Source organism: Staphylococcus sp. KUGN1 (assembly GCF_045984185.1).
In the GTDB taxonomy this organism is placed as follows: Bacteria; Bacillota; Bacilli; order Staphylococcales; family Staphylococcaceae; genus Staphylococcus; species Staphylococcus warneri_A.
The window spans coordinates 57,672-115,342 of sequence record NZ_JBJQIL010000004.1; the positions used below are offsets into that span (position 1 = coordinate 57,672).

49 protein-coding genes, 1 tRNA gene and 3 pseudogenes (2 of these 53 cut by a window edge) are annotated in these 57,671 nt (G+C 33.4%); 22 read left to right on the plus strand and 31 right to left on the minus strand.

The genetic code is table 11. The features are described from left to right. From ACJQQZ_RS09920 to ACJQQZ_RS09945, 6 genes are all read right to left on the minus strand, one after another. A protein-coding gene (locus ACJQQZ_RS09920; protein WP_145506393.1) for a DUF4064 domain-containing protein crosses the window boundary here: on the minus strand, positions 1–483 show its 5' portion. Its footprint begins 363 nt before the window's first position; 483 of the gene's 846 nt are visible here — the first part of the coding sequence; the start codon lies at positions 481–483; the stop codon falls past the left edge of the window. 100 nt (positions 484–583) lie between these two features. After that, entirely contained in the window at positions 584–2,599 is a 2,016-nt protein-coding gene (locus ACJQQZ_RS09925; RefSeq protein WP_261369368.1) for an FtsX-like permease family protein, read from the minus strand. A gap of 17 nt (positions 2,600–2,616) precedes the next feature. Then, positions 2,617–3,363, minus strand: coding sequence for an ABC transporter ATP-binding protein (locus tag ACJQQZ_RS09930; RefSeq protein WP_408023128.1), 747 nt, complete (start codon positions 3,361–3,363; stop codon positions 2,617–2,619). Between the two features lie 103 nt (positions 3,364–3,466). Continuing rightward, positions 3,467–4,363, minus strand: coding sequence for a sensor histidine kinase (locus ACJQQZ_RS09935; protein WP_145506399.1), 897 nt, complete (start codon positions 4,361–4,363; stop codon positions 3,467–3,469). A gap of 5 nt (positions 4,364–4,368) precedes the next feature. Then, positions 4,369–5,034 (minus strand): response regulator transcription factor, encoded by a 666-nt coding sequence (locus ACJQQZ_RS09940; protein WP_075778257.1) that lies wholly within the window; start codon positions 5,032–5,034, stop codon positions 4,369–4,371. Between the two features lie 21 nt (positions 5,035–5,055). Continuing rightward, positions 5,056–5,214, minus strand: a complete 159-nt coding sequence (locus ACJQQZ_RS09945; RefSeq protein ID WP_002452059.1) for a hypothetical protein — start codon at positions 5,212–5,214, stop codon at positions 5,056–5,058. 254 nt (positions 5,215–5,468) lie between these two features. On the opposite strand from ACJQQZ_RS09945, the gene ACJQQZ_RS09950 reads away from it, so the two are divergent. Next, positions 5,469–6,923, plus strand: a complete 1,455-nt coding sequence (locus ACJQQZ_RS09950; RefSeq protein WP_145506402.1) for an alkaline phosphatase — start codon at positions 5,469–5,471, stop codon at positions 6,921–6,923. Between the two features lie 82 nt (positions 6,924–7,005). Here the strand turns inward: ACJQQZ_RS09950 and ACJQQZ_RS09955 are convergent, their stop codons facing one another. The 3 genes from ACJQQZ_RS09955 to ACJQQZ_RS09965 form a co-directional block, all read right to left on the minus strand. Beyond that, positions 7,006–7,107: an SE2200 family small protein gene (locus ACJQQZ_RS09955; RefSeq protein WP_015364644.1), complete on the minus strand. Its 102-nt coding sequence runs from the start codon at positions 7,105–7,107 to the stop codon at positions 7,006–7,008. A gap of 178 nt (positions 7,108–7,285) precedes the next feature. Further along, positions 7,286–8,749, minus strand: coding sequence for a poly-gamma-glutamate hydrolase family protein (locus tag ACJQQZ_RS09960; RefSeq protein ID WP_408023129.1), 1,464 nt, complete (start codon positions 8,747–8,749; stop codon positions 7,286–7,288). Positions 8,750–8,985: 236 nt separating this feature from the next. Then, positions 8,986–9,435: a MarR family winged helix-turn-helix transcriptional regulator gene (locus ACJQQZ_RS09965; RefSeq protein WP_002452056.1), complete on the minus strand. Its 450-nt coding sequence runs from the start codon at positions 9,433–9,435 to the stop codon at positions 8,986–8,988. 162 nt (positions 9,436–9,597) lie between these two features. Between ACJQQZ_RS09965 and ACJQQZ_RS09970 the strand changes: the two genes are divergently transcribed. Continuing rightward, entirely contained in the window at positions 9,598–11,238 is a 1,641-nt protein-coding gene (locus ACJQQZ_RS09970) for an alpha-keto acid decarboxylase family protein (protein WP_145506408.1), read from the plus strand. A gap of 135 nt (positions 11,239–11,373) precedes the next feature. Here ACJQQZ_RS09970 and ACJQQZ_RS09975 read toward each other — a convergent pair whose 3' ends face one another. The 7 genes from ACJQQZ_RS09975 to ACJQQZ_RS10005 all read right to left on the minus strand — a co-directional run bounded on the left by ACJQQZ_RS09975 (position 11,374) and on the right by ACJQQZ_RS10005 (position 18,185). Continuing rightward, positions 11,374–11,586 (minus strand): hypothetical protein, encoded by a 213-nt coding sequence (locus tag ACJQQZ_RS09975; protein ID WP_002452054.1) that lies wholly within the window; start codon positions 11,584–11,586, stop codon positions 11,374–11,376. Between the two features lie 24 nt (positions 11,587–11,610). After that, entirely contained in the window at positions 11,611–12,618 is a 1,008-nt protein-coding gene (gene argF / locus ACJQQZ_RS09980) for an ornithine carbamoyltransferase (protein WP_145506411.1), read from the minus strand. Positions 12,619–12,885: 267 nt separating this feature from the next. Next, on the minus strand, positions 12,886–14,028 hold the full coding sequence (locus tag ACJQQZ_RS09985) for a CapA family protein (protein WP_186364171.1): 1,143 nt from the start codon (positions 14,026–14,028) through the stop codon (positions 12,886–12,888). 247 nt (positions 14,029–14,275) lie between these two features. Beyond that, positions 14,276–15,796: a M4 family metallopeptidase gene (locus ACJQQZ_RS09990; RefSeq protein WP_145506417.1), complete on the minus strand. Its 1,521-nt coding sequence runs from the start codon at positions 15,794–15,796 to the stop codon at positions 14,276–14,278. Positions 15,797–15,936: 140 nt separating this feature from the next. Beyond that, complete coding sequence (locus tag ACJQQZ_RS09995) at positions 15,937–16,215, minus strand: M23 family metallopeptidase (protein ID WP_145506420.1); 279 nt, start codon at positions 16,213–16,215, stop codon at positions 15,937–15,939. Positions 16,216–16,226: 11 nt separating this feature from the next. Further along, positions 16,227–16,793 carry an immunodominant staphylococcal antigen IsaB family protein gene (isaB, locus tag ACJQQZ_RS10000; RefSeq protein WP_002452049.1) on the minus strand — a complete coding sequence of 189 codons (567 nt, stop codon included), beginning with the start codon at positions 16,791–16,793 and terminating at the stop codon, positions 16,227–16,229. A 156-nt stretch (positions 16,794–16,949) separates the two neighbouring features. After that, positions 16,950–18,185 carry an ArgE/DapE family deacylase gene (locus tag ACJQQZ_RS10005; protein ID WP_002452048.1) on the minus strand — a complete coding sequence of 412 codons (1,236 nt, stop codon included), beginning with the start codon at positions 18,183–18,185 and terminating at the stop codon, positions 16,950–16,952. Positions 18,186–18,297: 112 nt separating this feature from the next. Between ACJQQZ_RS10005 and ACJQQZ_RS10010 the strand changes: the two genes are divergently transcribed. Beyond that, complete coding sequence (locus tag ACJQQZ_RS10010) at positions 18,298–18,816, plus strand: hypothetical protein (RefSeq protein ID WP_145506423.1); 519 nt, start codon at positions 18,298–18,300, stop codon at positions 18,814–18,816. 136 nt (positions 18,817–18,952) lie between these two features. Here the strand turns inward: ACJQQZ_RS10010 and ACJQQZ_RS10015 are convergent, their stop codons facing one another. Both ACJQQZ_RS10015 and ACJQQZ_RS10020 read right to left on the minus strand, forming a co-directional pair. Beyond that, positions 18,953–19,732 (minus strand): (S)-acetoin forming diacetyl reductase, encoded by a 780-nt coding sequence (locus tag ACJQQZ_RS10015; protein ID WP_145506426.1) that lies wholly within the window; start codon positions 19,730–19,732, stop codon positions 18,953–18,955. 152 nt (positions 19,733–19,884) lie between these two features. Beyond that, positions 19,885–22,743: a YhgE/Pip domain-containing protein gene (locus ACJQQZ_RS10020; protein WP_145506429.1), complete on the minus strand. Its 2,859-nt coding sequence runs from the start codon at positions 22,741–22,743 to the stop codon at positions 19,885–19,887. A gap of 260 nt (positions 22,744–23,003) precedes the next feature. Between ACJQQZ_RS10020 and ACJQQZ_RS10025 the strand changes: the two genes are divergently transcribed. Next, positions 23,004–25,058: an amidase domain-containing protein gene (locus tag ACJQQZ_RS10025; RefSeq protein WP_408023130.1), complete on the plus strand. Its 2,055-nt coding sequence runs from the start codon at positions 23,004–23,006 to the stop codon at positions 25,056–25,058. A gap of 63 nt (positions 25,059–25,121) precedes the next feature. On the opposite strand, the gene ACJQQZ_RS10030 is transcribed toward ACJQQZ_RS10025, so the two are convergent. Continuing rightward, a complete protein-coding gene (locus tag ACJQQZ_RS10030) occupies positions 25,122–27,125 on the minus strand; it encodes a cell wall anchor protein (protein WP_145506435.1) in 2,004 nt (667 codons plus the stop codon). 231 nt (positions 27,126–27,356) lie between these two features. Between ACJQQZ_RS10030 and ACJQQZ_RS10035 the strand changes: the two genes are divergently transcribed. From ACJQQZ_RS10035 to ACJQQZ_RS10060, 6 genes and pseudogenes are all read left to right on the plus strand, one after another. Next, complete coding sequence (locus ACJQQZ_RS10035; protein ID WP_145506438.1) at positions 27,357–27,785, plus strand: organic hydroperoxide resistance protein; 429 nt, start codon at positions 27,357–27,359, stop codon at positions 27,783–27,785. 299 nt (positions 27,786–28,084) lie between these two features. Further along, entirely contained in the window at positions 28,085–28,258 is a 174-nt protein-coding gene (locus ACJQQZ_RS10040) for a hypothetical protein (protein ID WP_186364172.1), read from the plus strand. Between the two features lie 246 nt (positions 28,259–28,504). Beyond that, positions 28,505–30,655 (plus strand): annotated as a pseudogene (locus tag ACJQQZ_RS10045) (MMPL family transporter); the annotation flags it as partial. A gap of 563 nt (positions 30,656–31,218) precedes the next feature. Continuing rightward, positions 31,219–32,145, plus strand: coding sequence for a glycine betaine ABC transporter substrate-binding protein (locus tag ACJQQZ_RS10050; protein WP_049423205.1), 927 nt, complete (start codon positions 31,219–31,221; stop codon positions 32,143–32,145). A gap of 212 nt (positions 32,146–32,357) precedes the next feature. Continuing rightward, positions 32,358–32,930: a TetR/AcrR family transcriptional regulator gene (locus ACJQQZ_RS10055; protein WP_107536018.1), complete on the plus strand. Its 573-nt coding sequence runs from the start codon at positions 32,358–32,360 to the stop codon at positions 32,928–32,930. 72 nt (positions 32,931–33,002) lie between these two features. Continuing rightward, complete coding sequence (locus ACJQQZ_RS10060; RefSeq protein WP_241004993.1) at positions 33,003–33,377, plus strand: MFS transporter; 375 nt, start codon at positions 33,003–33,005, stop codon at positions 33,375–33,377. A 105-nt stretch (positions 33,378–33,482) separates the two neighbouring features. Here the strand turns inward: ACJQQZ_RS10060 and ACJQQZ_RS10065 are convergent. Together ACJQQZ_RS10065 and ACJQQZ_RS10070 are read right to left on the minus strand one after the other, a co-directional pair. Then, positions 33,483–34,169, minus strand: a pseudogene (locus ACJQQZ_RS10065) (flavin reductase family protein). 161 nt (positions 34,170–34,330) lie between these two features. Then, complete coding sequence (locus ACJQQZ_RS10070; RefSeq protein WP_145506444.1) at positions 34,331–35,506, minus strand: MFS transporter; 1,176 nt, start codon at positions 35,504–35,506, stop codon at positions 34,331–34,333. A 244-nt stretch (positions 35,507–35,750) separates the two neighbouring features. On the opposite strand from ACJQQZ_RS10070, the gene ACJQQZ_RS10075 reads away from it, so the two are divergent. Together ACJQQZ_RS10075 and ACJQQZ_RS10080 are read left to right on the plus strand one after the other, a co-directional pair. Continuing rightward, positions 35,751–36,803 (plus strand): LLM class flavin-dependent oxidoreductase, encoded by a 1,053-nt coding sequence (locus ACJQQZ_RS10075; protein WP_031464095.1) that lies wholly within the window; start codon positions 35,751–35,753, stop codon positions 36,801–36,803. 14 nt (positions 36,804–36,817) lie between these two features. After that, a complete protein-coding gene (locus ACJQQZ_RS10080) occupies positions 36,818–37,177 on the plus strand; it encodes a hypothetical protein (RefSeq protein WP_002452034.1) in 360 nt (119 codons plus the stop codon). 31 nt (positions 37,178–37,208) lie between these two features. On the opposite strand, the gene ACJQQZ_RS10085 is transcribed toward ACJQQZ_RS10080, so the two are convergent. Then, positions 37,209–37,685, minus strand: a complete 477-nt coding sequence (locus ACJQQZ_RS10085; RefSeq protein ID WP_145506447.1) for a peptide-methionine (S)-S-oxide reductase — start codon at positions 37,683–37,685, stop codon at positions 37,209–37,211. A gap of 282 nt (positions 37,686–37,967) precedes the next feature. Between ACJQQZ_RS10085 and ACJQQZ_RS10090 the strand changes: the two genes are divergently transcribed. From ACJQQZ_RS10090 to ACJQQZ_RS10105, 4 genes are all read left to right on the plus strand, one after another. Next, complete coding sequence (locus tag ACJQQZ_RS10090; RefSeq protein WP_145506450.1) at positions 37,968–39,125, plus strand: hypothetical protein; 1,158 nt, start codon at positions 37,968–37,970, stop codon at positions 39,123–39,125. 285 nt (positions 39,126–39,410) lie between these two features. Further along, positions 39,411–40,361: a trypsin-like serine peptidase gene (locus tag ACJQQZ_RS10095; protein WP_075778277.1), complete on the plus strand. Its 951-nt coding sequence runs from the start codon at positions 39,411–39,413 to the stop codon at positions 40,359–40,361. Positions 40,362–40,449: 88 nt separating this feature from the next. Beyond that, positions 40,450–41,640 carry a C47 family peptidase gene (locus ACJQQZ_RS10100; RefSeq protein ID WP_145506453.1) on the plus strand — a complete coding sequence of 397 codons (1,191 nt, stop codon included), beginning with the start codon at positions 40,450–40,452 and terminating at the stop codon, positions 41,638–41,640. Between the two features lie 39 nt (positions 41,641–41,679). Then, on the plus strand, positions 41,680–42,006 hold the full coding sequence (locus tag ACJQQZ_RS10105; RefSeq protein WP_145506456.1) for a cysteine protease inhibitor staphostatin B: 327 nt from the start codon (positions 41,680–41,682) through the stop codon (positions 42,004–42,006). A gap of 55 nt (positions 42,007–42,061) precedes the next feature. On the opposite strand, the gene ACJQQZ_RS10110 is transcribed toward ACJQQZ_RS10105, so the two are convergent. The 6 genes from ACJQQZ_RS10110 to ACJQQZ_RS10135 form a co-directional block, all read right to left on the minus strand. Beyond that, positions 42,062–42,403, minus strand: a complete 342-nt coding sequence (locus ACJQQZ_RS10110) for a hypothetical protein (protein ID WP_145506459.1) — start codon at positions 42,401–42,403, stop codon at positions 42,062–42,064. Between the two features lie 133 nt (positions 42,404–42,536). Next, positions 42,537–43,304 (minus strand): tyrosine-protein phosphatase, encoded by a 768-nt coding sequence (locus tag ACJQQZ_RS10115; protein WP_145506461.1) that lies wholly within the window; start codon positions 43,302–43,304, stop codon positions 42,537–42,539. A 236-nt stretch (positions 43,305–43,540) separates the two neighbouring features. Continuing rightward, entirely contained in the window at positions 43,541–44,356 is an 816-nt protein-coding gene (gene phnE, locus ACJQQZ_RS10120) for a phosphonate ABC transporter, permease protein PhnE (protein ID WP_145506464.1), read from the minus strand. Next, positions 44,353–45,153 carry a phosphonate ABC transporter, permease protein PhnE gene (gene phnE, locus ACJQQZ_RS10125; protein WP_145506467.1) on the minus strand — a complete coding sequence of 267 codons (801 nt, stop codon included), beginning with the start codon at positions 45,151–45,153 and terminating at the stop codon, positions 44,353–44,355. Before phnE (ACJQQZ_RS10125) ends, phnE (ACJQQZ_RS10120) begins: the two co-directional genes overlap by 4 nt. 1 nt (position 45,154) lies before the next feature. Next, a complete protein-coding gene (gene phnC / locus ACJQQZ_RS10130) occupies positions 45,155–45,928 on the minus strand; it encodes a phosphonate ABC transporter ATP-binding protein (RefSeq protein ID WP_002452377.1) in 774 nt (257 codons plus the stop codon). Positions 45,929–46,103: 175 nt separating this feature from the next. Continuing rightward, the gene (locus ACJQQZ_RS10135; RefSeq protein WP_145506470.1) at positions 46,104–47,060 is read right to left on the minus strand and encodes a phosphate/phosphite/phosphonate ABC transporter substrate-binding protein; all 957 of its coding nucleotides are present in this window, start codon (positions 47,058–47,060) and stop codon (positions 46,104–46,106) included. A gap of 227 nt (positions 47,061–47,287) precedes the next feature. Here ACJQQZ_RS10135 and ACJQQZ_RS10140 point away from each other — a divergent pair. Together ACJQQZ_RS10140 and ACJQQZ_RS10145 are read left to right on the plus strand one after the other, a co-directional pair. Continuing rightward, positions 47,288–48,466: pseudogene (locus ACJQQZ_RS10140) on the plus strand (DNA-binding protein); the annotation flags it as partial. A 39-nt stretch (positions 48,467–48,505) separates the two neighbouring features. Next, positions 48,506–50,041: a bifunctional metallophosphatase/5'-nucleotidase gene (locus ACJQQZ_RS10145; protein ID WP_145506476.1), complete on the plus strand. Its 1,536-nt coding sequence runs from the start codon at positions 48,506–48,508 to the stop codon at positions 50,039–50,041. Positions 50,042–50,093: 52 nt separating this feature from the next. On the opposite strand, the gene ACJQQZ_RS10150 is transcribed toward ACJQQZ_RS10145, so the two are convergent. Continuing rightward, the gene (locus ACJQQZ_RS10150) at positions 50,094–51,263 is read right to left on the minus strand and encodes an MFS transporter (RefSeq protein ID WP_107546413.1); all 1,170 of its coding nucleotides are present in this window, start codon (positions 51,261–51,263) and stop codon (positions 50,094–50,096) included. Positions 51,264–51,642: 379 nt separating this feature from the next. On the opposite strand from ACJQQZ_RS10150, the gene ACJQQZ_RS10155 reads away from it, so the two are divergent. From ACJQQZ_RS10155 to ACJQQZ_RS10165, 3 genes are all read left to right on the plus strand, one after another. Further along, positions 51,643–51,786 carry a hypothetical protein gene (locus tag ACJQQZ_RS10155; RefSeq protein ID WP_186364173.1) on the plus strand — a complete coding sequence of 48 codons (144 nt, stop codon included), beginning with the start codon at positions 51,643–51,645 and terminating at the stop codon, positions 51,784–51,786. Between the two features lie 50 nt (positions 51,787–51,836). After that, the gene (locus ACJQQZ_RS10160; RefSeq protein ID WP_002452383.1) at positions 51,837–51,968 is read left to right on the plus strand and encodes a hypothetical protein; all 132 of its coding nucleotides are present in this window, start codon (positions 51,837–51,839) and stop codon (positions 51,966–51,968) included. Positions 51,969–52,088: 120 nt separating this feature from the next. Then, positions 52,089–52,178, plus strand: a tRNA-Ile gene (locus tag ACJQQZ_RS10165). A 107-nt stretch (positions 52,179–52,285) separates the two neighbouring features. On the opposite strand, the gene ACJQQZ_RS10170 is transcribed toward ACJQQZ_RS10165, so the two are convergent. Then, on the minus strand, positions 52,286–52,612 hold the full coding sequence (locus ACJQQZ_RS10170) for a cell surface protein (RefSeq protein ID WP_145506479.1): 327 nt from the start codon (positions 52,610–52,612) through the stop codon (positions 52,286–52,288). 304 nt (positions 52,613–52,916) lie between these two features. Continuing rightward, positions 52,917–55,160 carry a YSIRK-targeted triacylglycerol lipase gene (gene lip / locus ACJQQZ_RS10175; protein ID WP_408023131.1) on the minus strand — a complete coding sequence of 748 codons (2,244 nt, stop codon included), beginning with the start codon at positions 55,158–55,160 and terminating at the stop codon, positions 52,917–52,919. Positions 55,161–55,544: 384 nt separating this feature from the next. Here lip and ACJQQZ_RS10180 point away from each other — a divergent pair, with 384 nt between their 5' ends. Continuing rightward, a protein-coding gene (locus tag ACJQQZ_RS10180) for an ATP-binding cassette domain-containing protein (protein ID WP_075778285.1) crosses the window boundary here: on the plus strand, positions 55,545–57,671 show its 5' portion. The gene runs 132 nt beyond the window's last position; the window shows 2,127 of its 2,259 coding nt (coding positions 1–2,127); its start codon is at positions 55,545–55,547; its stop codon lies off the right edge, out of view.

The following is a 57,671-nucleotide window of genomic DNA, read 5'->3' on the forward strand; positions in this document are numbered from 1 at the left end:
GTCATCATTTAAATGGTCTGCTTTATCATGATGCTTATCCTTTGAATGTTTGTTATGGGCACTGTCTTTATCCTTTATATCATGATTATCTTTATTTTTTCTAACTAATAACATAATACCTGCAATAATCCAGAATAAAGCAGCAATCCAGTTTATTACTAATGAAAGTACAGCAGCAATGATGAGTAAAACACCTGCTAATTTCGCTTTTTTCTTAATTAGTAGTGTCGCAATAAGTGCAATCACTAAAATAACTAAACCATAAATAAGTCCAACTTTAAGTATTGATGGTAATAACTCAGACATATGTGACGATGAGTCCACGGCTGGATTTGAAGCCGCCTGTTCTTTAGCCTGTCTTTTAATTTCTTTTTGCACTTCGCTTGTACCACCAAACATGGTACCAATGCCTAAACCTAATAATATAAATAATTGAGTAATGATCCCTAACCAAGCAAGGATCCGTTCAATTGTCCTTTTCATTAAATTACACCTCTTTCTTTGTTTCTTTATCATTACCCAATTGAAATACCATGTATGCTTAAATTATAAAATTAAATCGCTAATAGTTTTATTTTTCCTATTATACCAGTAGTTTATAAGTTTTATTTTTTAATTGATTTACATAATTTAAGTATAAATAGGAAGTCATTTTATACATAAATAGGTAAAGTACACTTACTATAACTATCACACTTAAAAAACTAATTATAAATATACCTCTACTAACTTCTCCAAATAATCCGAGTACATTATATATTATTTTTGAGGCAACCACTGTATGGAGTATACCTACAATGAACGGAACGCTGAATAACCAAATTAACTGTTGATCTAATATTTGTTTGATATCATCATTATCTAATCCTAGATGTGCCATTGTGACATAATGATCAACATCTTCTTGTGCTTCTGATACTTGCTTAAAGTAAATCATTAAGAATATACCAATCAATAAAATGAAAGAAACTAAACTTCCAACAAATATTAAGCCACCATTGAAGTTATAAAACATTTTACGAAATGATTCATAGCTAGTGATATTAATATGATATTTTTGTTCAATTTTATGAATATCCGGTGTGTCTTTCCCTTTTAAATCATACGCATTAAATTCAACCATCGTGTGAGTCACTTGATCGTCAGCTTTGGATGATGTTTTAGTATAATATTGGATGATTTGATCGCGTTCTTTGTCATTTTTAACGATTAAATTAATGTTTTCACTAAATCTTATAGAATTCACATTGGTTTCTTCAACTGGTTTAATATTAAAGGATCTTCCTCTTAGTACTAATTTGTCATTCAAATCCAGCATTTGCATGCTCGTGTTCACACCTATTTCATTTGATTTTAAATGTAGTGGGCGATTAAATTGATTATAATCATTCAATGTCATAATCGTAATAAACACATTTTTAGTACTCCATGGATCAATATTGAACTTGTTTGGTGTGTTACTTGGTTTGAGTAAACGCCGATAATCCGAATGCTTATCTAAAAGCACATTAAACATGGATTGAGTATAGATTTTCGGTGTATCTGAATGTACATTTTGTTTAATATCTTTGGTTACTGCTTTAACCTTTTGAGCTACCTTTTCATCATGATGAAAATCACCTTCAACACTGGTAAGGTATTGATTTTTCCACATATTACGAACATTCTCACCCATACTTCTGTATGTTGTGACGGTCATCCCTAAAGTAACAATCAAAAACGTGCATAAAATCGCGATACTTGCTAACCCTACTGCGTTCGATTTCATACGTGCCCTTAATCCTGATATCAAAAAGAATCGTTTAGGTCGATAGTAAAACTTAGGCAACTTTTGTAACCTTTCAACGAGTAAAACACTTAATGAAATAAATAATAAATAGGTGCCTATAAACACAAAAAAGATAGCAGCAAACAATGACAAAATCGACTCTATTGGCGTATTATTTTGCAAGGCTATACGATAACCATTGCCAACACATAAAACACCGATCATTAATAAACTATAATTGAATACATTTTGAAATCGATAATCACGATATGCCTTCTTATTCATTAATTGCATTGGATTTTGCATAGTGACTTTAAATATATTAATAATTAATAAAAATATCATGACAATTGACAATAATAGCAATGTTATCCACATAGCTTTAAAATCAAATGGATAGGCACTTAGGTACCCTTCTCGTCCTGTCGCTACCTTACGAATGAACATAAATAATAGTGCACCGAATAAATATCCTCCAACGATACTCAATAATGAGATAATACAATATTTTATGAAGGATTCTATGAATATCATGATGCTAAGATGACGTTTTTCCATACCTAAAATAATATAAAGTGAATATGTCTTTTGTTGTTGTTTTATAACAAATTGATTCGCATAAATGATAAATATGATAGCTAATAATGACATAAATACATTTCCAATTATTGCAAAAACACCTAGTAATTGTTGATGTTGTTGAATATATGTGTTTGTAGTTAGCGATAATAATATGTATTCAATCGCAAATATCGTACTGGAAGACAAAATAAAAGGTATAATGATATGCCGTTGAGTTACAAAATGACGTTTCACTATTGTCCAAATCATTGTTAGGGGCACGTGATTTACTCCCTTCCATTTATGATTGCTAAACTATCAGCAATTCGCTTTTGAAATGCTATCTGGCTTTCTTCGCCACGATATATCTCGTGATATAAACGGCCATCTTTAATAAAAACAATACGGTTGGCATATGACGCATCAATATTAGAATGCGTAACCATTAAAATCGTTTGTTGTTGTTGATTGAGGTGTTGAAATAATTGCATTAACTGTTTCGAACTTTTTGAATCAAGCGCCCCCGTTGGTTCGTCCGCTAATAAAAGTTTAGGGTGTGTAATAAGCGCACGTGCTATAGCAACGCGTTGTTTTTGTCCACCAGAAATTTGATTTGGAAATTGATTTAAGATGTCACTAATATGAAGTTGTCGACTCACTTTCTCTATACGTTCTTGCATCGTATGAACAGATTGATTACTTAAGACCAACGGCATTAAAATATTATCTTTATTTGTCATTGATTCTAAAATATTAAATTCTTGAAAGACAAATCCTAGTTGTTCTCGTCGAAATTGAGCAATATCTCTTTGTTTCAATGACGCTAGGGATTGACCATTCAATTGAATGGTACCTTCCGTTAATTGATCAAATGTAGCAATCAGTTGTAATAATGTAGATTTACCAGATCCTGATTCACCCATAATGGCTACAAACTCACCAGTATCAACTAATAAATTCATATCGCTTAAGGCTTCAGTTCTATTCAAACCCTTTCCAAATACCTTTTTGACATGTTTGACTTCTAGTAACATATGGACGCTCCTTTCTAATACCAACTCTATTTTATATTAAAAAAGGACCAACAACATTTATAATTTCTTACAAATCTTGTTGGCCATCTTACAATTTTGAAAGTTAGCTTTGCATTGGAAAGCTAATTGTAAATTGTGTACCTTTATTCAATTCTGATGTCACTTCAACATTTAAATTCAGATGTTGCGCAATATGTTTAACGATAAACAATCCAATGCCACTTGAGGATTCATTAAGGCTACCATTGTAACCAGAATATCCTTTGTCAAAGATTTTCGGCAAGTCTGCTTGGCTAATACCAATACCGTTATCTTTAATACATAATTGTTGAGAAGTTGAATCAAAGTCAATCCATATATCTTTTCCACGTGCATACTTTAATGCATTATTTAGTATCTGTTCTATCAATATTGAAGTCCATTGTGCATCTGTTAAGACGCTATTATCAATAGATTGGTAATGAATTTTAGTGTGTTGTTCTATAAAGTGAATACGATATTTCATGATTAAGGGTTTAATTAAATCATCTATAGTCACCTCGGTGATTGTCATATCAGACGCTTCATTAAGTAGTTTTAAATAACTGAGTGCTAAGCGGGTATAATTATCAATTTGTACAATTTCTTGTCTCACTTGATTGACAACATTAGGTTCATTACGCTCTAGTAATAGTTGCGATGCAGTGATAGGCGTTTTGATTTGATGTACCCAGGTTAAGAAATAACTTTCAACATCTTTACGATATTCAATTTGCTTGTTTTTCATTTCAAATAGTTCTTCTTCGAGTGACACTACTTTTTCTTTAAGTCTTTCTTCTTTTTGAAAACCTAAATAACTGATCCACCAATAAATACACATAATAAATAAAATGATTGCTACACCTAGTATTAACGCACTTTTAGGGAGTGAAAAAACGAAGAAAATGAGTACAAATAGTAAGGATATGAAAGTAACAATCGCTATTTCATTTTTAATTGATTTAATAAACGTTAGTAACATCTTATTTACACCCTATAACCCACATTTTTCTTCGTTTCAATAAAATCTGTTAAGCCAATTTGATTTAATTTTTTTCGTAATCGTGTCATGTTCACTGCCAAAGTATTATCATCAATATAATTTTCTGATTCCCAACATTTTTCAATCAGAGCTGTTCGATTCACAAATTTCCCTTCATTTTGAAACAACAGTTTAATGATTTGAAGTTCCGTTAAAGACAGTTGTGTCACCTCACCTTGGAACATTAACTTTGCCTCATCAGCAATCAGTTGACATCCTTTAACATTTAATTCGTTATTGGATACAGCTAAATCATAAGTTCGTCGTAATAAAGCTTGTACTTTTGCAACTGTTAACGATAAATTGAATGGTTTCTCAATAAAATCATCGCCACCCATTTGAATCGCCATAATTTGATCCATATTATCCGTCCGTGAACTGATAAATATAATAGGTACGTTTGATATTTTTCTAATTTCTTGGCACCAATGGAATCCATTTAAAGTAGGTAAATTAATATCTAGTAGTACTAAGTCAGGTAGATAGCTTTTGAAATCATCTAAAATATGAGAAAACTGTTTTGCCAACTTAACGTCATAGTTCCAATTCTTAAGTTCATTTGCTAAACTTTCTGCAATGACTAAGTCATCTTCTACTATCAAAATCTTCATTGAGATACACCTTTCGTTGCGTTACATAGATTTATCTTGATGTTGTGATTGATTTGAATCAGTTTGAGTATCATTTGATGCTTTTTTAGCAGCTTCATTCTTCTTTCTTCTTTTTTCTTCATAAATACTTAATGCAATAAAACCTATGATGAATAACGGAGATAACATAACAAATATCATTTTTTCACCTCGTTTATTTTAAGCATGAGTTTCCATGGTGTCAAAATGGCTTCCAATTTCTCTCTTGCTATACTCTATTTAATATCTATTTTACATGTTTATTATTAAAAGTACATTTGTTATGAATCATCCGTTCATAAAATCCCCTTTTATCCATGTTTACAATCTATTTACAAGAACCACACATTTAATCAAAATGCCTTGCTTATACTTAAATTGTAATACGTTTATACATATATTAGGGGGCTTTTTAAATGAAATCATTTAATCAATATACTAAATACTTGTTATCAGGTAGTATCGTTGCTGCAACATTATTAAGTAGTACGAATGTATCTTTAGCTTCTGGTACAAATACAGATAACAATAAGAAACAAAGTAATGATGAAGCTATTGCTTTCGGTAATACTAAAAACCCTAAAAATGTCATTTTCTTAGTTGGCGATGGAATGGGTCCTTCATTTAACACTGCGTATCGTTATTATCAAAACGATCCCTCAGCTAAATCGATGAAACCCACTACATTTGATAAATATTTAAAGGGTACTAACCGTACTTATCCTAATGACCCTAAAGAAAACGTGACAGATTCTGCGGCAGGTGCTACAGCGTTTAGTTCAGGTCATAAAACATACAATGGTGCCATTGGTGTCGATGCTAATAAAAATAATGTGAAAACTGTATTAGAAAGTGCAAAAGAAAAAGGTAAATCTACGGGCCTTGTATCTACAGCAGAAATCACTGATGCAACCCCTGCAGCTTATGCATCTCATGTTGATTCTCGTGATAAAAAAGATGAAATTGCGAAACAATTTTATAACGATAAAATTAACGGCAAACATAAAGTAGATGTCATTTTAGGTGGCGGTTCTAAATATTTTGGCAAAGAAAATGGGAATTTAGATCAAAAATTCAAAAAAGATGGTTACGATGTGGTTTCTAATAAAAATGAACTGAATCAATCAAAGAGCAATCAGGTGTTAGGTTTATTCTCTGAGAAAGATATGCCACTTCAAATTGATGCGCCAGAAAACAACCCATTATTAGTAGATATGGAAAATAGCGCTTTAAGTAAACTTGAAAAGAATGATAAAGGGTTCTTCTTAATGGTAGAAGGTGCATCTATCGACAAAGCTGCACATCCAAATGATGTTACGGGTGTAATGTCTGAAATGCAAGGGTTTGATAAAGCTTTCTCAAACGCGATTAACTATGCTAAACAACATAAAGATACACTTGTTGTAGCAACAGCAGATCATTCTACAGGTGGTATGACCATCGGTAAAGGTAAAGATTACAAATGGAATCCTCAATCAATTCATCAAATGAAACATTCTGGTATGTATATGACAAAAGAAATTGCTACTGGTAAAGATCCTGAAAAAGTAATCAATGATGGCTATGGCATTGACTTCCCTAAAGAACAACTTGATAAAGTTAAAAAAGAAGCTAAAAAGCTGAAGAAATTAACAAAATCAGGCAAAGATGAAAAAGATCCAAAAGTTGTCGAACAAACGACACGTCTTCAAGATGCAATTCAAAAACCAATCAATGATGCATCTCATACAGGTTGGACTACTTACGGTCATACTGGTGAAGATGTAAATACGTATGCCTATGGTCCTGGATCTAATCAATTCAAAGGAAATAAAGAAAATACAGATAGTGCGAAAAACATCTTTGATTTCTTTGCTAATGACGTAAAATAAGCTTTGATATTAAATAAACCGAGATGAGCGTGACTCATCTCGGTTTATTTTAATGTATGCATCTATTTATTCATGATACATATTAATATTCAATATTAGGTGCTTGGTTTACATGGTTTTGATACTTTTTAAATGCATAGTAGCCTGCACCGACTAAAGTTAATAATATAGCGAATTTTTTCATCATAAAAACTCCTTTTTCGATTATTCATTTCAACTATCGCTTTGAAATTCTTATGACATAATTATACACTTTTTTTCAACAATTTTAAAAACCTTATTATCAATGGATTGAAAAAACATAAATTAAATTTAATATATATCGCCAACATTCTTTTTTCAATACACTCAACACGTTGATTTTAATGTGCTGATGTATCCGTAGTTTTAGATATTGCCATATGCAAAGCATCTGCAAATTGATACATTAACGGCGACCAATTATCTTCATTTTTTCGTGATGATGTACTCATATCTTGATTATTAAATAACGCTTTTCGTAATGAGGTCGTTAACTCTAATTGCACGCCAGTACTATTTTCATTTTTATTAATGAAATTATTCTCATTTAATCCGCCTAAATATTCAGGTGGAACTTGTACAGTAAATCCTCTAATTTCCAATTGTGATTGAATCTCATCTCTTAGGTCAGACTTAGCGCCGCCTAAGAATACAATTGGGTCGTCTCCTTTAGCTCCATGTATGGAAATGGTAGCCGATCGTCCTTCAACCATTTGATGTAAAGTTGGATCATCATAATGTGTCGACGTCACATGCAATTGTGTATTATTAGATGGTCTAGTGGCTTCAAATGAAAAGTAATCATAACCGCCTTGTTGTGCAAGTAACTTTGTTAACTCAGACGTACCTTGTTCTATATTACCTCCATGAGGCGCAACGATTAGCACTTGGTTGCCTTGGTCACGAGTTTCTTTCTTCCAATCTATATCTTCTTTAGTTTCTCGTTCAAGTTGGGTCATTGAAGTGTAATAATCTTTGTGTGCACTTTCAATCGGTTTGATAGGTTTAACATCCGTATTTGTACCTATCGCAGGTATTGTAGTTTCTTTCGAATTTGCGCTTTTTGGTGTTGTAGTTGATGTTGTCGATGTTACTGGTTTCGTTGATGAAACAGTCGTCGTTGACGGTTTAGTACTTAATCGTGATGTAGATGTCGTAGGTGCTTTTGCAGTACTTGTTGATGTCTTGGATACCGTCTTCGATGTCTGGCTCGGTGGACGCGTCGTTGTAGATGTTTTCGTTGACGTTGTTGATTTTGATGGTGTTGTAGTTGTATGTTGTGTCGTATTTGTTGGTTTCGTTGTTGATGGCTTTGATACTGTTGGCTTTGTTATAGGTGATTTTGTTGTCGCATGGTTTGTTGAGGATTTCGTACTTGTGGTTCCACTTTTAGGATGTATAGACGTAGGTGCTTTTGCTGATGTTGGTTTTTGTGTATGACTCGTGCTTGTTTTAATCGTAGATGTTTGATTTGTTTTAGGAGCTGAAACAGATACCGCTTTGACTGTTTGAGTTGGTTGCTTAATAGCTGCTACTTTAGTCGTCGTTTTCACTGTAGTTGGCGCCTTAACTGTTGTTGTGACACGTTTCACAGCTTTCTTAGACTGGGATATATGAGGTGTTGTTGATGATGTTCGTGTTTGATTTTGAGCACTCGTATGGTTGTAAGTCGTTTGTAAAGTAGAAGCATGGGCAGTGGCTTGTTGAGTCACGACACTTATTGTTCCTAAACTAATTGACGCGGTGATTAAACCTAACGTAATTTTAACAATTGGTTTAGCTTTTTTAGTTACATATCTTTTCATTCATAAACTCCTTAAAATAAAATGCTTTTATCCTATGTTAACTTATCCATTGTAAATAGCAATAATTTTATTTAATATAACAACTATTTATTACATTATTAACAAAAATTTAAAAAAGAGTATGTATGATGTTAATATTTTCAACATTATTACTTAACATTTAGACTTTCTCATTACATTTCATAAAAATCCCCTATTGCATCATATGCAACAGGGAAAATTAGTAAAAGTATAAGTTAATCTTGTCTTTTTAAATGTTCAATATGTTTGAAGCCATCTCTTTGGTTGGCTAACGCTTCCATGATATCGTACCAATTGTTTCCTACTTTTTGTTGAATCGTTTGTAATAGATGATCTTGTGCGTAATTGAGCTCATTAATTAACGCATTACCTTTTTCTGTAGCAAATAGCTGTTTAACACGACGATCTTGTTCGGATATTTGCTCTATAATAAGCTCTTTTTCTTTTAATGTTCTCAGTGTGGCATGAGAACCTTGCTTTGATATTTCCAATGTTTGAAGTAACTCTTTTATCGTAATTCCCGGTAATTTATTGATAAAAAATAAGAAACGGTGATGTTGGCGACTCATACCATATTGTTCGATAATGTCATCCGCTGTCGTAACAAAGGTTTTATAAGCAAAGTAAAATAACATATGTTCATAATCATTTTTATTTGTCGACATGTACTTTCTTTCCTTTTCTAATATTTAAGGTTCATTATAATAAAGTTTCCTATTTTAGTCATGCTAAACTTTTCTAAAAGGTCAAGTTGATTGACTTTATTTCCACAAAAAGTTATCTTTTAATTGTAAAATGCAAATACATAAACAAAGGTGGTATGCATAATGAAACAACGTGTAGGACAATATTTAATGGATGCAGTTAATGCTGCAGGGATAGATAAAATATTCGGTGTCCCTGGTGATTTCAATTTAGCCTTTTTAGACGATATTATTTCTCATGACCAAGTAGAGTGGATTGGTAATACTAACGAATTAAATGCGAGCTATGCCGCCGATGGTTATGCTCGAATTAATGGATTAGGTGCATTAGTTACTACGTTTGGGGTCGGAGAATTGAGTGCTGTTAACGGCATTGCTGGATCCTATGCTGAACGCGTACCTGTCATTGCAATTACTGGTGCACCCACTCGTGCTGTTGAGTCAGCTGGAAAATATGTTCATCACTCTTTAGGTGAAGGTACATTTGATGATTATAGAAAAATGTTTGAACCAATAACAACTGCGCAAGGATATATTACGCCAGAAAATGCAACAACTGAAATTCCTAGACTTATTCAAGCAGCGATCAACGAACGTCGTCCAGTTCATTTACATTTGCCAATCGATGTTGCAATGACTGAAATCGACGTGGCTAAGCCTTTCCAACCTGAAACACGTGATGATCAAGATGTATCTCGCTATATTCAAATGATTGAAGATAAATTACATTCTGCTAAACAACCTGTGATTATTACAGGGCATGAAATTAATAGCTTTGGTTTGCATTCTGAATTAGAACAATTTGTAAATCAAACTCATATTCCTGTCGCACAACTTTCTCTTGGTAAAGGCGCTTTTAATGAAGAAAACGAACATTATCTTGGTATCTTCGATGGCAGTATCGCCGAAGAAAATGTTAAAAACTATGTTAATCAAAGTGATGCCATATTAAATATAGGTGCGAAATTGACTGACTCAGCGACAGCCGGTTTCTCATTTGAATTTGATATCGATGATGTTGTGATGATTAATCATAACTATTTTAAAATGAATGAAACAATCACTGAACAAGTTGCACTACCTCATCTTTTAAATGGCTTAATGACAATTTCTTATAAAAACAAATCTGAGTTTCCAAAATATCAACGACCACAAGGAGAAAACTATCAAATCGATCATGAACCATTAACTCAAGCAACTTATTTCAAAATGATGCAAGACTTCCTACAACTGGATGATATTTTAATTGCTGAACAAGGTTCTTCATTCTTTGGAGCCTATGATTTAGCTTTATATAAAGACAATACCTTTATTGGACAGCCTTTATGGGGGTCTATCGGTTACACATTACCTGCAACTTTAGGTACAGAAATCGCTGCACCACATAGACGTAATGTCTTACTTATCGGAGATGGTTCTTTACAACTGACAGTTCAATCGTTATCAACAATGATCAGACAACAATTGAAACCAATTATATTTGTAGTTAACAATGATGGTTATACAGTGGAACGTTTAATTCATGGTATGAAAGAACCATATAATGATATTCACATGTGGGATTACAAAGCGCTCCCTGCAGTATTTGGCGGAGATAAAGTAGTCGTCCATGATGTTAATACATCACATGAATTAAAAGAAACATTTGAAAAAATCAATGCAAATGGTGATTGCATGCACTTTGTTGAAGTGAAAATGGCAGTTGAAGACGCGCCAGCTAAATTAAGTGATATTGCTAAAGCATTTGCTTCACAAAATAAATAATAGAACATAAAAGAGGTTGAGACGCAAAGTTTTGGTGCTCTAGGAACGCTCATGATTCGACAAAATTGGGAAAACCATTTTGCTCATCGTTAGGTTCTGCTCAAATCCTAAACACTTTTGTCTCAACCTCTTTATTCATTTTTGATTAATTATCTTTTCAGATTCTAACTTTGCTATAACATCATTAATAGTTTCGTTTTGAATTTCCATTTTCATATCTTCGTGTATTTCATTTTCTATCATAGGGTAAATATAGTCAATAATTTGCTTGCTCGCTATTTCGCCTATTTCTATTTCATAGTTATCATAAAGAAATGACTTTAATGCTTTAGAGACTTCTATAATCATGCATAACACCTCATTTGTAATCTCTTATTTTATGCCACCTAAAGTTAATGCCATTACAGCTTTAATAGAATGCAAACGATTTTCTGCTTGTTTAAAAACTATAGAATAAGGACTATTAAAGACCTCATCTGTGATCTCCATTTCCGATAATCCATATTTTTCGTAGACCTCTTTACCTACTTGAGTTTGTGTATTATGGAAAGCTGGTAAACAATGCAGTACTTTCACATCAGGATTTTGAATCTTTTGAATTAATGACATATTGATTTGATAAGGTTGTAATGCCTTAACTCTTTCTTCTATAACATCTGTTGGTTCTCCCATTGAAAACCAAACATCCGTATAAATAGCATCCGTTTGATAAACGCTCTTTTCAATATCACTACTGATTTGAATCGTTGCGCCTGTTTGTTGTGCATAATCGTTAGCCATTGTTACCACAGATGATTCCGGCAAACGAGATTCTGGTGCCACAATATTCATATTGACACCTAATAACGCCCCTGTAACTAACAAGTCATTCGCTACATTATTTCGAGCGTCTCCAATATATGTTAATGTCTTACCTTTTAACGTCCCCCACTCTTCTTTTAATGTCATAAAGTCCGCTAACATTTGAGTAGGGTGCCATTCATTAGTTAAACCATTCCAGACAGGTACATTTGCATGTTGGGCTAGTGTTTCAACATCATTATGATCATGTCCTCTAAATTCGATACCATCATACATACTTCCTAGAACTTTTGCCGTGTCATATATACTCTCTTTTTTACCTAAATGAATCTCTCCCTGTCCAAAGTAATCTACTTGAACACCTAAGTCGTGGGCCGCAACACTAAAGGCTGCTCGTGTACGTGTAGATGGTTTTTCAAATATAATGGCTATATTTTTATTTGTTAATAATTGATGTGATTGATTATTTTTCTTTTCTGCTTTTAATTGTTGTGCCTTATCTATGATGTAATTCAATTCATCTTTAGAATAATCGGTCGATTTTAATAAACATTTACCTTCAAAGTTAAACTTGCTCATGTCATCAACTCCTTGATAACATCTTACAACATAGTAAATATAAATTCAATAAATTGTTTATTTATGCATTGTATTAATATGATCCTATTACCCATTCTATTGATTTTACGGGCATTAAAGGAGTAAAAATGATTTATTGTTGTATACATCATTAATATAATGAATATCATTTACAATGTTTCTCATGAAACATTTAACGATGTTGTTAGGTAACAGTGTGTTAAATATTTCTAGTAACACAATTGATTTCAGAAGCTAACGTATTTTTTATAAACTGTCTTCATCTAAAAATCTTTCATTAATAACCTCTTTAGTTATTTGTTGTAATCGCAATTTGCTCATTTCAGAATTCGGGTCATAATTTCGACCATGTTTACTGATTAAACGTTCATCAATATCCTTTAATTGATATATTTTAAAGTTCACTTTACTGTTTTTATTGTATATATTACTTAATTCATAATAATTAACCATACTTCGCCATTTAACGTTTTCGATTTTTACTGCTTTAGGCGTTTTCATTATTTTAAATTCTATTCTACCGAGTAAGTCATTACTTTCATTTCCAGTTTCCTGTCCATTCAAGAAATTTCCTAGGGAATAAGCGACTAAGGTACGATGATGATCCTTACCTTTGATCCATTCAACGGGTTGTATAACATGTGGATGTGTACCTAATACTACATCCACCCCTTCATCAGCAAATAACTTTGCATATTTTCGTTGTATTGGATTAGGTTGATGAGATCCTTCATTTCCCCAGTGTGCCGATACAAATATGACATCCGCTACTTCTTTGGCTTGTTGTATATCCTTCTTAATTTGTTTGTCATCAAAATAGTTGATTTCGTATTGATGTTTAGGCTTAATTCCATTAGTACCAAATGTATAACTAAGCAGTGCTATATTGATACCGTTTATCTTTTTGACAGCCACCTGATCATGAGACTTTTGCGAATCGTAAGTACCTGTAAACAACACTTTATTTTTATATTTATCCCATTGTTGAATATGATATTTAAGTCCTTCATCACCTTGATCTAATGCATGATTATTAGATCCATTAATAAAATTAAATCCTGTTTCTACCAAACTATCTGAAATATCCCTAGGTGTGTTAAATCGTTTAAATCCATGATAAGGGCGATGATCTCCACCAATTGGAGATTCTTGATTGATAAAAGCAATATCTGCCGCTTGAATATCTTTTTTTATATGTTGATACATAGGGTTAAAATGATATGTAACACCATCTGATTCAAGTGCATCCTTATATACATTAGGATGTATTAAATTATCGCCTACTGCTACAACTTGTGCCTCTTGCTTTAAATCCATCCGATATACCATCGTGCTAACTAACAAAAATAAAATAAAAGACAAAATCGATATTAAATAATACTTTTTCAATGTTGTATCTCCTCATATACAATATACATACAACATTACTATATTCATTAACAAAAACAATGTTATTAATTTTAAATTTATGTAAATTATTATTTTGCAAAACAAATAAGGTAGTGCATTTTAATCATTTGACTATTAACTATCTCCCAAAAATTAGACTGCTCGTTGTCTAACGTTAGACAACCCTAAGTGTCACCCCATAAAACAAGCCTCCCACTGCGCTTATCTCAGTGAAAGGCTTGATAGTTTAAACGCCAACATCTTCCCATGATCGATTAACTTTATCTGCTGTAGATTTATCATATAAATCAAGTGCGGCTTGATGTAATGATTTTTTAGCATCTGCAAAATTTGAATTAGAAGATAAATATTGTGTTAACGTTCTATAATAAATTTGTTCGGCTTTATCTTTACCAATACGTTTTATCGTTAAATATGCAGCTTTATTAGGGATACCTGAATTAGTATGCACGCCACCATTATCTTCTTGTGTTTTAGAGTAATGTTTCATATGCGCAGGTTGATCATACTTTTCAGGATTAGACATACTTCTTAATGCATCACCTTTAACATTAGGTGTGTATATATCCTCACCAATTAAGAAATTATCACTATCAATAAAGTATGCAAAGACATCTGAGAAACTTTCGTTCAATGCACCGGATTGATTTTCATAAACTAAATTGGCTGTTTCTTGAGTTATACCATGTGTAATTTCGTGAGCTACCACATCTTTAGCACCAGAGAATGGTAAATAATTATCATTGTCTCCGTCTCCATAAATCATTTTATCGCCAATCCAAGCAGCATTGTTACGATTATCTTCATTTTCAAATTGATTCACATGAGTTAATGAATCGATAGGGCTCCCTTTATCATCATATGATTCTCGACCGAATTTATTTTTATAGTAATCATACACATCTTTAGCATAATCGTTCGCATCAACACCAGCATGTTGTGACTTGTCTATGAAATCTTTATCTTTATCAGTCATTAGTTTTGAACTGCTATCCTCATCATTATAATCATAAGCTGAAATATTCCCCTTATGTGTCACATCTTTCAATTCATAGCTATCATCATTACTATTAATATTAATTTTTTTCGTTTTGTTTAATACGCTTTTACCATTACCTTCAGTATGCGCATGTTGGATATTATTTAGTTTATTAACGATTTCACCAGTCTCAGCATCAACTTGAATAGTCCAATGAGATATTCTTGGAGAGGTCGTTACAATTTCAACCTGATAAACATATTTGTTATTTTGACCACTAATTTGAATGTCATTCTTTTTAATAACATCATTTTTAAAGTTTTTAGCTTTGTCAGATGACATTGAAATAGCTTCAAATGCTTTATCGATAGCTTTCTTTTTATGGATTTGAACAGTATTGCTAGGTTTTATTTCACTACCACCTGTGTCACCATTGATAAGTACAACCTTACCTTGAGGATTAGTATGTATTTTAACTTCTCTATCAGGAACATATGCATTTTTAAACTTTGGTTGTAATGTATAGTGTGTATAGCCTAATTGATCTGTATTGACGTCGACTGTTTTATAATGCTTAAATTGCTTTTTAGCATTTTTATCATTAGGTAATAATTTTAATGCCTGGAATGCTTTATTCTTATCCTTAATTTCTAATTTATTTTGATTTGTTGAATGATCATTCTTTGCATTTACTTGTCCACTATAAAATGAACTACTTATAGCTATTACTGAAATACTAGAAATGATAGTTTTAGACAATCGTTTCATATTAATCCTCCGTATATGTTTAAATTTTAACCTCTACTCATACTATTTATATTTTTGTAAAAAGTAAATGAAAATTACATAAAATTCAATACATATACGTTGTGTTTTGTAATATAATATATTAAATTTACCAAACTGTTTTATCTGCGAATCGTTTCACCTTTGATAGGTGTCCTATTATTTTCAAAATTAACTTTGAGTGATTGCCCTTCTAATAAACTAGGTTGATTACTAACTTGAAAATGAATATGAGGCTCTGACGAATTACCTGAATTTCCACAAAGACCTATCATAACGCTATCCGTTATTTCATCACCAATATTCACTTTGATCGAATGTTGTTTTAAATGTCCAATTAGACTAAATTCATAATTAAATCTATCAAAAAACAGACATCCTATATAAGGACGTCTGTTCATATCATTCTATCTTATTTAATTTTATCCATCGTTTTATCTTTTTGAATCGCTACTTTGGTTTTTTCATAGCCAATGACAATGCGGTCGATTTTACCTTTTGATGCATCGAACCATACTGCTTCGCCATTTTTCTTAGGTTGGTAGTAATAAATACCAGTTGTATTATTTTTACCATTATCTACTTTTTTCAAATCTTTACCATAAGATTTTTGTAAATCTGTTAACTTCAATTGCTTTTTCAATGGAATATCGACTAATGAAGCTTTTTTAGATTTTTTATCATATTGACGGAATAATTGGTCTGATTTGATTACTGTTTGAGTTGATTGAGTTGGTGCAATTTTAATACCATTAAATGTAACGTTGCCAGCTTTGATCGCATTTTTGAAATTTTTATCTAAAGTAAACTTCGCATCATAACCTGCGTTACCTTTATAAGTATAGTAAGCTGATTGGTGTTGCTGTGTTGTTGATGCATGTGCCGTATGATTTATTACTGGCGCTACACTCGCTGATGCACTTAATAATGTACCGAAAGCTAATGTAGACGCAATGATTGATTTTGTCTTTTTATTCATAACGTATCCTCTCATTCTTTACCCACAGCTTCTTTGCTTATGGGTCTTCTAAATTATACGTCATCAACTAAAGACATACAATTAAAAGTAATAGCCCTTACAGTTTTGTCATATCTAATTTATGATTGAATTTAATATTTTATCTTACATGTCTTATCAATTTTCATTTAGATAAGTCAGTAGTAATTCAATATAGTAATCGATAAATTTTAAATAATGAACTTTATTAACACATTCATCTATTTGATGTGGTCCTTGACCTGGCCCTATCATTAAGAATGGAAATGCTTCGCTTTTACCTTTTAATAAATTAGATGCATCCGTAACGGCAACTGTTGGTGTATCTATCAAAGCAGAAGAATCAAAATATGTTTGAGCCAGTTGATGCCCTAATTTAAATAAGTGATTGTCGCCCGTTGTTACAACTGGGTCAAGATCTAAATAGATGTCATGAGTTAGATGTGCCCCTCTTTGATTCGCTTCGTTGATATATTTCTCGAATAGTGCTTTAACTTTTGTATTATCATATTCTGGAATCGTACGAACATTGAATGTTGCAGTTGCATGATCAGGGACAGAATTGACTTGAGAACCACCATTAATCATGCTATTGGTCATCACAAGTCCTTGAATTCTAGTTTGAACTTCGTCTTTACTTACAAAACTAGGCAATTGATCAGCCATCTGATTGACCATATTACCATAATCTAGCGCCGTCCCTTTTATACTTTGGGTAATGTCTTCATATGCTTGATTAATATTTTGAATCAATTCAATGAGTGGTGTAATTGCATTTTCTCCCATAAAAGGTGTAGAACTATGACTTGAACGACCCTTAGATGTGATTTTAATATCCATTGATCCTTTATGAGCATATACAATACTTGGATAAGATGGTTCTGCGATGACTAGAGCATCGACATCATCCATGTAACCTTTACGATATAATTGTTCTGATCCTGCTTGTTCCATTTCCTCTCCAGCAGTTGCTAATAATTTAATGGTACCATTTTTTAATTGTCCACTTGCTTTAATTTCAATCATTGCGATGACTAAGGCAGCCAATCCCGACTTCATATCCGCAGCGCCTCGTCCGTATAAATGACCATTTCGTTCAGTCAATTCAAATGGTGGCGATGTCCAATCATCATGGTTCCCTTCATTTACAACATCCATATGTCCTGATACTGCAACGACTGGTTTACCAGACCCTATGGTTGCGATGAGATTTGCACGTTGACCTGAAATATAATCAATGTGTGTGTCAATATCATATTGATTAAGCCATTGGGCTAAATATTGTGCTACAGCTAATTCATTATCATTGACTGAAGGGATAGCCACAATTTCTGATAAAATTTCGACCTTTTGTTCATTAGTTAATACACTCATATATGTCACTTACTTTCCTATTATTTTAAAATATCGTTAAATGTTGTGTTCTTATTCAAAAATTTGATTATAATATAGTTAATGATTATCGAAGTTAATGGAGGATACACTTTTGAAGAAATTACTAGCAAGCATTGTTATTTTTGCACTTGTATTAGCTTTAGGATTTTCTGTTTTTGCAGCTTTGACACACCAAAATAAATCATCTCTTCATAAAGCCGAACACAAAACTGAGGAAAAAGATAAAAAGAAAGCATCAAAAGATAAAGCGGAAAAAACTACAACAAATCAAGAATCTGTTCAAGCTGAGCCTACGAATTCACAACAAAATAATGTAAACAGTTCCAATCATTCAGCTAATCAACAACCAACTCAAAAATCATCCCAAGCTAATCATCAGACATCACCTAGCCAATCAGCTCAATCTAAACCGTCAAATCAACCGGCACAAAAAAGTAATAATCAGCCGGCACGTACACAACAATCTGAACCAGTAAATAAACCAAAGGCAAGTACTGAATCAGCACAAGGTCAAGGCGGTCAAGGTGGCCAAGGATCAAATAACAATAATAATGCAAATCGCTCAGCTCAAAACAATAGCACTTCAAACAAACAAAGCAAATCAGAATAATATAAAAGACAGGATTAAGTCATTCTCATTGGCTCTTACTTGAGCTGAATGCCTTATCCTGTCTTTTTTTATTAAACACTCATTCGTTCATGAGTCTGATTTGAATCAAAATTTCTTCTAAATACCTTTAACTAATCTAGTGGAATCTCATACCACCATCAACGATAATTGTTTGTCCAGTAATATAATCTGAATCACTACCAGCCAAGAAACTAACCACATTAGCAACATCTTCTGGTTTAGATAAACGTTTTAAAGTTATTTGATCTGTAAATTGTTTCCAACCCCATTCTTCAGGTTGATTATTTTCTTTAGCTAATTTAATAGCGATACCTTCCATCATTGGTGTTTCAACAATACCTGGTGCAAATGCGTTTACTGTTATACCTTTATCAGCTAAATCATGTGCAGCTACTTGTGTTAAACCTCTGACCGCAAATTTTGAACTACAGTATAGTGATAATCCTTTATTACCTTCTACACCTGCTTGAGACGTTGCATTTATAATCTTTCCACCGTGACCTAAAGTTTCAAATTGTTCAAGTGCTGCTTGAATACCCCAGAATACGCCACCAACGTTCACACCAATAACTTGATTGAATTGTTCCGTAGTTACAGTATCAATAGGTGTCATTGGTCCTAATCCAGCGTTATTCACTACTACATTCAGTTCTCCAAAATGTTTCACTACTTGACTGAACACATGAAAGACTTCATCACGATTAGCGACATCAGCTTTAAAAGCAATAGCTTCTTGTCCTTCAGTCTTTAGTGTGTCAGCCGCTTCTTTCGCACCTTGTTCATTATAATCCACTAACGCTACATTAAAACCATCATTAAATAGTCGTTTGGCTATTTCAAAGCCAATACCTTGTGCTGACCCTGTTACTATGGCTACTTTATTTTGATGTGTCATACTACACACGCTCCTTAAATGTATTCACTTATTATAATATCACTCAAGAATATATTTTTTGTGTATAACTCGTGTCTTAATGTATATTACATAAAAAAATTCTAGCACTTAAGGCATACATATAATGCCTAAGTGCTAGAAACTCATTCACTTTATTCTGTTACATTACTTTCATCAACTTTAGATGAAACTTTTCTCATCAATGGATCTGTGCTTGGTTTTAAAATAACACCAACTATGATAAATCCTAATCCAAATAATGCTAAGATAATCACTTTTGTAATTAATATTTCTGGAACAATACCCCCTACCGTTTCACGTAAAGCATCAATCGCATACGTAAATGGTAAATATGGCGATATCGTTTGGAAGAACTTAGGCGTCGTTTGAATTGGGAAGGTACCGCCACCACCTGCGATTTGTAATACTAAGAAAATAATCGCAATCGCTTTACCTGGGTTTCCTAATAACGATACACAAGTATAAATAATTGAGTTAAATACCAGTGAACAGAACACTGCTATCGTCACAAATAATACTGGCGACTCGACGGCTGCTTTTAATATAACTAAGTCTCCAATTGATACAATTAATGCTTGCACTATACCTAGTAGGAAGAAGAAGCCTGCTTTACCCATGAAGATTTCTCTAGGACTAAGTATTGATTTTAAAGACTCATGTTTGTTATCTACGGATAATAAACTAACCATTAACAATCCTCCTACCCATATGGATAAGGCTGTATAAAACGGTGTCATTCCTGAACCATAATCTTTAACTGGGAACACGTCCGTTGTCTTTTTATTTATTGGATGTGCAATGACATCAGCTTGCTTTTTCAAATCATTTTTCAATACATCGATTAAATTATCTACCGCATCGTCTTTATCTAATTGTTTAAATATTTTATTGGCTTTCTTCAAATCTTTCTCAACACCTGGTAATTTATTTTCTGAGAAATCCGCTAAATTTGACAGTGCTTCTTTAGCTCTTGGTTGGTTCTCATCTAATAAATTCACCGCATTATCATATTTACTAAATAATGATGGTAAATTGTCATTGACTGCTTGAGTAGCATTCGCTAGACGTTGTTCTAATCCAGGTAAGTCATTACGCACAAAGTCTGCCGCTTTAGCTACATCTTTCTTCACTGTAGGGAAGTAATCTTGCGCTGTTTTCATTGCGCTAATATACGTTTGTTCTATACCTGGTAATGCTGTTTGAATACGATCAATACGTTTTTTACCACTATCTAATATACTTTGTCCTGAATCAATCACCTGATTGATTGAATTTAATTTAGATTGAACGGTTGATAATGCTTGTTGACCTGATGCCAATTGTGACGTAATATCATTCGAAATGTTTAATAAACTTTGATTTAATTCTTTCTTAACATAAGTACGGAATTGACTTAATGTCTTATTCGTATCACCAATTTTATTCAACACATTTATCGCTTCTGATTTACCAGAACTACCATTTGATAAGGCATCGATTAATTGATTTGTTGTTTTCAACTGATCATTGAGTTGATTATTGGCTGTTTTTATTTGCTTAATTTCTTTTGATAAATCAACATCTTCGTTTTTCTCAAGCTCTGATAATATATCAATAAATTGTTGATTATATTTCGTAGCATTTTCTAAACGAGATGATACATTCTCTAATGGCTCTTTAAACTCAGTCGGTTTGTCTGAAGCCAATATACCGTATGAGATATGTTTCAATGCATCCATATCTTTTTGAGATGCTTTGGCCTGAACATCACTTAAATTAGAAAGTGATAATAATGATTCAGTCAATGCTGTATTCATTGATTTAACATCATTTGAACTTACTAGCTCATTTGACTGGTTACTTTCATTATCACCGGAAGTGCTTAATGATTGCGTCTTGATTCCAGATTGATAACTATGTCCCTCGTCGTGTTGTTTATTATGAGCACTTTGTTGACGGGCACCTTGCTGACGTAAACCTTGGTTAACATCATTATTTACATTTTGGGCACGTCCTGCTGCATCTTGATAATCACCAACTCGATTTTGAACTTGTGTTAAAAATCCTTTAGCATCTGTGAGTTGGTCGTTCGCAGCATCAATACCTTGTCCCGCTATAGAGACACCTCTATTGATTTTAGGAAATTGTGCTGGTACATCATTCGCTGCTACATTTAGTACTCTTTCAATATCAGGCATATAATTATTCAGCGCTATTATTAATTTGGCCTTTTCATTTAATGCTGGTATTGATGAATTAACTTGATTTAATCTTTCTTGTGCATCTAAAATATCACCTTTATAATTACCTAAATTTCTAAATTGATTCGCATAGCGATCAAGGTCATCTTGGTGTTCATTTAAATAGATGATTTTATTTTTAAACTTATTAATTTCTGGTAGTGACTGATTTGCTGCATAGACCGCATTTTTTATTTTATTAATTGTTGGCACTTCATCTTCAATTTTTAGACCTACTTTATTCGCCTCTGATAGTAGTGCTTTCGTCACGGTTTGATTAAATTGTTCATTAGCTTTTTCTACCACTAATGAAGAACCTGTATCTGTTAATTTCGCCGCAACCGCATTGATTTTCTGATTGACTTTGAAATCGACATCCGCTTTTTCAGGGTGTTTCCTTAATGTTCCCGTAATTTGATGTGTAAACTTGCTCGGTATGTATATGCCTGCATAATATTTCCCCATTTTAATTTCATGATCTGCTTTTTCACGGCTAACAAATTGCCAATCAAAGCTATCATTTTTCTTGAGGGTTTGTACCATTTTATTACCTACATTAATCTCTTTCCCTCTAACTTTGTCACCTTTATCTTCATTGACAATCGCTACTTTAATATGGCCTGTATTTCCATATGGATCCCACATTGCCCATAAGTTAAACCACGCATAAAATGAGGGTAATATGGCTAATCCCGCTAATATGATCCAAACTGCTGGTGTTTTAGCAATTTTCTTTAAATCTGTTTTAAACAGCTTTAGTGCGTTTTTCATTGTCACACTCCTAAAAACGATTAATTAACTTTCCTATCTATTATTGATATCGCCATCATATTTATACTTATTTTACCAAATGTTAGATTACATTTTTCCAAAAACAATTTATTTTTCTGATAAAGGTTAGTATAATTAGATTTGCTAGATTGTTTCAATTTGTTGATACGTATCAACTATAAATGTCATAAGTTAAATTATAACAAATGTCTAATAAATATCTCAATCATTTTTCAAATATTTAAGGGAGCTAATCACAGATGTCTAAAGATGAATTCTTGATATATTTACTTACAACTACATTAATTGTGCCATCTTTCTCAACAGCACCCATAGCTAATGCTTCAGATGACCACTCAACAACGCCGTCTTCATCATCACAACAGCGTGATACTCAAAGTGACAATGATTCAACAAACAATGATGATAAACCTACTAAAGACACACAAGACGATGATGAAATGGACACACCACAACAAAAGCATGAAAAAACTAAGAAACCATCCCGTGAAGACACTAAAAAGGATGGACAAGACAAAGCGCAACAACAAAAGCATCACGGAACACAAACATCTGTTACAGATGATAATTATAAAAAATCACATCAATCAACAAATTTAATTAATCAATTTTATGATGGATTATCCACGCATCAATCTGACTTTAATCGATTATGGTCTCCAGACCAATATGACAATAGTTTTAGTTTAACAACTTTAATTCAAAATCTATTTCATTTTGACTCTGATATTTCAGACTATGAACAACCTTCTCATGAAGAAGATGATACAAATACAACGTCTGAAAATGAACAATCGAATAATAATGATACGATGACTGATAATGGTCAAGTTACAGATAATAGCGATAGCTCTGAAAAGGATCCACAACAAGACGAGTCTATTAAAGATAACCAATCTATTAATAATAACGAAGATGAAAATAGCAACCTAACAGACCAAGATCATCATTCACAAAGTGATGAAGTTCAAGATCATCAACAAGGCGACAACAATCAACAAGATCATGCTTCAAATCAATCGAATGGTTCTAATGAGAATGACAAGTCAACATCACATCAAAGCATTTCCGACTCAGCAATTGATTCAATTTTAGATGAGTATAGTGAAGATGCAACGAAAACGCAAAAGCAGTATCAAACATCTAAAGATAAACACACTCAAGATGAAAAACAACAAGATACAACACCAAACAATACAAAACAGCAAGACGTCAATCCTCAACTTCCAACACCGGATGAATTAAAACATAAAACAAAGCCCGCACAATCATTTGAAGGTGATTTTAAACAATCGAATACACGTGCCACTGGATTGTTTCAACAATTACCTAAAATAGAAGACAGTACTTTAACAGATGGTGATATCAATATCGTTGATAGTAAAAGTACGAGAGATTTTATTAAATCGATTGCCAAAGATGCACATCAAATAGGTCAAAAAGAAGACCTTTATGCCTCAGTAATGATGGCACAAGCTATATTAGAATCTGATTCTGGTAATAGTGCTTTAGCACAGAAACCTAATTTTAATCTATTTGGCATTAAAGGAACTTATCAAGGTCAGTCAGTTTCATTTAATACTTTAGAAGCTGATAGCTCAAATAACATGTTTAATATTACAGCTGGATTCCGTAAGTATCCTGATACAAAAGCGTCACTCGAAGATTACGCACGTTTAATTAAAAAAGGTATAGATGGTAATCCTAACATTTACCGACCAACATGGAAGAGTGAAGCATCTAATTACCAGTCAGCAACTTCTCATTTATCACGTACTTATGCGACTGATCCTAATTATGCTAAGAAATTAAATAGCATTATAAAACATTATCATTTAACTGATTTTGATAAGAAAGACATGCCAAGTTTGGATAAATATAATCATACGATTCATAGCGATGATCAATCACAATCAAGTTTCAAACCATTCGAAGAAAGCGAAGGAAGTTCAAGCTATCCACAAGGACAATGTACATGGTATGTAGATCAACGTATGAAACAATTTGGTCAATATATTCATAGTAATTTAGGCGACGCACATCATTGGAATAATCGTGCAACACGAGAAGGTTATCAAGTATCTTCAACACCTAAAAAACATACCGCAGTCGTTTTTGAAGCTGGTCAATTAGGTGCAGATACACAATATGGCCATGTTGCTTTCGTAGAAAAGGTTAACGCTGATGGTTCAATCATCATTTCAGAATCAAATGTTAAAGGATTAGGTGTTATCTCATATAGAACCATTGATGCAGATGATGCAGCACAATTGGATTATATAACGGGTAAATAAATCACTCGGATTACACCATTAAAAAGAGCGAGACAAAGTTAACTTTGTCTCGCTTATTTTAATTTATTTTGATCTTTTACGTTGACTAAACCAGATTATACTACCACCGATAATGGCTATAACTAATGCAATAGGCATCCAATGCTGCTTAACTGTTTGACCTGCATCAGGCAATGATAGATTACCATCGTCATTAAATAATCCATCTAAGAATCCATCATTAGAACCCAGTGTTAAGCCTTTTTCAGGTGTAGGTGTGGGAATATCCGGAATACCATCCAACAGACTACCACCTGAATTAAGTTGATCTAATAAATGAGAACCGTTATTTGAATGTTGATTGATTCTATCAAAAATGCTTGGTCTATTCTTGATTGGAGAAACTATATAATCTAAATCTTTCTTAGCACTGTCCATCTTTTGTTGCAATTGCAATAAATCATTAGCTTTACCGTTAATGGCAGACTTGATTAAATCTAAAGCACTTGCTTTATCACTTTGTATGCGATTAATGACATCTGCTAACACCTTTGCTTTTCCTTGTTCTATTCTCGTTGCTAATATAGTTTCAATCGCTTGTCGTTTATCTTTTGCATTATTTAATACATCATTTAAAATGTCATCCGCACTTACATGCCCTTGTTTATCAATGTGTCGTTTGAGTTGCTCCACAATTTGTTGATTGGATAATTGGCCATTTGCTAATTGTTTCGCAATACGTTGTGCTTCTTTATCTCCTAATCGTGTAGCAAGTAGTTGCTTAATTAATTGTTGCTTATCTTTAGATTGATCTAACATTGATTTTAAAATATTATCTGATGATGTATGTGCAAGTCCATCCAACTGCTTATCAATTTGATTGGCAATTTGATGATCTGTCTTACCTTTCGTTTGAATACGTTTCATTGCTTGTTTCGCTTCATTTTGACTCATTACTTTATCCAAAATGGATTGTGTCGCTTTATGTTTATCTTTGGATTGTTGCAACTGATTAAGTATTAAATCATGTTGTTGATTCATGCGTTGTTCTGTTTGACGAATATCTTGTTTTAAAGCCTGTTTACGTTGCTTGTTAAAATCACTTCGTTGATTGACATCCTTTTCTAGTGCCTTAAGTGTATCCCTTTTATTATTAATGTATTGATCATCATTCATTTTATTAGAAGCTAATTGACTAGAAATCGCTTGATCTATTTTGTCACTACCCTCTAATTCCTTTGTAATCTTTCCTACATGTTCATCTTGTTTATGATCTGATTGTTTCACATCCGCTTCGTTTGCAATGTGTTTTAAATCATCTAATGTTTGTTGTTCTTTAATGTTAGTTTGAGGCAGTTTTTTAGTAGTTTCTTGCGATTGATCTTTAGAATCTTGTTGTGCATCTTGACGTTGGTTAGATGCACGCTTGGAACCCTGTTGTGTTTTTGTCGTGTTTACATCTTCATCTAATGTTGTATCTTGTTTTATTTTATCTAAATCATCTAGCACTGACGTTTGGTTACGATTTGACGTTTGCTGCGTATCACGTACATTACTTTGACTTTGTACCTGATTCGTTTCATCGCTTTTTTGTTGAGGGTTATCAACCTTTTCTGAAGATACATCCAAATCCGCCAAAATTTTGTCTAGGTCTTTAGTAACATCATCATTGTCTTTAGTGTCTTTTACATTTTCATTATTCTTTTCAGTAGACGCGTTTTTATCTGAATTCGTTGTTTGATGTGTTTCTTTATCTAATAACTTTAATTTACGATCTTCTTTTTTAGCATCTTCTATTATCTTATCCAATGTTGCATTATCAGATACATCATCTAATTGTTTGTGGTAATCCTGTCTTGAATCTTCTTTTAAATGTGTAAGTCGATCAATGTCATCTTTAGCGTCATCGATTTTATCTTTCAATGACTCATCTTTTGATTCAGATGTATGAAATGAAGATGAGGTTTCTTTTGCTTGTGCTGTCATGTCACTAGCAAAACCATAACCTATCATTGACCCACTGATTAAAAGTGCTGAACAAGATAATTTCAAACACATGCTGACTTTGTCGAATTGTATATCTTTCATGTTTTCAATCTCCTTTAATCAATTGCCGTTTTAAAATTCATCTCCATTATATAACAAAGTGCTATAAAATTACACTTCGCATTTTTAATAGCATCTATTTATCTTATCAGTCAATCTTAATAAACAAATAATTTGTAACTATATGTATATCCCCTTATAATTCAATCAAGTTAAATTAGTTAATTCGAATATATAATTTAACTTAATTTAATTAGAAACGGAGTTTTTGAAATGGCAGAATCAATTTATTCAACTACAATGATTAGTAATGGTGGCCGTGATGGTCGTGTATTTAGTCCAGATAATACGTTTGTCCAAAATTTAGCAACACCAAAAGAAATGGGCGGTCAAGGTGGTAACGATACTAACCCTGAACAATTATTTGCGGCAGGTTATAGTGCATGCTTTAACAGTGCACTATCATTAATTTTAACTCGTCATAAAGTTAATGACGCAAACCCAGAAGTTGAAATCACGATTGAATTAGTGAAAGACGCTACAGATAATGGATTCAAATTAACTGCAGACATTGAGGTTACGTTAGAAAATGTATCTCAAGAAGAAGCTGAACAATATGTAGAACAAGCACATCAATTCTGTCCATATTCTAAAGCAACACGTGGCAATATTGATGTTAACTTAAAAGCCAACGCACAATAATTGTATTTAATTATTTATTGAACTCTTTCGTTTGATTAATGAACAACGCCTAAATACCTATTAAGTGGTGGTGAGTATCTAACTTGCCCCACTTTTTTTATATAAAGTTTTAACTCTTTAACGCATCATGGGGGAATCATGCCATAGTCATCCCAATTTCGATCTTTTTTATTAAAACTGTGTATTTAGCTTATTATTTAACTGAATACAGGGAATGTAACTTATAATAAGCACTTTTTAATTTCATCTGACTTTCGCCCTATCAAATTTTTTGTTTCATACTGTTAGGAGGCATCCACATGGCTTTATCTATCATATTTATTATTTTAGGCATAATTTTAATCCTTATTTCTAAAATTGTGATATATACTGACGAAAAACGCCATGAGTTAAAAGAGAAATTTTATTTACCTGGCTTATGTTTAGTATTGATAGGTATTTTAATTCTCATTGGTCATTTTGTCACAAGTTAACAGTGGCTATAACGACACATTAATCACGCTTCTTAGTTAGCTTTTCAATAAAATGTCCAACAATTCTTACAATCTGTTTCATTTTTCAACGACTCAATAAAATTAATGGTGTTTCAAGCTGTTGAATCTTGTTAAATTAATAATTGTAACTTTAAAACACCACAGATTTTTCTCAATTAAATTGAGCTCAACTTCATAGCTCTGTCACAAGTTAACGAATAAAAAAAACAAATAGGAGGAAATGTCTTGGCAAAACTTTTATACAAATTAGGCAAATTCATTGCTGAGCACAAATGGGTCAGTATCATTGCGTGGCTTTTGATTCTAGGCGTTATCATTACACCATTATTGATTAGCGCACCTAAATTTGATAGCAATATTACAATGAATGGTCTTAAATCATTAGATACAAATGACAAGATGTCAAAAGAGTTCCATCAAGATAGTGAAAAAGCATCGATGAAAATTGTAATACATTCTGATAAAAAGGATGGTATCACAGATAAAAGCACTAAGAAAGATATCGAAAAAGCACTTGATAATATTAAACAAGATGATGATTACGTACAAAACGTAAGTAATCCATATGAAACAAATCAAGTCAATGATGATAATGATACTGCAATTGCTACAGTCAATTATGTAGTCAACCAAACATCATTAAAAGATTCTTCTAAGAAAATTATCGATCGCGAAATGAAAGATGTGAAAGATGACCACAATGTTCAAATCGAACAAGCTCAAGGTGGTAGCGGTGGTTCTGAACCAGGTGGTAATTCAGAATTAGTTGGTATTGTCACTGCATTTATCATCTTATTAATTACATTTGGTTCATTAATCGCAGCAGGTATGCCAATTGTCAGCGCCATCATAGGACTAGGCTCAAGCATTGGTATCATTGCATTATTAACAAACGTATTCGATATTCCAAACTTTACATTAACACTAGCCGTAATGATTGGATTAGCTGTTGGTATCGACTATTCTCTATTCATCTTATTTAGATACAAAGAAATCAGGAAAAAAGGTACCCCACCTGTTGAATCCATTGCCTTAGCTGTTGGTACAGCAGGAAGCGCAGTTATATTCGCCGGCTTAACAGTTATGATTGCCGTTTGTGGTCTTTCATTAGTAGGTATTGATTTCTTAGCTGTTATGGGATTCGCATCTGCAATTAGTGTTTTATTCGCGGTACTTGCCGCTTTAACATTATTACCTGCATTAATTAGTGTTTTCCATAAACGTATTAAAATCAAAGACAAACCAGAAAAAAGTAAAGACCCTAAAAATCATCCATGGGCTAAATTTGTAGTTGGTAAACCAGTACTAGCTATTATTATCAGTTTAATTATTTTAATCGCAGCTATTATACCAATTTCTGGAATGCGTTTAGGTATGCCAGACGATAGCTTAAAACCTAACGATTCATCGGCACACAAAGCGTATAACTTAGTTACCGATAACTTTGGTGCCGGATATAACGGTCAAATTGCGATGCTTGTAAATACTAAAGACGGTGGCAGTAAAAAAGACATTGAATCTGATCTAAATAGCATGCGAAAAGATCTTAAAGATATGGATAATGTGGATACTGTCGAAAAACCTCAATTAAATGATAATAACCATTATGCATTAATCTCTATCATTCCTGAAGATGGACCTAATGCGCAATCAACAAGCGATTTAGTTTATGATTTACGTGATTATAATAAACAAGCCAAAGAAAAATACGACTTTAATACAGAAGTAACAGGCCAAAGCGTGATCAACATCGATATGGCTGAAAAATTAAATAATGCTATCCCAGTATTTGCTGGTGTTATCGTATTATTAGCATTTGTATTATTAGTATTCGTATTCCGTTCAATCCTTGTTCCATTAAAAGCCGTTCTTGGTTTCGTATTATCATTAATGGCAACACTCGGATTCACAACATTGGTCATGCAAGATGGCTTCCTTGGTGGCCTATTCGGTGTAGAAAACACTGGTCCACTATTAGCATTCTTACCAGTTATTACAATTGGTTTACTATTCGGTTTAGCCATTGACTACGAACTATTCTTAATGACACGTGTGCATGAAGAATATAGTAAAACTGGTGACAATGACCACTCTATTAGAGTAGGTATTAAAGAAAGTGGCCCTGTTATAGTGGCAGCTGCATTGATTATGTTCAGTGTATTTATCGCCTTTGTATTCCAAGACGATATGCAAATCAAATCAATGGGTATCTCACTAGCATTTGGGGTATTATTTGATGCCTTTGTCGTACGTATGACATTAATTCCAGCATTAACGAAATTATTTGGTAAAGGATCATGGTATTTACCTAAATGGTTAGGCAGCATCCTCCCAGAATTAGATATCGAAGGTAAAGCATTAGAACAAGATTCACATCAAGCTGAATCTCATGCATCTAACAATGAAGATCGTCATGGTGCTAACGCTACTGATCGTCGTGAAAGAGATGACAGAAACTTTGAAAGTGAACACCCATCACGTTTAGATCGTCAATATCATCGTGATGAAGATGAACGACGTTATCAAGATGATACACACCGTTCAACTTATACAAGCGAATCACACGTATCACGATTTGCATCCAATGAACCTAACGACGATGTAGATTATGAATCTTTATATAATAAACAAGGTAATGGTCACGATAATTATCCAAGACGTGACGACCGATTAGACGACCATTCTGAGCGTAGTCATTCATACGCACGTCGCTCTCAATCTCGTCCACAAAGTAACGAAGCACGTACAACTGATTTATTCAAACAGTTATCAAATCAAACGAATGATCAAGACATGCTATTTAATGCATTAATGTTATATGCAAGAGAAAATAGTAAAGATGTATACGATCAATATTCAAATCATACTGACAACAAACATCGTACCGATTTCAGTCATGACGATGATAGATATTAATCTTAAAAAGGAGGATATGCTGAATGTTTAAAACAAGAGGTTTCAAACTGTTAGGCCTGTTTGCCACTATTGCCTTAGCTATCGTGCTAAGCGCGTGTGGTAACGGTGGCGGAAGTTCATCAAAAGATGGCAATACTTCCCTAGGCAATAAAGAAATCGAATTACCATATATTGCTAGTGATAACTCAGCGCCACGGACATTAGTCATAGCTGAAGTTCTTAAAAAAGCGGGTTATGACGTTACAACTACACCTGTACAAGCAAGTGGTCCATTATATGCATCTGTAGCTGAAAATGCAGATTCATTCCATGCGTCTGGTATTTTCCCATCTACAGATAAAAGTTACTACAATCAATATAAAAGCAAATTATCCGTTTACGACAAAAAGAACCTTGTCGATGATGTTAAAGTAGGCTTAGCCGTACCGAAATATGAACAAAATATCGACTCAATTGCAGACTTAAAAGATAGTAAGAAATTCGATAAAGAAATTCAAGGTACAGACGCTAGAAATGGTGTCATGAAACAAACTAAAAGTGAACTTGATGAAGATAATCTAGACGGTTATAGCCTAAAAGAATCTTCTGACCAAGATCAATTTAAAGCAGTTCAAAAAGCTTATAAACAACAACAACCAATTCTATTTACAGCAATGGATTCTAGTTGGTTCTCTAAAGAATTAGGCGTTAAAATGTTAAAAGATCCTGACAAAATTTATGGTAAAGAAGATCAACATATTAACTTAGTATTTAATAAAGAATTCAAAGCTAATCATCCAGCAGCATACACAATTGCAACACGTATGTCAGACGACTGGAGCAAAAAAGACGAAGATCAATTAGCTAAGAAAATCTTCAAAGACCAGAAAAATCCAGAACAAGTTGCCAAAGACTATGTTGATGACAACGATAATAAAGTAGATGAATGGTTAGAAGGTATTGATCATTAATTCTTCTAGTAAAATCTAATAACTCCGAGTAACAATCATGTAAGCAGGACTTGAGCTATCTATTCTCAAGTCCTGCTTTTTTGTGTTGTCTCCGTAATTCAATAATGGGTATTCCATGTAAAAAGCATTTATATTTGGTAAAATAACAACGTCTATGATAAATTATCTATCAATCTTATCTTAATAAAATGACTATTCGGGGAGTCCTGCTTATGACGACATCTACACAAAAACGTATGATAAAACATATTAATCAAACAGTTTTTGAATTATTAAATGACTATCACTTTGATGACATCACTGTACAGAAAATATGTAACGCTGCTGAAATTAATCGCAGTACATTTTATCGATATTTCCAAGATAAATATGACTTACTTTATTCATTAACAGAATATATGAAAGAAGCACTCGATTTAGATTCTTTACATCAGCACGGTTCAACAGATGCATTAGAATCATTTATCTCATTCATCAATACACATAAACCTGTATTTAAACATTTACTTGTCGCATCAAGACAAGACGATGTCTTTCGCAGCTTGACTCAATTCTGTAGTGAGAAAATATTAGAAGGTGCTGAGTGTAATAACGATTTATTAGCACATAAAATTATGAACAGCGATCATCCACAATTAATTGCTGATTTTTATAGTAGTGGGCTTATAGAAATTATAAGAAGATGGGTAGAGAATAATTACAATTACTCTGAAGCAGAAATTTTATCAGCATTACACGATACACTTGATTTTTCTAGCCCTGTCGATCATGTTTCTACCAACTAAATTTGGTGGTATTTTTGGTCATATCATTGATCAATAGATATTCAATCTGCCTACTTTTTTGGGGTTATCTTAATGTCAGCTGCTTCTATTCTCTTAGCTTTAACGCCTATCGTGTGGATAGTGCCCTTCCTTTCATCATTAATCTTTGGTGTGAGTTATATTTTCATTACAGGTGTACTACTCGTTTGGGGTGTGAAGATAATTGTGAAAAATGCGTCATTTGGTATCGGAATTCCATTATTAATGTTAGCCGTTGGGCAAGTTTTGGGCTCAATTGTAGCAGGACCATTTATAGAAGATTTAGGTTATACAATGACCTTTATTATATATGGTTTAATAGGTTTAGTCGCTTTATTACTATTTCCAAAAGTTGATGTACAACCTCCAAACGTACACATTGATGGCGACTATACAGAACTACAAAAAGTGAATAAAGATTTAATATAATTATCAATATGTCTAAATTATAATAGCCAGTCAATGTGTTTTTAACACCGCATCGACTGGCTATTATTTTATATTCAATGTTTAATTACGAAAGTGCTATTAACCTTAATCATCATTTTTATTATCGAAGTTTCTACCTTCTAATCCTGCTAATTCTTCTTTAGAAGCATGAGGTGCTTTCATTTCGAATACTTGATCAACAACTGTATAATCATAATATCCTAAACGTGCGATTGGACGAATTGATGGAATATCTAATTTTCCATCTTCAGTGATGACTTTATCATCGATATGCACTTGAGCAACACGTCCAATTACAATATCTACTGTGGATACAGGATCACCAGTTGGTATGCGAATTGTTTGAACATATTCACATTCGAAATGTACTGGAGACTCCTTTACTCTTTAGCCAGGTGCTTCAATACATGATTCTTTAGTGACCCCAGCATAGTCAAATTCATCTTCATCGGGTGCTAATGCTTTAGATGATAAATTAACCGCCTCTCTTAAATCATACGTAGCCATATTCCATACAAACCAACCCGTCTCTTCGGCATTTTTCACAGTATCTTTACGTTCGTGATCACCTAATACAGACTGATTCGCCGCAAACATAACCATAGGTGGATCCCAAGTTAAATTTTGGTATTGGCTATAAGGTGCTAGATTATCTTTACCATCTTTCGAAACTGTAGATATCCAACCGATAGGTCTTGGTACTGTACTACTTTTAAACGGATCATGTGGCAATCCATGAGATTTAGTGCCTTGCTTTGGTGAATAATTCATCGTTTCTCACCCCTATTAAATATTTGTATTTCTTCAATCATATAATAGCTATGTATATAATTCTAATACTAAAAAACGATTCATTTATAGTCATACACTATAAATAAATCGTTTAAATATATATCATATCTATTAACCAAGTCATTCATTATGTTTTTTATTTAATGTGCACTTTCATCTTTAGGCATAAATAGCGATACAATAAATGAAATAAGTCCAATACATGCGATTGAAGCAAACATTAAGAAATATTGTGGTAATTTAGCGATATAAATCATTAGTATAGGTGCAATGGCTGTACCCATAAATAATATAACAGTATTAACTGATAAGAAGAATCCTTGATTATGTTTAACAGTCATACCCACCTTCGAAATGACTGATGGAATCGCAAATGCAATACCAGCAACAAATGTAACACTAAATATTGTAATACAAATAATATTTGTCGTAATCCCCATCAGTATCAGTGATAACGTACTTGTTAGTAAGGCAAGTGAGATGACACGCTTAATACCTATCCGGCCACTTAAACGACCTCCTAACAACGATACTAGCATTCCTATCACACCAAACAATTTCACTAATGATGCTGTAGACATATCTCCATTCACTTTATCTGATAAGATATATAAATTTAAAATGGCATACATACTGATAAACATAATTAATAACGTAAATGAGATAAATAAACAGTATAAAACCTTTAAATTATCGCGAAAGTCTTTAAAGTTATTAAAGAATTTAAGTAATTGTACATCCACATTTCGACGTGGGCTTTCTGGTACATAGCGGTAAATAACAAATATTAAGCACAAATATAATACAGTTAAAGTGAAATATACCCAATGCCAGTTAAGATGATGAACAATGAGTTCACTTAAGTTCTGTCCTAATACACCAGACAACATGAAACTTGTACTAATAAAACTAATTGCAGTAACTCTTTTTTTAGCTGGATATGTTTCCGTCGTATACGTGATTGCTACTGGAGAAAATGTTGCAGCGAATATACCTTGTATTGCACGCATAATGAGTAATAGTGAAAATGATTGTACAAACCCGATAATAAAGCAAATGATGGTCAAACCGCTTAAACCTATTAATATGGTTTTTATTCTTCCATGTTTGTCAGAAATTGTTCCATAAAACAAACAACTTATCGAATACATAATTGAAAAAATAACTCCATTTAATGTTGCTACCGATTGAGGTATATGAAAGGAATGCGCAAATGCTGCTGTAAGTGGAAGTGCAGTATATAAGCTACCCATAACGATAATTCCAGAGAAAAATAGAATTGTAGTGATTAGATTATAATGACGTTGTTCCTCCAATGATACCGATACTCCCTTTCTATTTATGATAACGATAACTATTATTACACTTTATCCAATAAAACTAAAGAACCTATTTAATTTTCAAAAAGTTTTAAATTTACGGCAAATTAAATTGTTATAACAAATATGCTTTTTTACCCCGAAAATAGCCTCAATAATGAGGCGAACAAATCGTATTGACTTTCAACTAACAACGATATATAATATATCCAGTATAAAAATTATATTGGAGGTGGCAACTATGAAAATTGAATTAGGATTAACTTCATTTGCCGATAATAGTGCGATTCATATGCCGGAAGGTTCAGAACTTCCTATTTCAAATGCACAACGAATTAGAAATATAGTAGAAGAAATAGAATTGGCAGATCAACTAGGCTTAGACATCTATGGCTTAGGCGAACATCATCGTAAAGATTATGCTGTGTCAGATCCAGTAACTGTGTTAGCTGCTGCAGCTGCACGTACTTCACATATCAAACTATCATCAGCTGTTACTGTTTTATCATCTGATGACCCAGTCAGAGTATACGAGCGCTTCTCTACATTAGATGCTGTATCTAATGGGCGAGCTGAAGTAATGATAGGTAGAGGATCATTTATTGAATCTTTCCCATTATTTGGTTACAACTTAAATGACTATGAAGATTTATTTAATGAAAAACTTCAAATGCTATTAAAAATTAATAAGCATGAAATCATCAATTGGGAAGGTAAATTACGTCCTAGCGTTGAAAACACAGGTGTTTATCCTAGAATAGAACATGGCGAATTACCGATTTCTATCGCTACAGGTGGTACACCTGAATCATCATTACGAGCAGGTGCATTTGGTTTACCAATCACTTATGCTATTATTGGTGGTAATCCTAAACGGTTCGCACGTAATATAGAAATTTACAAATCTGTTGCTGAATCATATGGACATGATCCATCTCAATTACCAATATCTGTACATTCTTGGGGATATATTGCTGACACTGATGAGCAAGCTAAACGCGAATTCTTCCCTTCATTAAAAGCCCATCAAGATGTACTTGGTAGAGAACGTGGTTGGCCACCTTTCGATGAACAAGCCTTTGAAAGAGAAATTGGAAGCGAAGGTGCGATATACTTAGGTAGCCCTGAAACGGTCGCACAAAAAATTATTGAAACTGTAGAAACTCTAGGTCTTAATCGTTTTATGATTCATACACCAGTTGGATCAATGCCTCATGAAAAAACAATGCATTCCATCCGTCTTTTCGGGGAAAAGGTTAAACCTATAGTAGATAAATATTTTGAAGATAAATAGGAGGAAATATTTTTATGATTTTACGTTATGCTACAAATTTAAAACTTGCTAAAGAACTTTACGATGCATCAAAACCAAAATTACAAGGTGACCAAGGTATGTCAGATACATTCACAAATGTCTTCGGTATGCCTGAAAAATCAGTTAAATTAGCTGGTACGATTGAAGCAGCTGCTGCAGGCTTATTCGCAGTAAGCTTCTTAAGTAAAACTGCTTCACGTTTAGGCTCATTAGCTACAATTTCAGTACTAAGTGTAGCAGCTTACAAACACTTCGAAGCTGGACATGGTAAAAAAGGTGCTCAACATGCATTAGACTTATTAGGCTTAGCAACATTAAGCTTATTCGATACTTTTGACGGTAAACGCAAATAATTAACACGGAGGTCACATTAAGTGACCTCTTTTATTTATATTTATTTAACATATGCATGGGTATATGACACAAATGATGATCTTCAGGATAATGTTCCAATCTATCTTGATGTTCGTGCGCACTTTTTACATAGTTAGACAGAGGTAAGACTTCCACTACAATATGATCACTATCTTCACGCTCATTAATAAAAGTTTGTGCTTCCTTCAAATGTTGCGTATTTTCACTATATAATCCTGTTCTATATTTCTTACCTATATCTTGACCTTGTTGATTTAAACTATATGGATCAATCACTTCAAAAAGATATGACATAATGTTCCGAATAGTTAAACTATCCGGATCAAATGTTAACTTTACACATTCGGCATAACCATCGTATTCACCATTCAAATTTGATGTTGTTCCATTCGCCCTTCCAGCTTCAGTTGATACGATACCTGGTATTGTTTTGAAAAAAGCTTGCACGCCCCACAAGCAACCTCCAGCGACATATACTACTTCCATCGTCCTCACCTCTTTATATGTATTCTACATAACATAAAGCCTGATCAAAAGTACTTACTATATTGGATGATATTAAGTATTATTTCATGATGGATGATTAGAGTGACAAAACTGTTATTTCATTGACACCTGATTCATAGGGCTTTCAAATGATTTGATGCTATATTTAGATTGTACATAACGAAGTTTTGATAACTAAACATTTAACTTTATGAGTTAACTACAATAACTTAGATAAAATTTCTTTACTGTATAAATAAATATATTCAAGGAGAGATTTTTTTGACTCATCATTCTATCAAATACTTAATTGGCGCAACTATCACTACTTCTGCTTTATTTCTTACATCACATCACGAGGCTTCAGCTGCAACTATAGAAAATAATCAAGTAGACCAAGGTTTTAATCATCAGTCGAATGGTAATGCCATCACTAATACTAATCAAACAGATTCATCTTATAATCACGACGAAAATGGTAACCCTATTACTGCGGAAAACAGCATCGATAGCAGTTTTAATCACGATCAAGACGGTAATCCTATTGCTTCTGATAGCAATATTGATAACAATTTTAATCATAATCAGAATGGCAATGCGATCGTTGCTGAGGATAATGTAGATGCTAGCTTCAACCATGATGGAGACGGTAATCCTTTAATGACAGCTAATAGTGTAGATAGTGACTTTAATCACGATCAAGACGGCAACCCTATTGCCACTGACAGCAGCATCGATAACAATTTTAATCATGACCAAAATGACGATGCTATCGTTGGTAATGATAATGCGGATGCTAGCTTCAACCATGACGAAAACGGTAATCCTTTAATGACGACTAATAGCGTAGATAGCAACTTCAATCACGATCAAGACGGTAATCCTATTGCTTCTGATAATAATATTGATAACAATTTTAATCATAATCAGAATGGCAATCCTATTGCCTCGGACAATAATATCGATAGCAACTTTAATCATGACCAAAATGACGATGCGATCGTTGGTAATGATAATGCGGATGCTGGATTCAACCATGATGGAGACGGTAATCCTTTAATGACGACTATTAGCGTAGATAGCAACTTCAATCATGATCAAGACGGCAATCCTATTGCCTCGGACATTAACATCGATAACAATTTCAATCATGATCAAAATGGCGATGCGATTGTTGCGGATGATAATGTGGATGCTGGCTTTAACCATGATGCAGTTGGACAACCTATTCATGCTAATAACCAAGCAATGATAAGTCGTTCAATGCAACAATCACATGATTCTACATCATCGCAATCAGCTATAACAACTCATCACCAATCAAAATCATTACCTGCAACCGGCCAAGAAAGAACACGTTCACCATACATCGGTTTTGTCATCACACTCGTTTTAGGTGTAGCTTTTATTTTATTAAGAAAATCATCTGCTAAAAAATAGGTTCACCATTTAAACACTTTTAATTTCATTACAATATATAATGCATAGAAGCACTAGCTAATTACTATTTATTTTATAGTTTTAGCCGGTGCTTTTTTATATGGTTAATATCCATTTTTGCACAATTAAATAATATAAAATGATATTTAATTCAATCTTATAGAAAACATTTCATAAAACACTATTTTCTACAAAACTTTTTTAATTATTTTATATATTTGTATTGACTTAAAAATTTTTGGTGTTATATTTGTGTTGGAAATATTATTTTTAGGAGGTTTTAAAATGAAAGTTAAGTTTTTAACAGCAAGTTCTTTGTTAATTGCAACTTTGACATCAGCGACATTAATTAATCCAGCACATGCAGAAACGACATCATCAACCGATAATCACCAACAAACCACACAATCTCAACAACAAAAGACACCGAAGATTGATAAAGGTAATAACGTCAAACCTGTTGAAAAGAAAGAACGCGCAAATGTCATACTACCTAACAATGATCGACATCAAATTAATGATACAACGTTAGGTCACTATGCTCCTGTTACTTTCGTTCAAGTTCAATCAAACGAAGGTACATTTATTGCATCAGGCGTTGTTGTTGGTAAAGACAAACTTTTAACTAACAAGCATGTTGTAGATGCGACTCACGGAAATCCACGCGCTTTAAAAGCCTTCCCTTCTGCAGTTAATCAAAATAATTATCCAAATGGTGGCTTTACTGGAGAACAAATCACTAAATATCCAGGCAATGCTGACCTAGCCATCGTTAAATTCTCACCTAATGACAAAAATCAAAATATTGGTGAAGTTGTTACACCAGCCACTTTAAGTGACAATGCAGATACAAATCAAAATCAACCTATCACCGTTACTGGTTACCCAGGAGATAAACCGCTTGCTACAATGTGGGAAAGTAGAGGTAAAATCACTCAAATACAAGGTGAAGATATGCACTATGACTTAAGTACAACTGGTGGCAATTCAGGTTCACCTGTATTCAATAGCCGTAACGAAGTCATTGGTATTCATTGGGGTGGCGCAGCCAATAGCTATAATGGCGCTGTCTTTATCAACAAAGATGTACAAAACTTCTTAAAACAAAATATTGAAGACATTAATTTCTCAAATAGCGACAATAATGACGACAATGATAACAATAATGGCACAGACGATAATAACAATAATAATAACGATGACGATAATAACTATGATAATCCAGACGCAGCGTAACTTGCCACACATATTAATATAAAAATTCAGAATAAACAGACAACGTATACTTATAAATCAATCATCAAACATTATCGGAGGTTGTTAAATGCATCATTCATATAAACATATATCATTTAAATTAATAAGTATTCTCTTATTCGCCATACTTTTATTATCAACCATTGCTTTTACTGACCTTAACAAATCTTATGCCGCACAGAAGTCCAATCAACTAGAAATTAACGTTAAAAATGATAAAGTCCCTCAAAAAGTACAGAATCTAGCACAACAACAATATAAAGGCTATGCCCAAGCTCTAGACAAACAAAAAAACAGCCAACCTGGTGACTATCAATTAGGCGAAGCATTTAAGATCTATAAATTTAATGGTGAAGAAGATAATAGTTATTATTATCCAGTATTAAAAGATGGCAAAATCATTTATACATTAACAGTCAGCCCTAAAAGTGAAGATGATTTAAAACAATCTAAAGAAAATGCAAACTATAGTGTGAAAATCTCAAATTTCATCGCTAAAGATCTAGATGCTATCAAAGACAAGCACACAAATATAACTATTTTAACTGATGAAAAAGGTTTCTACTTTGAAGAAAATGGACAAGTTAAATTAATTAAAGCCACACCGCTTCCTACAAACATCAAAGACAAAGAAAACAATCAACATATGTCATCTCATCTTAAACAACAACTTAAAGCAACATCTGAGCCAACAAAAATAAATGAAAATCAAGCAGCTGAAGCCGACCAAGACAATCAAGTTCAATATGAAAATACATTAAAAAACTTCAAAATAAGAGAACAACAATTTGATAATTCATGGTGTGCTGGATTTAGTATGGCTGCCTTACTGAATGCCACTAAGAATACCGATAAGTATAATGCACACGATATTATGAGAACGCTATATCCAAATGTTAGCGAAGAAGAATTACCACAATTCTCAACTAACCCACAACAAATGATTAAGTACGGTAACTCACAAGGTAGAGACATTCAACATCAAAGTGGTATGCCTTCTTATAATCAAGTTGACCAATTAACTAAAGATAATAAGGGAGCTATGATATTAGCTCATAGTGTTGAAAATAATCCTAATGACCCTCATCTCGGTCACGCGATGGCAGTTGTCGGTAATGCTAAAATTAATAACGAAGAAAAACTGATTTTCTGGAATCCATGGGATACTGATTTATCTATTCAAGATGCCGATTCTAATTTACTTCATTTATCATTCAACAGAGACTATACATGGGACGATACAATGATAGGTTATTAATAAACATAATATAGATATTGATTGAAGGCAGGCGACGCTATGTATCAACTCCACTTTATTCATATTAATGACGACGCACTTACACTCACAAAGTCACAGCAAGACACGATTCACTTATTTTTGGGTAATTGGATTAACCCATCAGTTCAAAAATCTATTAGCATTCAAACTGGCGTTGATACGAATCACAATCAATATCAAATTCTTCAAATTGATACCGAACATCAACGTATTAAACTGACATCTGAAGTAGACCCTCAACTCATGTATATTTTAGACTATGAAGATACAAACCATATTTTCATACAAACGTCGGTTAAAGATTCGTACGGCACATCAAGACCCATAAGATACGAAAAAATCTAATACTACATTTAAAGCGTCGTTCAAAGTCATTGAACGACGCTTCCCTTATAAATAATTAATCAATTAATAATTGAATACCTCTGACGATATTAATAATAAATAATACCCCTGATCCTACGATAAATGCGATACCCAAAATAAACAAAATAACCATTAAAACAGTACTTTGGTTGTAAACTGCTGGTGCCATTACAAAACAAATAATTGCTAAAACCATACAAACCCAAGACATAACATGGTTTAATAACGCTTTTTTAGAGTACGTTGATGCAGGTGCATCTGCAACGATCCAAACAATAATTGGAAAAAGTAAAGGTGCAAAGAATATACTTAAATAACTTAATGAACCCAATACATTACTTGTTCTATCGTTAACTATTTTTTGATTATCTTCCATCTTTATCACCTCTTCATTATAAAGGTTAATTGATTTCCTAGGTTATTCATCCTTCCCACTCTTCGTTTAACCTTATACATTATATTTATGAGTATTGTCTACATTATTTTTCATTATTCCTTTAAATTTATTCTTAAAACCATCTTAGAAATCGTCTCATCATCTCTGGTTCACATGGTCTATCCGAATAAACCACTTTATTGTTCACGATGGCTTTGGCATTTTCGATCATTTCTTCTATTTTATTTCTATAAGGTATTAACTTTCGTTCATCAAACAATTGATTTAAGACGAATGGTCTATGCTCTACAGAATGTGCATCCGATGCTATAAAGTGTGCTAAATGGCAATCAATAAAACGTAATGATAATTTTTGAGCACTTCTTCCGAAATCACCTAACAAAGAACTCGCTGTCAATTGACTCAATGCCCCGTTACAAATCAACTCATATAAGAGATACGGATTTTTGGCAATTGCTTTATTACGTTCTGGATGCGCTATGATTGGTATATATCCTAAAGATTGCAATTCATGACACAGTCGATTAGCATTATCAGGCACATCACCAAACGGTAGCTCAATCAATAAATATCGTGATTTATTTAATCCTTGTATACTGCCATACTCAATTTCATTAATCATTGCTTCTGTGAGCCTCACCTCTTGACCTGGAAATAATTCGATACCTAAATCTTTAATTTCCGGTATCTTTCTAATCTCTGCTAATTTCAAAGAAACGTTTTGAAAGCTATTGTTAAATTTAGGGTTTAGATGGTGCGGTGTAGCTATAACGCCTGTGATACCTTCCTCTTTAGCTTGAATAAGCAATTGAATCATTGCTTGCTTAGTTTTTGGGCCATCATCCATATTAACCAATATATGGTTATGAATATCGATCATGATTTGTCATCTCCATCATTGAATCATATATAATAGTGTTTAAACATTTAGGATATCCTTACAACATCAAAACACATTATATAAAATATTTATTTAATATTATTATACCACGATGACTTATGAATATATATTCGATTGCTAACTATATTTTCATCCTTAAATGAGATTATCTATTAAAAAATGCTTCATAAAAAAAAGAGTTTCCCATAATGAGAAACTCTAGCCTATCTGCTTATTTAAACGATACGTTTACGTATTGCACCAGAAATCAAATCAACGATAGCTACCATGACTACTAGTCCAATTAATATAATACCTACACGATCCCAAGAACGTGTTTGAATTGCAAAGATCAGTGGCGTCCCAATACCGCCTGCACCTATTAAGCCAAGAATCGAAGCAGAACGTAAATTCAACTCAAATCGATAAAGGATTAATGATAAAAATGATGGTAAAATTTGGGGAATAACTGCAAACACTAACGTCTTCATTTTATTAGCACCGCTTGCTTTTAAAGATTCTACGGCACTAAAATCCAAACTCTCAATATCTTCTGCTAATAATTTACCTAACATACCAACAGAATGAATACCGAGTGCCAAAACACCTGAAAATGAGCCAGGGCCTACTGCTTTAATAAAGATTAATGCCATGACAATTTCTGGAAATACTCGAATAACACTAAGTATAAATTTGCTTATTCCTGAAACAGGTCGTAACTTCACCATATTTTGAGCACCTAAAAATGCAAGCGGAATACAAATAATGACCGCTATAAAAGTACCAATTACTGCAATAGCAAATGTTTCTAATAACCCTCTTAATAAATCTTCGCCTTCAGGAATATAAATATAATTTAAATCTGGGTGAAACAAACCGTTAAAAATCGCTTTTAATATTTCAATAGATTTACTTTTGAGTTCTAAACTAGGCACACCTGAAAAAGCCCAAATAATTATACTCACTACTACAATTGCAATGAGCCACTGTTTAATCAACTTTTTGCGATGATTTTTAGTGTGTAATGGATATTGCGTTTCTTTAGTCGTCATGCGAGTTGTTCCCTCACTTTCGTACTAACGTAATCAATGATGACTACGATAACCAGCGTGAATAAAATAATCGTAGCTGTTTTCGGATATTGAAATAGACCTAACGTTTGATCGTAAAATAATCCAATACCACCCGCACCTACTAAACCTAGCACAGCTGAAGCACGTATATTCACTTCGAATGCATAAAGTACATATGAGGCAAATGATGATATCGCTTGTGGCACTACACCATAAACAATCCATTTCACCTTATTTGCACCTACCGCCGTCATCGCTTCCATAGGACCTGGGTCAATCGTTTCTAAAGATTCGTACAATAGCTTACCAATGATACAAATCGTTAGAATAAATAACGCTAAAATACCAGGAATTTGACCAATACCAAACACAGCAACAAATATCGCCGCAAGTAGTAAATCTGGAATCGTACGGACAATATTCAAAATAAATCGTGCAGGTATATTAATCCATTTCTTCTGTACTATATTACTGGCGCATAATAATGCAACTGGAATAGACACGATGCTTCCTAATACAGTACTAACAATCGCCATTCTAATTGTGTCTAACATGGGTTGTGTAATTTGACTTAAGTAGCTCATATCAGGTGGAATCATTTGGGCAAACAAATCACCTATTTGAGGTAAGCCAACCATTAAGTCCCCAACATTAAAACCTGTATAAATAAAACTCCAAACAATTAACACAATGAGTAATACAAATGTAAAACTTGTCTTGAGCGACATTTCCCGCTTTAAATATGTATCATAATTCTGTTGTACTGGTGCGGTCATACTAATTCACTCCCAGCTTTTCATCTTCACTAATTGATCGTCCATAAATGTCACTAAAGACGTCATCTGTCGCTTCAGAAGCAGGCCCATCATAGACCACTTCACCATCGCGTAATCCAATAATACGAGTACCATATTCTCTTGCTAAATCGACAAAGTGTAAGTTAATTAAAATCGTAATGCCTAATTCTTGATTGATCTTCTTTAAATCATCCATAACTTGTTTCGTTGTTAAGGGGTCTAATGATGCTACAGGTTCATCTGCCAATATGATTTCAGATTCTTGGCATAAGGCACGCGCAATTGAAATACGTTGTTGTTGTCCACCTGAAAGTTCATCCGAACGTTGATCATATTTATCTAAAATATTTACGCGCTCAAGTGCATGCATCGCTTTAATCTTATCTTCTTTAGGGAATAACCCAAGCACCATTTTCCAAGTCGGATGATAGCCTACTCTCCCACTTAATACATTTCTCAATACACTAGAACGTTTGACTAGATTAAAATGTTGGAAAATCATACCAATGTTTCGGCGCATTTCAAGTAATTCTTTACCTCGTGCTTTCGTTATCGATTGACCTTGAATGAAAATTTCCCCAGAGGTAATATCATGGAGACGATTGACTGATCTAAGTAACGTAGATTTACCTGCCCCAGATAAGCCAACAATAACCGCAAATTCTCCCTTTTCTATTTCTAAATTAATATTTTTTAATCCGACATGCCCGTTAGGATAAACCTTACTGACATCTTTAAATTCTATTTGACTCATGTTTGACACCTTTCTTTTACAAAGAAATACTAAGGTGAATTGAATATTATCCTCTCCCAATAATTTATCCAATTCAACACTTAGCATTTCAAAGTCATGTACTTTGTTTAAGTCATTTGAACTATATTTGCATCAATATGACGCGCTTCATTTATTAATGTAGTCTCTGTATGCATTACTTCATATCTTTAACTGCTTTTTCATTGTCTCTAACAACATCAAATTTAGAATCATCTGTATCAGTATAACCTTCATGTGAGTATACTTCTTTAATGATTTTGTGTCCCTCTTTAGTTTTTGAAATATCTTTAAATGCTTTTTTCAACTTATCTTGGAATTTTTTATCCATATCTGGTCTTACAGAAATCGTATCATTCGGAATGGCATCCGTAAGTTTTAAAATTCTAGTATCTTTGAATACATCTGGTTGGTCTTTCTTAACAATATTACGTGCATCATTAAATACGGCTGCTGCATCTACATCACCATTTAATAATGAAATGATAGCTTGGTCATGGCCTTTAACGTTCACGATTTTCATATCCTTAGTTGCATTAATACCCGCTTCTTCTTTTAATGTAGCTAATGGGAATGTGTAACCTGCCGTTGAAGTTACATCTTGTAAAGCAATTTTCTTACCTTTTAAATCTTTTAAACTTTTAATATCTGAGTCTTTTTTTACTAAAATTTCTGATTTGTAGTCATCCACAAGTTTATTGTTAGGTGAACCATCTTTGTTCACACCGTAACGTTGTGCTTGTAATAATAAATCTGCTGCTTTTTGATCATGTGCTAATGTGTAAGCTGTAGGAGGTAAGAAGCCGACATCTACTTTTTTAGATTTCATGGCTTCTACAATTGTATTGTAGTTGGTAGAAACGGATACTTTAACTGGCATATCCAATTCTTTAGACAGAAGTTTTTCAAGTGGTTTCGCTTTCGCTTCTAATTTATCTGCATTTTGTGAAGGTACGAATTGTACCGTTAATTCTTTTGGTTTATAATCTCCAGATTTAGAATCTGAACCTTTGTCAGAGCTCTTTTGATTATCTAAAGAGCTTGAATTTCCACATGCTGCCGTAAACATAGTGACTGATAAAACAAGAATCAATAAATACTTCAATTTTTTCATCTAATAACTGTCCCTTCTTATACGTATTTGGTGTAATATGTATATAATAAAATTACACTTATAGATTATCACATATTAAAGTAAATTTGTATTATATTAAAATGAATTTTAATAACACATTTTTAAATACGCTTAAAGGTTTTGTAAATTTTATTAAATACCACACAATGTAAACGTCGATATTCTATAATTCATAATTAGAAAAAATTATTAAAGGAGTATCATTTATGAGAAAAATATATAAAAGTATTGTAGTTTCATCCATATTAGCAAGCAGCCTCTTCACTGCTATACCTATGACATTAGCTCAAACCAATCCTACGTCTAAAGATGAACCAATAGTATTATTTGATCGATCACATGCACAAACAGCGGGCGCTGCCGACTGGACAAGTGACGGTGCTTTTTCTGATTATGCTGATTCATTTAAATCACAGGGTTATCAAGTTAAAGACATTGATGGCCAAGCCAATATCGATGAACAAACATTAAATCAAGCAGCGATATTAGTCATCCCTGAAGCAAATGTACCATTTAATAAAAGCGAACAAGAAGCTATTGCTAATTATGTAAAACAAGGTGGTAAAGTTGTTTTCATATCAGACCACTATAATGCAGATAGAAATTTAAATAGAATTGATTCTTCGGAAGCGATGAATGGTTATCGACGTGGCGCTTTCGATGATATGTCTAAAGGTATGACAAATGACGAGAAGCATTCTAAAGCAATGCAAGATGTTAAAAGTTCTGATTGGCTTTCTAATCAATTTGGTGTACGTTTTCGCTATAATGCCCTTGGAGATATGAATACTAAAAATATAGTGTCATCAGACGAAAGTATGGGCATTACCAAAGGGATCGATTCTGTATCGATGCATGCAGGTTGTACACTAGCTATTACTGACCCTAATAAAGCTAAAGGTATCGTGTACACACCTTCGCATTTATCGTCTAAACATAAATGGTCCCATGCTGTCGATCAAGGGGTGTACAATAATGGCGGTGTTGAAGAAGGTCCATATGTTGCCATTTCTAAACTAGGTAAAGGAAAAGCAGTATTTATCGGAGATTCCTCCTTAGTAGAAGATCGTTCACCAAAATACAAACGTGAAGATACCGGTGAAAATAAAAAAACATACAATGGTTTTCATGAAGAAGATAATGGAAAATTATTAACTAACATTACTCAATGGATGAGTAAAGAAGATACTTCAACATCTTTAAAAGATAGTATAATCAAACTGGATCGTAAAACAACGTTACATCAGTTTGAACAGCCTCAACAGTCAACTGAACCTGAAAAGGAACCTTGGTCTCAACCACCATCAGGTTATAAATGGTATGATCCTTCAACCTTTAAAGCTGGCAGTTATGGAAGTCAACATCAACACAATACCCAAACAGATTAACCCGCATAAGATGATCAACAAGAGGAGTGATATTTTATGGAACAACTTGCGTTTTACGTAGTGAGCGATATACATGGTTACATATTTCCAACAGATTTCTCCAAAAGAGACCAATACCTACCTATGGGCTTATTGTTGGCTAATCATTTAATTGAAAAAGACCAACAACATTACGCACATCATATTAAAATTGATAATGGCGATTTTTTACAAGGCTCACCATTTTGTAATTATCTCGTCTCTCATATCAAGAATAGTCAGCCTCTAGTCAATTTCTATAATCATATGTCCTTTCACTTTGGTACACTAGGTAATCATGAATTCAACTACGGGTTACCTTATTTGAAAGATGCATTGAATCGTCTAAACTATCCGGTGTTATGTGCCAATATCTTTGAGAATGGTGAATTACTCACGCATCAGGGCATTCACTATTTCGATGTTAATGGTAAAACAATTGGCGTGATTGGATTAACGACGCAGTATATCCCTCATTGGGAACAACCTGAACACATCCAGTCACTCACCTTTGAAAGTGCCGTAACAACATTACAACGTTGGCTACCCGAAGTACGCCGCCAATCAGACTTCGTTGTCGTGAGCTATCACGGTGGCTTTGAAAAAGATTTAGAAACTGGAGACCCTACCGAAGCGCAAACAGGTGAGAATGAAGGTTATGCAATTTTAGAACACTTCTGTGATGATATTGATATATTCATCACAGGTCATCAACATAGAGATATCGCAACGTTATTCAACCAAACGGCAGTCATCCAACCTGGTACACGAGGTCGATCTATAGGCAAAGTCGTTCTGAATTTCAACGATGACACTCATGAACGCATTGCGTCATGTAGTTTGTTACCGGTTAGCGATGATGATGACTTTGTTATTAATGAAGATGATCGCTATTTAAGAAGCCAATTAGAAGACTGGCTCGATACCCAGATTGCTGAACTACCTAATGAAATGATTGTGGATGATGCATTTGACGCTCGTGTAGCACCACATCCATTTATTAATTTTTTAAATTATGTCTTATTAGCTAAGAGTGGCGCCGATATGGCATGTACAGCCTTATTTGATTCAGCAACTGGTTTTACAAAACACGTTACAATGCGTGATGTTATTAACAATTATCCTTTCCCAAATACATTTAAAGTATTACGTGTGAGTGGTGCCGATATTAAAGCTGCAATTGAGCGCTCTGCTGAATATTTTGATGTTATTCATGAAGAAATCACTATCAGTAAAGATTTTATGGAACCGAAACCCCAACATTTTAATTATGATATATTCGCCGGTGTAAGCTACACGATTCATGCTGGTCAACCCCGAGGACAACGTGTAGCACATATTCAATTCAATGGTGAATCATTAGACTTTGATAAGACCTATACAATTTGTGTGAATAACTATCGTTCAGTGGGTGGTGGTCAATATGATATGTACACCAACGCACCAGTTGTTAAAGATATCCAAATTGACGGTGCACAATTAATTATCGATTACCTTCAAGAACATTCAAATTCTCATATTCCTGAGGTCGTCAATTTTAAAGTTGAAACGTAATGATAAAATATGAGAAAACCCTGCTCGATCATGTGTCGAACAGGGTTTTCAATTAGTTATGAAATGATATGTGCTTTTTCTCGTAAACATTATTTACAGTATTGAGTATGATACCTAATATAATAATGCCACCAGATATGAACGTAATCGTCATATATGGTAATCCGATTGATAATAATATTGAACCAAGTATAGCACCAATAAAGTTAGCTACGTTAAATATGGAAGCAGCAAGCGTACTTGCTAGTAATGGTGCTTCATGTGCACTTAAAATAATTTTACTATTTAATAGTGGTGTCGTACCAAATGTTCCAAAACCAAACAAGAAGCAAATGAGTAATGCTAATACTGCATAATGAACAAAAGTAACGAATAAGATAATAGTAATAAATAATAAGAAGAACGTATAGAATAAATATTTAGTTAAAGCGTGTTCTGGTACACTACCTGTAACTAAATTACCAATTACACCACCTAGTCCAAATAAGAATAAACATACGGTTAATCCAATTATTTTAAAAGGTGCATACTCATGAATCATTGGTTCCATAAACGTATAAGTTGTAAACACACCTGAATAACCAAATACGATGATAGAAATCACAATTAAAATGTGTGGGTTCTTAAATACGGTTAATTCTTTAGAAATATTGGCTTCTGCGCTTAATGAAACGTGTGGTGTAAACTTCATCATACCTAACATCGTTATCACTGCTAAGATAATCATGATACCAAATACAACTCTCCAATTAGCCAAGCCACCTAAAAATGATCCGAACGGCACACCAATCATGACTGCTATCGTTAGACCCGCTTGAACTAAGGCAATTGCTTGCGGTTTCTTAGCTGGTGGTGCAACAGCCGCTGCTACACTCATACAAACGCCAAAGAACGGTGCATGCATAGCTGCAGACATTAATCTTGATAATAAAAGCACATTAAAATTAGGCGCTAACATTCCTACTAAGTTACTCACGATAAATATAGCTACAAGCACAGGTAACAGGCGATGCGCATGGACTTTCATCGTAAATATACGCATGAATGGACCAATCACTGCCACACTGATCGCATAAACACTCACAAGCAGTCCCGCACTTGAAATAGATACATGCATGTCATCAGATATTTGTGTTAGTAATCCTGTGACAACATATTCTGCCATACCAACAGTAAATGTACCTAACATAAAAATAAAAAACATCATTTTATTTTCTCTCATCACTGCTTCCCCCTTTTCGTTTCATTCAAAAAATCAACATGAGTGCTATACTACAAAAGATTTTGAACAACGTGAAGAGGTATATAGAAATTTCTCGAATTCTTCAATACAAGTTTTCATAAGCTTTCATTTCATTTTCATTATATTAAGATTAAGACAATTTGGGATTAGGCATTCTAAAGCACTATCGTCTTAATATCATTTCATTGTAAATTGAATCTCTATACATCATCATGTATATGATTAAATTTCGACAATCATGTGACAAATATGAAATGGATTGGACTAGCCCATATAACCCCATCTTATTATGATAGATGCTAAATGAACGTTATAATGAAATGGAATCAATAAGACGATGAATATGGGGGTAACTACAATGACATCTCAACAAGACCAGCAAGACGAAAAAGTAATTGCAGAAGATGAAAAACAAACTAAACGCTCATTTTGGACAGACATGTTTAACTTTTTACCTGAAATGGTAGGTGGTCTTATGCGTCTAATTCGTTCATTGTTTTAAAGTGTGCATTTAACTTTTATTATGATGATGCTTAACTGGAGGGATAGATTTTGGCAACAAAAAATAAAAATGGTAAAAGAAGAAAAGTGGACATTCTAAAAGAGACAACCTATGAAATTCTATTTCAAAGTATACCTGAACTCATTTATGGCTTGATTCGTATAGTTAAAGGATTGATTTAACTATAAAATTAAATTTATTATTATAGAATATTGCACGTTTCTACAAATATTTAATATTTTAATCCATTTATCTTTACATTTACTATAGATAGTTATATACTGTTTATTGTTAATCGATTTGGAGGGATACTCAAGTCTGGCTTAAGAGGCCAATCATTTATGATTGGTAGGAGCTTCGTGCTCGCGTTGGTTCAAATCCTTCTCCCTCCGCTACTGAGTATATTATTGTAACCTGAGGCATTTCTTTATGTCTCAGGTCTTTTTTATTTACCAATAAAGGCGTCTCGCATTGTGCGAGACGCCTTATTATTTATGAATTATTGATGTGGATGGAATGTTTTTTGTGGTGCATGAATCGTCACATTATATTTATCTGCAATGCGTTGTGTTTCTTTATCAAGTAATTGATTATATTCTTTAGTTGATACTTCACTTGCTTTCGGTAATCTCTTTTCTAATTCTTCATATTGTTTCTCTGACATACCTTTAGGAGCAATACCACCATAAGGACGGTCACCTTGAGTTGTTTGTTGTTGATGTTTGGCAGTTTTATGTACTGAGCTTGCATCTGCCACACCAGATACACCTGCAACTGCGAGTGTACCTGCTAGTACCGAACCTGCTAACATTGTCATTTTTTTCATTTTTAAAATCTCCTTCCAAAAGTGAATTATTGACACATCTTTATCATAACAACTTTTTATAATTAAATCATTTATTTTTTATATTTCTTTACATATTTTTTACTTTTTTAAATTTAGATATTTAAATTCAATTGCTTTTTCATATTAAAAAAGTACCTAACATGCTCATATAGCGTATTAGGTACTTTACTCATATATTACTTAAATAATTCTTTTAATACTTTGAAGAATGAACCGATTAATTGGAAGAAATCTGCAGTCATAGCGTATGCTCCTTTCTCTATTTAACGTATAGCGTTTTTGATTATGCTTGTGCTTTTTGCTCAGATGTTAGCTTTTCACTTTGTACTAAATCATCTGCTAGACCATGCCAGAATTGTTGTAACTCTTCTCTAGTTCTTACTGTATCAGAACTATCTTGTCCAACAAAGTCAACATGATCCCAATCATGTTTCGTCGGTGTTACTTGCCAAATACCTTTTTGATTTTTATCTGTTGCTTGTGTATATTTTTGATTAAATGGATGTTGTGAAGAAATCACAGATACAAGTCCATCATTTTCTCGCCATTCTTTTTCGTTTACTTTACCAATCACATTGCCAGTTAAAATAAATGGTAAGAACATGTTTAAATCTGCTTTTTGTCTACCAAATAGTGATGGATGCGTTGCCTCACCAGTATATGTTTTATAAACAATATTGGGATTTAATGATGTTTTACGGTTTAAGTCTGTTGCACCATCTCGAGTTAAATCATAGAAACCATTGTCTTGTGATTTCCATAAATTAGAATTTTTCACGCGTTTAGCATAATCGATATATGATTCATTTGGTTTTTGTTTTAAGCCCCATTGAGATAAACCAAAGTCGACTCTTGAATCTTTATTACCAAAGGCTTTACCAATATCATAAACAACCTGTCTTACAACCGCTTCATTACCTAATAAATCTGAAGCATGTGTACCATTATGTGGTGTACCAAGTGTTGTAATTGAAGAAACCATATTATCATTATTGCCTTTGAATAATGGTGAAATTGTACCACCATGTTTCTTCTGATACTCAATTTCCTCTTGGTTACCATTTCTTAAAAGTTCTTCAAGTTGGCGAATCGTTTGTCCACCCATACTATGACCAACTAAATGTACTTTTTGTCCTGGTTTCCAGTCTTTATATACACCTTCATATGTTTTACCATATCGTTCATGTCCATATTTCGCAGCATGTGCCGCACCGTAATCTACACGACCACCTTTGATATAGTAGTAGAGTTCTACCGCTCTGTCATAGTTACTACCAAAAGCACTGATACTTGCTTCATATGATTTGTAGCCGTTTTCTTCTAAATCTTGGCGAATGTTCATTTTATCGCCGCCCCAATAATGTGATAAGACAGCTGGGTTGATATCATCAGTGAATCCATTAAATCCATGAACGAGAATGATTGGATCATGATTTTTATACTGTTGTTGTTTGGCTTTCTTATTTGTTTGATCTTTATCTGCTACAGCTACTTTATTTTTAGACTGATTATTTAATGTAGCAACTGAGTTTGATTTCAGTGCTTGTAAACCGTCTTTTTGTTCCTTATCTTTTTTACTTGGATTATCTTTTGATAATAATGGTGAATCTTTTTCTAATTGATCAAGAGAGACAGGTTGCTTTTGTTTTGATTTTTGAGATGAATCAGTTTGATTCGGAGCTGTTGCTGTTTGATCAACTGATTGTGCTGTCACTTTATGTTGATCTTTTTGATTAATTGTGGCATCCGATTTTTCTTTATTCACAGTAGCATGAGTCGCTTTTTCTGTAGCATGACGACGAGAGAAATCCGGATCTACTTGTTGCGCTTTATGATTTTTATTGAACTCTGAATCTACATCAGCTTTCTTTTGCGCTTGCTTATGACTAAATTCTGGATCCACTTGTGAAGCTTTATGTCTGCTATTAAATTCTGGATCTACATCATGTTGATGTGTTTGAGTTGATGATGCTTTATCTTGCGCCTTTGGACTAGGCGTAGGCGTTTCTTCTTTTACTGCTTTACCATTAGCTTTGTCTTTTTGATTTGGCGTTGTAGTATCTGGTTTTTCAACAGACTTTGTTGCTTGATCTTCTGTTGTTTTTTCTTTAGGTGCTGTTTTAACATCTTGTTGTACTTGATCAACTGATTGATCACTTTCTACTGTTGCATCTTTTGGTTGTTTCTCTTCAGTATTGTCTTGTGACGTTTGTGTAGTATCTTTCTCAGATGTTTCTTTATGTAAGCTTGTTGGTGTTGCATCTTGTTGATTGTCATTTTGTGCTTCAACGCTATCGTTTTGTTTTTTTAATTCACTAGATTGATTTGTTTGTTCATTTTTAACATCATTTCCCTGTTGTTCCCCAATAGATTGTGCTTGTTGTGCTTCTGAATCAACATTTCCCTTATCTTGATTTTCAGCTGCTTGAGCAGAACCTCCACCAATAAATAATAATGCTGCGATTAAAATGGAAGATGTTCCTACACTAAATTTACGAATACTATATTTATTTTCTCTATTTTTCATATTCGGCACCTCTATTTTATTTAATTTTTAAACCAATCCTAAATAACTAGATGAATAAATTGACAATTGCACGTGGTAAAAACTCAATTAATTTTGTAAACCAAGCTTTCATAAGAACCATCCTTTCATTTATTGGTAAGCGCTTACAATAATATTAAAATAAAAAATTTCGACATCATCACTTACACTTACTTTAACTAGTAATTGATTAAAATGTTACGAAAATTTGTCTGAAAAGTCAATAATCAAATCCAATTCTATACAAATTTTATCTTTTTGTAACTATACACACTTGATCTAATGATAAATGAATGTGTTTGAATACATATCCATAACGAATTGAAAATACATATTAGGGTAATATCGTATTAAGAGGTGAAACACATGTCAGATATCAAAGTCATTGGTGCCAGACAAAATAATTTAAAAAATATCAATGTCACCATTCCTAAACATCAATTAACTGTATTTACAGGGCGTTCCGGCTCAGGTAAGTCTTCCCTAGTATTTAATACATTAGCTGCCGAATCTGAACGTTTACTTAATGAAACTTATTCGAGTTATATCCAACATCAATTAAGCCAATATTCCAAACCGGAAGTTGATCAAATTCAACATCTACCCGTTGCAATGATTATTAATCAGAAACGCTTAGGTGGAAATTCGCGTTCTACAGTAGGTACAATTTCAGATATTTATGCTTCTGTACGTTTATTATGGTCGCGTATTGGCGAACCATTTGTCGGGTACTCAGATGTCTTTTCATTTAATAATACACGAGGCATGTGCGAAACATGTTCAGGCTTAGGCTATGTCGAAGATATTGATTTAAATGAACTGCTTGATTTTGATAAATCTTTAAATGAAGATGCGATTAACTTTCCATCATTTCGTCCTGACAGTTGGAGAGGAAAACGTTATTTATATACAGGTTTATTTGATAATGATAAAAAATTAAAAGATTATACTAAAGAAGAATTGGACACGTTCTTATACACAGAACCAACAAAACTTAAAAATCCGCCAGCTAATTGGCCTAGAACTGCAAAGTTTGAAGGATTAATTCATAGATTTAGACGTTCCTTTTTATTAAATGATAACTTTGAAAAGAAGCGCTTTGCGAAAGATATTGAACGTGTTGTAAGTCAACATGCTTGTCCGTCATGCCAAGGCAAACGACTTAATGACAAAGTATTAAGTTGTAAAATCAATGGTATGAATATCGCTGATTTTACCGATTTACAAATTGATGATGCTTTAGCGTTTTTAGAAACGATTGAATCGACCAAAGCACAAGTTATTATCGAACCACTCAAACAACAACTTAAATCATTGAGCTATGTTGGTCTTAACTACCTAACTTTATCACGAGAAACGACATCCTTATCTGGTGGTGAATCACAGCGAATTAAGCTCATCAGACATTTGAACAGTCCACTCAGTGACCTTGTCTATATTATCGATGAACCAAGTGTTGGACTTCATCCTGAGGATATTCAACGTATTAACGACTTAATACAATCTTTAAAAGATAAAGGTAATACAGTACTTGTTGTAGAACATGACCCTGATGTTATAAAGACCGCCGATCATGTTATAGATATTGGACCATTAGCTGGTAAAGATGGTGGTGAGATTACATTTGAAGGCACTTATAGAGATTTACTCAAATCTCAAACGAGTACCGGCCAAGCACTTCATCGTACACATACTTTAAAAGATGACATTAGATCAAACAATGATATGTTAGAGATTAATGATATTTCTAAAAATAATTTGCAACATATCACAACGCAATTGCCTAAACATGCAATGACTGTCGTAACTGGTGTAGCAGGTTCAGGTAAAAGTTCATTAATTACATCAGCATTTGAAAAAGATAGCCATGCGATTTTCATAGACCAAAAACCTGCCCACGCATCAAACCGTTCAAACTTGCTAACTTATTTAAATATCTTTGATGACGTGCGCGCGTTCTTCAGTCAACAAACTGGCCTTAAGAAAAGTATGTTCAGTTATAATTCTGAAGGTGCCTGCCCCGAATGTCACGGTAAGGGCATTATTAAAACGGAGTTGGCATTTATGCCTGACTTCTCTCAAACATGTGAAATGTGCGGTGGTACAAGGTATCGTCCCGAAGTACTTGAAGCCAAAGTTGATGGCTACTCAATTGCTGATATTTTATCATTAACTGTCCAAGAAGCCATCGAAAAATTCAAAAATGATAAGCACATTGTTCAACCATTACAAGCTTTAGCAAATACTGGCTTAAATTATATGACACTAGGACAATCTCTTGATACGCTTTCTGGTGGGGAAATACAACGTGTTAAATTGAGTAAATATTTAACAGAAACGGTACATGATGCCATATTTATTTTTGATGAGCCTACGACAGGTCTTCATGAAGACGATCTTCCCATACTCATCGAATGTTTCAACCATTTGATTGATCAAGGTAACACAGTAATCCTAATCGAGCATAACTTAACGATGATGACACAAGCGGAT

Excerpts from the sequence above, each read along its gene's own strand:
- ACJQQZ_RS10055 (WP_107536018.1), top strand. The coding sequence starts at position 32,358 with ATGACGACATCTACACAAAAACGTATGATAAAACATATTAATCAAACA.
- ACJQQZ_RS10030 (WP_145506435.1), bottom strand. The coding sequence starts at position 27,125 with ATGAAAGATATACAATTCGACAAAGTCAGCATGTGTTTGAAATTATCT.
- phnE (WP_145506464.1), bottom strand. The coding sequence starts at position 44,356 with ATGACGACTAAAGAAACGCAATATCCATTACACACTAAAAATCATCGC.
- ACJQQZ_RS10025 (WP_408023130.1), top strand. The coding sequence starts at position 23,004 with ATGTCTAAAGATGAATTCTTGATATATTTACTTACAACTACATTAATT.
- ACJQQZ_RS10095 (WP_075778277.1), top strand. The coding sequence starts at position 39,411 with ATGAAAGTTAAGTTTTTAACAGCAAGTTCTTTGTTAATTGCAACTTTG.
- ACJQQZ_RS09960 (WP_408023129.1), bottom strand. The coding sequence starts at position 8,749 with ATGAAAAGATATGTAACTAAAAAAGCTAAACCAATTGTTAAAATTACG.
- ACJQQZ_RS10075 (WP_031464095.1), top strand. The coding sequence starts at position 35,751 with ATGAAAATTGAATTAGGATTAACTTCATTTGCCGATAATAGTGCGATT.
- isaB (WP_002452049.1), bottom strand. The coding sequence starts at position 16,793 with ATGAATAAAAAGACAAAATCAATCATTGCGTCTACATTAGCTTTCGGT.
- ACJQQZ_RS09955 (WP_015364644.1), bottom strand. The coding sequence starts at position 7,107 with ATGAAAAAATTCGCTATATTATTAACTTTAGTCGGTGCAGGCTACTAT.
- ACJQQZ_RS10110 (WP_145506459.1), bottom strand. The coding sequence starts at position 42,403 with ATGGAAGATAATCAAAAAATAGTTAACGATAGAACAAGTAATGTATTG.
- ACJQQZ_RS09990 (WP_145506417.1), bottom strand. The coding sequence starts at position 15,796 with ATGAAACGATTGTCTAAAACTATCATTTCTAGTATTTCAGTAATAGCT.
- ACJQQZ_RS09995 (WP_145506420.1), bottom strand. The coding sequence starts at position 16,215 with ATGAACAGACGTCCTTATATAGGATGTCTGTTTTTTGATAGATTTAAT.
- lip (WP_408023131.1), bottom strand. The coding sequence starts at position 55,160 with ATGAAAAATAGAGAAAATAAATATAGTATTCGTAAATTTAGTGTAGGA.
- ACJQQZ_RS10020 (WP_145506429.1), bottom strand. The coding sequence starts at position 22,743 with ATGAAAAACGCACTAAAGCTGTTTAAAACAGATTTAAAGAAAATTGCT.
- ACJQQZ_RS10015 (WP_145506426.1), bottom strand. The coding sequence starts at position 19,732 with ATGACACATCAAAATAAAGTAGCCATAGTAACAGGGTCAGCACAAGGT.
- phnC (WP_002452377.1), bottom strand. The coding sequence starts at position 45,928 with ATGAGTCAAATAGAATTTAAAGATGTCAGTAAGGTTTATCCTAACGGG.
- ACJQQZ_RS09950 (WP_145506402.1), top strand. The coding sequence starts at position 5,469 with ATGAAATCATTTAATCAATATACTAAATACTTGTTATCAGGTAGTATC.
- argF (WP_145506411.1), bottom strand. The coding sequence starts at position 12,618 with ATGAGCAAGTTTAACTTTGAAGGTAAATGTTTATTAAAATCGACCGAT.
- ACJQQZ_RS09975 (WP_002452054.1), bottom strand. The coding sequence starts at position 11,586 with ATGATTATAGAAGTCTCTAAAGCATTAAAGTCATTTCTTTATGATAAC.
- ACJQQZ_RS10150 (WP_107546413.1), bottom strand. The coding sequence starts at position 51,263 with ATGAGAGAAAATAAAATGATGTTTTTTATTTTTATGTTAGGTACATTT.
- ACJQQZ_RS10100 (WP_145506453.1), top strand. The coding sequence starts at position 40,450 with ATGCATCATTCATATAAACATATATCATTTAAATTAATAAGTATTCTC.
- ACJQQZ_RS09940 (WP_075778257.1), bottom strand. The coding sequence starts at position 5,034 with ATGAAGATTTTGATAGTAGAAGATGACTTAGTCATTGCAGAAAGTTTA.
- ACJQQZ_RS10040 (WP_186364172.1), top strand. The coding sequence starts at position 28,085 with ATGGCTTTATCTATCATATTTATTATTTTAGGCATAATTTTAATCCTT.
- ACJQQZ_RS09970 (WP_145506408.1), top strand. The coding sequence starts at position 9,598 with ATGAAACAACGTGTAGGACAATATTTAATGGATGCAGTTAATGCTGCA.
- ACJQQZ_RS10035 (WP_145506438.1), top strand. The coding sequence starts at position 27,357 with ATGGCAGAATCAATTTATTCAACTACAATGATTAGTAATGGTGGCCGT.
- ACJQQZ_RS09935 (WP_145506399.1), bottom strand. The coding sequence starts at position 4,363 with ATGTTACTAACGTTTATTAAATCAATTAAAAATGAAATAGCGATTGTT.
- ACJQQZ_RS09965 (WP_002452056.1), bottom strand. The coding sequence starts at position 9,435 with ATGTCGACAAATAAAAATGATTATGAACATATGTTATTTTACTTTGCT.
- ACJQQZ_RS09930 (WP_408023128.1), bottom strand. The coding sequence starts at position 3,363 with ATGTTACTAGAAGTCAAACATGTCAAAAAGGTATTTGGAAAGGGTTTG.
- ACJQQZ_RS10145 (WP_145506476.1), top strand. The coding sequence starts at position 48,506 with ATGGAACAACTTGCGTTTTACGTAGTGAGCGATATACATGGTTACATA.
- ACJQQZ_RS10170 (WP_145506479.1), bottom strand. The coding sequence starts at position 52,612 with ATGAAAAAAATGACAATGTTAGCAGGTTCGGTACTAGCAGGTACACTC.
- phnE (WP_145506467.1), bottom strand. The coding sequence starts at position 45,153 with ATGACCGCACCAGTACAACAGAATTATGATACATATTTAAAGCGGGAA.
- ACJQQZ_RS10050 (WP_049423205.1), top strand. The coding sequence starts at position 31,219 with ATGTTTAAAACAAGAGGTTTCAAACTGTTAGGCCTGTTTGCCACTATT.
- ACJQQZ_RS10135 (WP_145506470.1), bottom strand. The coding sequence starts at position 47,060 with ATGAAAAAATTGAAGTATTTATTGATTCTTGTTTTATCAGTCACTATG.
- ACJQQZ_RS10080 (WP_002452034.1), top strand. The coding sequence starts at position 36,818 with ATGATTTTACGTTATGCTACAAATTTAAAACTTGCTAAAGAACTTTAC.
- ACJQQZ_RS10155 (WP_186364173.1), top strand. The coding sequence starts at position 51,643 with ATGACATCTCAACAAGACCAGCAAGACGAAAAAGTAATTGCAGAAGAT.
- ACJQQZ_RS10085 (WP_145506447.1), bottom strand. The coding sequence starts at position 37,685 with ATGGAAGTAGTATATGTCGCTGGAGGTTGCTTGTGGGGCGTGCAAGCT.
- ACJQQZ_RS10005 (WP_002452048.1), bottom strand. The coding sequence starts at position 18,185 with ATGAGTGTATTAACTAATGAACAAAAGGTCGAAATTTTATCAGAAATT.
- ACJQQZ_RS10060 (WP_241004993.1), top strand. The coding sequence starts at position 33,003 with ATGTCAGCTGCTTCTATTCTCTTAGCTTTAACGCCTATCGTGTGGATA.
- ACJQQZ_RS10115 (WP_145506461.1), bottom strand. The coding sequence starts at position 43,304 with ATGATCGATATTCATAACCATATATTGGTTAATATGGATGATGGCCCA.
- ACJQQZ_RS09945 (WP_002452059.1), bottom strand. The coding sequence starts at position 5,214 with ATGATATTTGTTATGTTATCTCCGTTATTCATCATAGGTTTTATTGCA.
- ACJQQZ_RS09925 (WP_261369368.1), bottom strand. The coding sequence starts at position 2,599 with ATGATTTGGACAATAGTGAAACGTCATTTTGTAACTCAACGGCATATC.
- ACJQQZ_RS10105 (WP_145506456.1), top strand. The coding sequence starts at position 41,680 with ATGTATCAACTCCACTTTATTCATATTAATGACGACGCACTTACACTC.